General features: G+C 48.8%; 32 protein-coding genes, 1 tRNA gene, 1 pseudogene and 1 riboswitch (1 of these 35 running past the window's edge). Of the genes and pseudogenes, 3 read left to right on the plus strand and 31 right to left on the minus strand.

Annotated elements, in window-relative coordinates; all coding sequences use genetic code 11:
- The 6 genes from ABGU93_RS02265 to ABGU93_RS02290 all read right to left on the minus strand — a co-directional run.
- A protein-coding gene (locus tag ABGU93_RS02265; protein WP_347411883.1) for a clostripain-related cysteine peptidase crosses the window boundary here: on the minus strand, window positions 1-44 show its 5' portion. 2,095 nt of this gene lie to the left of the window's left edge; the window shows 44 of its 2,139 coding nt (coding positions 1-44); the start codon lies at window positions 42-44; its stop codon lies off the left edge, out of view.
- 259 nt (window positions 45-303) lie between these two features.
- On the minus strand, window positions 304-1,974 hold the full coding sequence (locus ABGU93_RS02270) for a formate--tetrahydrofolate ligase (protein ID WP_347411884.1): 1,671 nt from the start codon (window positions 1,972-1,974) through the stop codon (window positions 304-306).
- Between the two features lie 588 nt (window positions 1,975-2,562).
- Entirely contained in the window at window positions 2,563-3,957 is a 1,395-nt protein-coding gene (locus tag ABGU93_RS02275) for an SLC13 family permease (RefSeq protein ID WP_347411885.1), read from the minus strand.
- Window positions 3,958-4,092: 135 nt separating this feature from the next.
- Window positions 4,093-5,073, minus strand: coding sequence for a uroporphyrinogen decarboxylase family protein (locus tag ABGU93_RS02280; RefSeq protein WP_347411886.1), 981 nt, complete (start codon window positions 5,071-5,073; stop codon window positions 4,093-4,095).
- Between the two features lie 13 nt (window positions 5,074-5,086).
- The gene (locus ABGU93_RS02285) at window positions 5,087-5,716 is read right to left on the minus strand and encodes a corrinoid protein (RefSeq protein WP_347411887.1); all 630 of its coding nucleotides are present in this window, start codon (window positions 5,714-5,716) and stop codon (window positions 5,087-5,089) included.
- Between the two features lie 86 nt (window positions 5,717-5,802).
- On the minus strand, window positions 5,803-7,179 hold the full coding sequence (locus ABGU93_RS02290; RefSeq protein ID WP_347411888.1) for a glycoside-pentoside-hexuronide (GPH):cation symporter: 1,377 nt from the start codon (window positions 7,177-7,179) through the stop codon (window positions 5,803-5,805).
- Between the two features lie 759 nt (window positions 7,180-7,938).
- Here ABGU93_RS02290 and ABGU93_RS02295 point away from each other — a divergent pair.
- Entirely contained in the window at window positions 7,939-10,311 is a 2,373-nt protein-coding gene (locus ABGU93_RS02295) for an ATP-dependent DNA helicase (protein ID WP_347411889.1), read from the plus strand.
- A gap of 77 nt (window positions 10,312-10,388) precedes the next feature.
- On the opposite strand, the gene ABGU93_RS02300 is transcribed toward ABGU93_RS02295, so the two are convergent.
- From ABGU93_RS02300 to ABGU93_RS02390, 19 genes are all read right to left on the minus strand, one after another.
- A complete protein-coding gene (locus tag ABGU93_RS02300) occupies window positions 10,389-10,640 on the minus strand; it encodes a hypothetical protein (RefSeq protein ID WP_347411890.1) in 252 nt (83 codons plus the stop codon).
- Between the two features lie 15 nt (window positions 10,641-10,655).
- Window positions 10,656-11,909 carry a DNA polymerase IV gene (gene dinB / locus ABGU93_RS02305; protein WP_347411891.1) on the minus strand — a complete coding sequence of 418 codons (1,254 nt, stop codon included), beginning with the start codon at window positions 11,907-11,909 and terminating at the stop codon, window positions 10,656-10,658.
- 363 nt (window positions 11,910-12,272) lie between these two features.
- Window positions 12,273-13,262 carry a hypothetical protein gene (locus ABGU93_RS02310; RefSeq protein ID WP_347411892.1) on the minus strand — a complete coding sequence of 330 codons (990 nt, stop codon included), beginning with the start codon at window positions 13,260-13,262 and terminating at the stop codon, window positions 12,273-12,275.
- Between the two features lie 2 nt (window positions 13,263-13,264).
- A complete protein-coding gene (locus tag ABGU93_RS02315; RefSeq protein WP_347411893.1) occupies window positions 13,265-14,053 on the minus strand; it encodes an acyl-CoA dehydratase activase in 789 nt (262 codons plus the stop codon).
- A 151-nt stretch (window positions 14,054-14,204) separates the two neighbouring features.
- Window positions 14,205-15,593 (minus strand): 2-hydroxyacyl-CoA dehydratase family protein, encoded by a 1,389-nt coding sequence (locus tag ABGU93_RS02320; RefSeq protein WP_347411894.1) that lies wholly within the window; start codon window positions 15,591-15,593, stop codon window positions 14,205-14,207.
- Window positions 15,577-16,791: a 4Fe-4S binding protein gene (locus ABGU93_RS02325; protein ID WP_347411895.1), complete on the minus strand. Its 1,215-nt coding sequence runs from the start codon at window positions 16,789-16,791 to the stop codon at window positions 15,577-15,579. Before ABGU93_RS02325 ends, ABGU93_RS02320 begins: the two co-directional genes overlap by 17 nt.
- On the minus strand, window positions 16,788-18,053 hold the full coding sequence (locus ABGU93_RS02330) for a 2-hydroxyacyl-CoA dehydratase family protein (RefSeq protein WP_347411896.1): 1,266 nt from the start codon (window positions 18,051-18,053) through the stop codon (window positions 16,788-16,790). The genes ABGU93_RS02325 and ABGU93_RS02330 overlap by 4 nt, the downstream gene beginning before the upstream one ends.
- A gap of 202 nt (window positions 18,054-18,255) precedes the next feature.
- Window positions 18,256-18,873, minus strand: a complete 618-nt coding sequence (locus tag ABGU93_RS02335) for a carboxymuconolactone decarboxylase family protein (protein ID WP_347411897.1) — start codon at window positions 18,871-18,873, stop codon at window positions 18,256-18,258.
- Window positions 18,874-19,027: 154 nt separating this feature from the next.
- Entirely contained in the window at window positions 19,028-21,079 is a 2,052-nt protein-coding gene (locus ABGU93_RS02340) for an EAL domain-containing protein (RefSeq protein WP_347411898.1), read from the minus strand.
- Between the two features lie 262 nt (window positions 21,080-21,341).
- On the minus strand, window positions 21,342-22,349 hold the full coding sequence (locus ABGU93_RS02345) for a uroporphyrinogen decarboxylase family protein (protein WP_347411899.1): 1,008 nt from the start codon (window positions 22,347-22,349) through the stop codon (window positions 21,342-21,344).
- Window positions 22,350-22,630: 281 nt separating this feature from the next.
- Window positions 22,631-24,712 (minus strand): HD domain-containing phosphohydrolase, encoded by a 2,082-nt coding sequence (locus ABGU93_RS02350; RefSeq protein ID WP_347411900.1) that lies wholly within the window; start codon window positions 24,710-24,712, stop codon window positions 22,631-22,633.
- A 159-nt stretch (window positions 24,713-24,871) separates the two neighbouring features.
- Entirely contained in the window at window positions 24,872-25,012 is a 141-nt protein-coding gene (locus tag ABGU93_RS02355) for a hypothetical protein (RefSeq protein ID WP_347411901.1), read from the minus strand.
- Window positions 25,013-25,074: 62 nt separating this feature from the next.
- On the minus strand, window positions 25,075-25,359 hold the full coding sequence (locus ABGU93_RS02360; RefSeq protein WP_347411902.1) for a helix-turn-helix transcriptional regulator: 285 nt from the start codon (window positions 25,357-25,359) through the stop codon (window positions 25,075-25,077).
- 69 nt (window positions 25,360-25,428) lie between these two features.
- Window positions 25,429-25,944, minus strand: a complete 516-nt coding sequence (locus tag ABGU93_RS02365) for a hypothetical protein (RefSeq protein WP_347411903.1) — start codon at window positions 25,942-25,944, stop codon at window positions 25,429-25,431.
- Between the two features lie 16 nt (window positions 25,945-25,960).
- Window positions 25,961-26,704 (minus strand): hypothetical protein, encoded by a 744-nt coding sequence (locus ABGU93_RS02370; protein ID WP_347411904.1) that lies wholly within the window; start codon window positions 26,702-26,704, stop codon window positions 25,961-25,963.
- A 186-nt stretch (window positions 26,705-26,890) separates the two neighbouring features.
- On the minus strand, window positions 26,891-28,012 hold the full coding sequence (locus ABGU93_RS02375; protein WP_347411905.1) for a hypothetical protein: 1,122 nt from the start codon (window positions 28,010-28,012) through the stop codon (window positions 26,891-26,893).
- Between the two features lie 143 nt (window positions 28,013-28,155).
- Window positions 28,156-29,037, minus strand: a complete 882-nt coding sequence (locus tag ABGU93_RS02380; protein WP_347411906.1) for an Ltp family lipoprotein — start codon at window positions 29,035-29,037, stop codon at window positions 28,156-28,158.
- A 142-nt stretch (window positions 29,038-29,179) separates the two neighbouring features.
- Window positions 29,180-36,079, minus strand: coding sequence for a leucine-rich repeat protein (locus ABGU93_RS02385; protein ID WP_347411907.1), 6,900 nt, complete (start codon window positions 36,077-36,079; stop codon window positions 29,180-29,182).
- 484 nt (window positions 36,080-36,563) lie between these two features.
- Window positions 36,564-37,727 (minus strand): iron-containing alcohol dehydrogenase, encoded by a 1,164-nt coding sequence (locus ABGU93_RS02390; RefSeq protein WP_347411908.1) that lies wholly within the window; start codon window positions 37,725-37,727, stop codon window positions 36,564-36,566.
- Between the two features lie 408 nt (window positions 37,728-38,135).
- Between ABGU93_RS02390 and ABGU93_RS02395 the strand changes: the two genes are divergently transcribed.
- On the plus strand, window positions 38,136-38,768 hold the full coding sequence (locus tag ABGU93_RS02395) for a DUF305 domain-containing protein (RefSeq protein ID WP_347411909.1): 633 nt from the start codon (window positions 38,136-38,138) through the stop codon (window positions 38,766-38,768).
- A 130-nt stretch (window positions 38,769-38,898) separates the two neighbouring features.
- Here the strand turns inward: ABGU93_RS02395 and ABGU93_RS02400 are convergent, their stop codons facing one another.
- The 3 genes from ABGU93_RS02400 to ABGU93_RS02410 all read right to left on the minus strand — a co-directional run bounded on the left by ABGU93_RS02400 (window position 38,899) and on the right by ABGU93_RS02410 (window position 42,774).
- On the minus strand, window positions 38,899-39,705 hold the full coding sequence (locus ABGU93_RS02400; RefSeq protein ID WP_347411910.1) for an MBL fold metallo-hydrolase: 807 nt from the start codon (window positions 39,703-39,705) through the stop codon (window positions 38,899-38,901).
- A 92-nt stretch (window positions 39,706-39,797) separates the two neighbouring features.
- Complete coding sequence (locus ABGU93_RS02405; protein WP_347411911.1) at window positions 39,798-42,062, minus strand: ABC transporter permease; 2,265 nt, start codon at window positions 42,060-42,062, stop codon at window positions 39,798-39,800.
- Window positions 42,063-42,075: 13 nt separating this feature from the next.
- Window positions 42,076-42,774 (minus strand): ABC transporter ATP-binding protein, encoded by a 699-nt coding sequence (locus ABGU93_RS02410; protein WP_347411918.1) that lies wholly within the window; start codon window positions 42,772-42,774, stop codon window positions 42,076-42,078.
- 160 nt (window positions 42,775-42,934) lie between these two features.
- A riboswitch (NiCo riboswitch) is annotated at window positions 42,935-43,045 on the minus strand.
- Between the two features lie 301 nt (window positions 43,046-43,346).
- Between ABGU93_RS02410 and ABGU93_RS02415 the strand changes: the two genes are divergently transcribed.
- Entirely contained in the window at window positions 43,347-43,997 is a 651-nt protein-coding gene (locus ABGU93_RS02415) for a DUF3786 domain-containing protein (protein WP_286807668.1), read from the plus strand.
- Between the two features lie 79 nt (window positions 43,998-44,076).
- Here the strand turns inward: ABGU93_RS02415 and ABGU93_RS02420 are convergent.
- From ABGU93_RS02420 to ABGU93_RS02430, 3 genes and pseudogenes are all read right to left on the minus strand, one after another.
- Window positions 44,077-44,171, minus strand: a tRNA-Pro gene (locus ABGU93_RS02420).
- Window positions 44,154-45,431, minus strand: a pseudogene (locus tag ABGU93_RS02425) (ATP-binding protein); the annotation flags it as partial. The pseudogene ABGU93_RS02425 and the gene ABGU93_RS02420, both read right to left, overlap by 18 nt.
- A gap of 548 nt (window positions 45,432-45,979) precedes the next feature.
- Window positions 45,980-48,133, minus strand: a complete 2,154-nt coding sequence (locus tag ABGU93_RS02430) for a copper-translocating P-type ATPase (RefSeq protein WP_347411912.1) — start codon at window positions 48,131-48,133, stop codon at window positions 45,980-45,982.
- Between the last annotated feature and the right edge of the window lie 250 nt (window positions 48,134-48,383).

A 48,383-nucleotide genomic window follows, 5' to 3' on the forward strand; every position in this document is an offset into this window, starting at 1 on the left:
ACCATGGCAAAGATAATCAAAAATGCCGTCAATCTTTTTTTCATTTCTAACCTCCCGGGTCAATGATTTACTATCGCTTTTAGGTCTTTACCATCGGCGGTCAAACTGGCGGCTTTTGATAGTTGCCACAAACGCATTATCCGCAATGGATTTTTACATAATACTGCTTTATATTATACGCCTCCGGGGTCGATTAGCAAAGAAATTTCGCGCCTAAAATCATTTTTTCACGACCCTTTCACCCAAAAAAAACGCAGACCCACAATAAAGTGGTCTGCGTTTTTAATCGTTATTTTAGCGTGATCAGGACAAACCGATGATTTCGCCGTCTTCGGTAATATCCATACCATTGGCAGCCGGCACCTTGGGTAGGCCCGGCATGGTCATAATGGCACCGGTGATTACCACCACAAATCCAGCTCCGGCTGATAAACGCACTTCTTTGACATGGATATTGAAATCCTGAGGGGCGCCCAGCAGGGTCTGATCATCAGAGAAAGAATATTGGGTTTTGGCCATACACACTGGCAGGTGATCAAAGCCCAGGGCAACAATCTCTTCCAGTTGTTTTTTTGCTTCGGGCTCATATTCAACCCCATCCGCGCGGTAGATTTCTTTGGCAATGGTTTCGATTTTCTGCTCAATCGGCAGTTCCAGCGAGTAGAGCGGTTGATATTGTGATTCACCCATATCACAAAGTTTGACCACTTCGTGGGCCAGTTCTTCGCCGCCTTTGCCGCCCTGAGAAAAGACATCAGAAAGGATTACTTTGACATTTTTATTTTCACAGGCTTTTTTAACCGCAGCAAATTCTGCTTCGGTATCCGTCGGGAATTTATTCAGGGCCACGACCACGGGCACCTTGAATTTTTGCAGGTTTTCGAGATGCTGGATCAGGTTGGCACTGCCTGATTCTACCGCGGCCACGTTTTCGGTTGACAGTTCGGTTTTAACCACCCCGCCGTTCATTTTTAAAGCCCGGACGGTGGCCACAATAACCACGGCATTGGGTTTAAGCTCAGCATAACGACATTTGATATCAAAGAATTTTTCAGCACCCAGATCAGCACCAAAACCGGCTTCGGTAACCACATAATCGGCCAGTTTCAAGGCCGTTCGAGTAGCCAGCACCGAGTTACAGCCGTGGGCGATATTGGCAAAAGGACCGCCATGGATAAAGGCTGGGGTATTTTCCAGGGTCTGAACCAGATTCGGTTTGATGGCATCTTTAAGCAACAGGGCCATGGCGCCGGTGGCTTCCAGATCAGCGGCGGTTACCGCTTTGCCTTCGGTGTTATAAGCGACGATCATCCGGCCCAATCGTTCTTTGAGATCGGTGAGACTGGAGGCCAGACAGAGAATCGCCATAATTTCTGAAGCGACGGTGATGTCATAGCCGGTTTCCCGTTCAACCCCATTGGCCCGGCTACCCTGACCGACGGTGATCATCCGCAGGGCCCGGTCATTCATGTCGACAACTCGGCGCCAGACAATCCGATCCAAATCAATGTTTAACAGATTTCCCTGGTGGAGGTGATTATCCAGCAGTGCCGCCAGCAAACTATGGGCCGCGGTAATAGCGTGGAAGTCGCCGGTAAAGTGCAGATTGATATCATCCATCGGGACGACCTGAGCGTAGCCGCCGCCGGCGGCGCCACCCTTGACTCCAAAACATGGTCCCAGTGAGGGTTCTCTTAAGGTGGTAATGGTTTTTTTGCCGATATAATTCAGAGCCATGGATAGACCCACGTTGGTGGTGGTTTTTCCTTCGCCGGCCGGGGTTGGGTTAATGGCAGTGACCAGAATCAGCTTGCCATCTGGTTTGTCCTGGTTGTCTTTCAATACCGATAAGGACACCTTGGCTTTATGATTGCCATAAAGTTCCAGCTCATCTCCGGTAATCCCCAATTTTTCGGCCACCTGTGCAATCGGTTGCATTTTTGCTTCCTGTGCGATCTGTACATCTGTTTTCATCTTGTCTTTCTCCTTTTCAAAATAATTTCGTTATTCTCTGAGTCTCTTTTTCAAATCTGAGCCAACACGCTGCGGTTAATTATTTACACAATCCTGTGCACATGTATATACAGATTTTCCATAGGTTACCATCTTTTATACTCTGTGTCAATATTTTTCTATGTTGGGACAATTTATTATCTTTACTTGTTTGATATTTCTCAAACAAAGTTCTATGATAGAAATATTTTGTTATAATTTTAACGTTCATCCCTGGTATTTTCGTGTATATCGGTTGTTTTTTTACACTTTCTCATTTTTTACAAATATTGGCGCATATTTTATGCAAACGTCTAAAAAAAGCCCTGAACAGCGTTGCTGCTCAGGACTCCTTAAAACAAATTCGTAAAATTGATATTTTTATCGTTCTGTTTTTGTTGCTTTTTTCACCACTACATCAGTAATTGCTAATATTTTTTTTTGAAACCGGTCTTTTTCTCGCGCAATTTATAAAATCTACCATCAAGCTACTGTTTTTTTTTATAAAAATAAATTTTCTACTGTGGTTTTTTTACTCATTTCGGGAATGATCACTACTCACGATATCATTTATGCCAGCCCGACCAGTTTTCCGCCAATTGGTATCCAGAGGGTACACAGAACAATAAACGCCAGTTGCAACCAAACCGTTGCCTTGGGCATATCCGTCATCTTGTAGTAGCCGGCAGTATAGGTAATCAACGGAATAGTATCAATCGGGAACAGATAACAATTACCGGCACATAATCCCAGGGTAATGATCAATAAGGCCGGATTAATACCCGTGGTCGCCGCCAGGCTGACAATAACCGGCGTCAGCACGCCAATCAGAGCCGGCGCCACCGGAACTACCAGCATAATGACAAAGCTCATGGCCGAGACAAATAATACCCCTTCCATGGTTGAAATGGAAAGACTTGTTGGTAGAACATGGGTTACAAACCATTCGCTGACACCATTGACGACAATCGTGTTAGCTAAACAGAGCACCGTACCAATCAGAACGAAAGAAGTCCAACTGACTGCTTTCATGTAGCGGTCCCAGGTCAACACCTTGATGCCTGGCAGAAAAAACAACGAACACCCCAATAGGGCTACGACAGTAACCTCAATGCCGGACACAAATGAGCTGAGGATCCAGAAAAACATCATCCCTGCTGCTATCGTAATAACCTTCCACTCAGTTTTGGTAATTTTTTCTTTAACCACGATGGTGGTCAGGTAACCCTGAATTTCCGCCTGATCAATTTCTGCCGGCGGATATATTTTCATCAACACAAACCAGGATACTGGCAGCATCAGCACCACAATCGGAATCGCACAAACCATCCATTGGATAAAGGTAATCTGAACGCCTGCCAAATTCTGTAGCAAACCAATGGTTAAGATATTAATTCCGCTACCGGCCGGGGTCATAACGCCGCCCAGCATGATCGCAACCGGAATCCCAATCATCAGGGGTCTGGCGGTTTTCTGACGATCAGCTTCATTTTTGAATAGTTTCAGAAAACTTGCCCCAATGCCCATAAAAACAACCACCGTGGGAACATCCGTGACGACGGACGATACCAGCCCACCGGCAACCATGATCGCCAGAATACAGGTCTTGACATCTTTGCCAAACTTTTCGAGCAGGACATGAAGAATCCGTTGCACAATCGGCGTCGATGTCACCGCTTCAGCCAGACCAAAAGACGCCAGGACAAAGAATAACATTGTGTTGCTGAACCCGACCAATCCGGTTGCCAGATTTTTAGTGACCCCCAGGAGCGGCAACAACGCCAGACTCAGGAAGCAGATAACTCCCACCGGCAGTGCTTCGGTAATCAGCATGATCAAAAAGAAAATTAAAAGTCCAATGGTAATAAAGCCGATATCCGTCAACCCCTCGGGAATTGGTAGCAGGAAAACGGCAACAAGCACTCCGACACTCATGAGCATTCCAAACAACTGCTTTTTGTTCATAATCCACCTCAAGTTTTTATCATCATGATAAAAGAACAGAAAGCCGATTCAGTTTCGAAAAGACTTCCTCCCTTTTAACCTAAACCCTGAGCCCGCCTGATATTCATTCCCGGTGGGTTCAGGGTTTTTCCTGTCTTAGAACAATTTCGCTGACATCTTGTCGATTTCTTTATTGATGGTTTCATAAACACCCGGGAATGAATCAATTGGTAAACCTGAGGTCTGTGATGGAATAAAATACAGTTTGCCATTTTCCTGACAGGTTTTTTCAACGTATTCAGCCACGATTTCCGGGGTCCAGTCCGGGAAATCCACCAGGCCGCTGTGAATGCCGCCCATAAAGGTAATTTTATCGCCGTATTGCTTGATCAATTCGGGAATGTTATTGGTGTTCATAACCCCCTGCCAGATATCAATACCCATTTCAATCATTGATGGCACCAGATTGGCGGCATAGCTGTCGCTGTGATGGACGATCAGTTCAACGCCGTTTTCTTTATAGTAGCCATAGATTTTCTTGTAAGCCGGTTCAAAGAACTCTTTGAACATCGCCGGTGAAATAAAAGAGTTGATCTGGCTGCCCCAATCATCATGATGGAAAACTGCATCGGGATGAAGATGCTTGACAAACTCTTTGGCCAGCCGCAGTTCAAAATCAACCAGGTAGTCAATCAGGGCATGCATTTCTTCCGGCTCTTCATAATAAGCCATTAGTGCTTCTTCCATGCTCATCAGATAATGAACGTGTTCAAACAGCCCCGGAGCAACAAAAACGGTGACATACTGATCATTCCGGTCAACCGCATTGGCTTCAGCAACGGCAGTGGCCCAGGCTTCATCGGGATAGTCCAGCTTGGGGGCTTTAACGTAGTCCCTCCATTTGGTAATATCTTTGATCACAATGTGCTCTTCGTCATGGACCGGGAATGAACCCAACTGTCCTTCCGGCCAACTCAGGGTAACCCCCCATTCATTGACGATCGTGCCGCCGACTGGTGGTTTTAAACGGCTGATCGGAGTTTTCATCATTAACGCAAACGCTTCATATTGTTTGACAAAGCGATCCGGATTGCCACCCTTCATCACTTCGATTAAATTCTGTCTTTTTGTTAACATTTTTCTCTCCTTTTTACGCTGTTGCCAGTTCTTTAGCTTTAACTGCCGCACTGCCGGCATCCGGAGCGTAGCCGTCAGCACCAACTTCCGCCGCGTATTCTGGGGTTACCGGTGCGCCGCCAACAATGACCTTCAGATCGGGGTAAGCCGCTTTAATGGTTTGAACCGCTTCTTTTAAGGCGGGCATGGTGGTGGTCAACAGCCCGGAACAGGCCACCAGCTTGACATTGGTGTTATCTTTAACGGCCTGGACAAAGGTGTCGGCTGGAACATCAACACCGAGGTCAACCATATCAAAACCGGCACTTTCAATCATCATCGAAACCAGATTTTTACCGATATCATGGAGATCGCCAGCCACCGTTCCGATGACACAGGTACCCAAAGAGGCGGATCCGTCGCCGGCCATCAGTGGTTTTAAGACTTCCACGCCTTTAGACATCGCTTTGGCAGCAATCAGCATTTCCGGTACAAAAATTTCGCCGGAGGAGAATTTATCTCCAACCACGCCCATGGAATCAACCATCGCCTGCAGAATTTCGCCTGGTGCGCTGCCGGCATCCAAGGCTTCCTGTACCAGTCCGGGGACCAGTTTTGACTTTCCTGCTTCAACCTTTGCTTTTACTTCTTCTATTTTTGACATGATTTTTCTCCTTTTATTTATCTTTTATGAATTCAGCATTTTGTCCCGGAGCGGTGTGTGTGCAGCGCTCCGGTTCAACATAAGATTTATTCCAATGGTGCTTGTTTTCGTTCGGCGACTTCTTTACTTATTTCAGCCATTCTTTTTGGTGTTAAGGTATATAATCCAAACATTAACACTAAACCGATAACCATAATGATGGCCGGATATAAAGCGATCCCATTTTTGATCGCCTGTACCAGTTCTGGAGTTGCGGCCATATCAGCGACGTAACCAACTGAACCAAGAACGGCGGCAATGATGACCGAACGGACAAAGACAGATATTTTAATCGGGAAACTGATCAGTGACATAATGAATCCACGGGCATTTTTGCCGGTTTTCCATTCGCCGTAATCAACTGTTGCCGAGTACATGGCAACACCCAGTGAGTCAGGTAAACCATAACCAATGTAAGCAACAAACATAATAATTTTGAAAGCAGTGGCTTCAAGTGGCATAAACCATACCAGCAGCAAGCCGATAACTAACAAACTGAGGGCCAGCATGTAGGTTGTTTTTTCACCCAGTCGCTTGGCAATCGGGGCCGCAATCATGGCGGCAAAGAAGCTGGAAATTGTTAATCCGGTCATGAACAGTGCCAGTCCGGGTAAATCGTTGATGACATATTTAAAGTAGTAGAACGCCATTCCGAAAATAATGAATCGGCCCAAATATCGGCCCAGTTCCACCAGCATCAAACCAATCAATGGCGGGTTGACCACAATCTGCTTGAGCATTTCGCCAACTGACATCTTTTCGGCGGGTTTTCCGGCCTGCGCTTCGCTGCCGTTTTGAGCATAATCTTTGGTAATGACATAATAAATAATGTTACAAGTGATCATGATACCGCCAGTGATAGCGGCCATAATGGTATAACCTAAAACCGGGCTACCAACGCCGGCACCAATAGCGGCAATGGCTTTTACGCCAAAGTAAGAAAATACCAGGGCGCCTGCGGCATTGAACATCCCCCGGTTACTGGCCATGGAGATTCGTTCTTCCCGGACCGTGGTCAGGGCGTTGTTCATCGAAATATGGGCGGCATAAAAGGTATTCCAGACCAAATGACTGACAACAAAACCGATAAAGATAATAATAGCACTTATCTCTGCTGCTCCGCCAATTTGTGAAAACTGGAGAATATAAAAGAGGGCCGCAACGGGTGGACCAACCAGTAGCCATGAACGGTATTTACCCCATTTCATGTTGCTTTTTTCTAAAATGACCCCGGCGGTAGGTACTGCCAAAATATCAGCAATACTGGTGGCCAGTAAGATGGTGCTTACCAATGCCAGCGGTATTTTGGCGAAATCGGTAAGGAAAGCTGCGAAAAACATAACTTCGATATTGACCATGGTCTGAAATCCAAATGATGGCAATCCGTAAAGATTAATGGCAGACTTTTTTAATGGTTTGTTCATAATTCTTTCTCCTTCTTAGTTTAATACTTAATAACAAGATAACAATGACAATTCCTTCTTCATGACTGTCTGCAGCGATGCATGAACAGTCAGTCCCCCTATTCCAACAATCAACTTCGGTTTAATTTATCCAGTCGTACCTGTTCCCGCTTTATTTTGCACCGTGCTTTCAGTTTTGGGTGCAATCCTTTCCATAACGCCTTTCTTCATTATTAAAACTTCCCGGGGCGGCACTAAAGATTTTCTGAATTCTTGGTATTCTCGTAAATCGTAAATAAAATTGTAATTACTATTGCTTTTTCAAGATCATTGTACTCGTATTCAATAAGCCTGTCAATGGTTTTTCTAGTAAAATTTAGTATTTGGTCTATTTTTTGCTAGTGTGTACTCGTTTACTTTTGATCTTTATCTATTTATTTGGACTTTTTTTGTTATCTGTCGGATTTTGAATTCGAATCTACGATTATGCAATAACGAGTAGGTTATTATTTTTTGCTTTTCATTTACAAAATAAGTCGCTGGCTGCTTTTATCATCAAATCCCCCTGAGTTAGGGGACTTGATGATTCTATTTTTATATTCCCTAAAAAACGCCGACTAAACCTCTTTTATATTTCTTTTCCCGAAACGCCAATGATTGCCGCCAGCCCCGTCAGTCAGTCCGAATCATCGGGCGATGGTAAATCTGCTATACTTTCTCCGCTTTTTAGCATAAAATTATAGCTATTAAAGCGCAAGCAAAAAGATCACAGGTGAAAAGATGACGAGTCAACCCGAAATAAAACTATCCGTTCGCAATCTGGTGGAGTTTATGCTCCGCTCCGGCAATATCGATTCCCAGTTTATCAGCAACGCCAGCGCCCTGGAAGGAACCCGGGCTCACCAGAAGGTTCAGAAAGACAATCAGGACAAGGGCTATACCCCTGAGGTGTCACTAAAATACAGCTTCACCTATGAAGGTTTCAGCTTCCGGATCGAAGGCCGGGCCGACGGCATCATCGCCGGCGCTACCGGGATTATTGTCGACGAGATCAAGTCTACCAACCGGCTTCTGGAACACATCGACGCGGACTACAGCGAAACCCATTGGGCCCAGGCCAAATGCTACGCCTTTATTTACGCCGTCCAGCATGAGCTGCCGGAAATCAGCGTTCAGCTGACCTATTTTCAGCTGGACAGCGCTGAGCTCAAGCAGTTTCTAAAAGTCTTCAGCCAGGCCGAACTGACCACCTTCTTTTTTGATCTGATCGATCAGTACCTGGTCTGGGCCCGTCTGACCAGCGACTGGGTGGCAAAACGAAATGCTGCCATCCGGGCCCTGACTTTTCCCTTTGCGAGCTATCGCCGGGGCCAGCGGGAACTGGCAGTGGCGGTTTATAAAACCATTGCCGAGCAGCAAAAGCTGTTTGTTCAGGCCCCCACCGGGATCGGCAAAACGATGTCGACCCTGTTTCCCGCCATTAAATCGATGGCCGAAGGACATACGGCCAAAATTTTTTATCTGACCGCCAAAACCATTGTCCGGGAGGTGGCCGAGGAAGCCTTTGCCAAAATGGCCGATCAGGGGCTGGCTTTTAAAAGCATCACCCTCACCGCCAAGGATAAAATCTGTTTTCAGACCGAAACCATCTGCGATCCCGATCACTGCGAGTACGCCCGGGGTCATTTTGACCGGGTCAACGGCGCTATTCTTGATCTGCTGGAGCAGGAGCATCGCCTGACCCGGCCGCTCATTGAAGACTATGCCCACAAGCATCAGGTCTGCCCCTTTGAATTTTCCCTGGATTTAACGCTCTGGTGTGACTGCGTGATCTGTGATTACAACTATGTCTTTGATCCCCGGGTTTACCTCAAGCGCTTTTTTATCGATAACGGCGGCGACTACACCTTTCTGATTGACGAGGCCCACAATCTGGTGGACCGGGCCCGGTCGATGTTTTCAGCCGAGCTTTATAAAAAACCGTTCCTGGAACTGCGGCGCCTGTTTAAGGATAGCGATCCCGGCATTGCCAAGGCGCTGGGGAAACTCAATACCCATATGATCGGGCTGCGAAAACTGGCTGAGAGCAGCCAGCATTATCGCCAGCCGGAGGCGCCCACCGATTTCTTGCCACTGCTGCTGAAGTTGATTAATCTGGCTGAAGCCTGGCTGGTCAAAAACGAGGGCCACGATTCCCACGAAGCACTGCTGGAACTGTATTTCAACGCCCTGACCTTTATGCGCACCGCCGAGTTTTATGATGACCGCTTTCTGACCTATGTGGAAAACAGCAACGGCGATACCAAAATAAAGCTCTTTTGTCTGGACCCCTCCCACCTGCTTAGCGAAGCCATCAAGCGCGGCCGGGCGGCGATCTTTTTTTCCGCCACGCTGTCGCCGCTGGACTATTTTGCCGAAATTCTCGGCGGCGACCCTGACAGCTATAAGATCAGCCTGCCCTCGCCCTTTGATGTCAAAAACCGGGAACTGCTGATCGCCGATACCATCTCCACCACCTTCCGGAACCGCGAAAAAACCTACCCCGTCATTGCCGACCGGATCAAAACCGTGCTGGCCCAGCAGCCGGGCAACTATCTGGTTTATTTTCCCTCCTATAAGTATCTGAACGCGGTGTTTGAGATTTTTAGCACCAGCTACCCGGAGGTCGTCACCATCCGGCAGGCTCCGGAAATGAACGAGGACGACCGGGAGCTGTTCCTGGGCCAGTTCCGACCGGCACCCGGAGCTGCCCCCGCCGGGATGCTGGGCTTTGCGGTGCTGGGCGGGATCTTTTCGGAAGGCGTGGACTTAAAGCACGAGGGCCTGATCGGTGCCATTATTGTCGGGGTCGGGCTGCCCCAGATCTGTTTTGAGCGCGACATCATCCGCGATTATTTTAATCAGAAAAACCACGCCGGCTATGAATATGCCTACCTCTACCCCGGCATGAACAAGGTCCTCCAGGCCGCCGGACGGGTGATTAGGACCGAAACCGACCGCGGCGTGATCGTCCTGATCGATGAGCGCTTCAGCAGCCCCAGCTATCGCCAGCTGTTTCCCCAGGAGTGGTTTCCCCATCGCCGGATCCGGAATGCCGCCGAACTGGAAAAAGCCTTGCAGGATTTCTGGGCGATGGCTGAACCTCCAAATTGACGAAAAAAAGACAGCAGCTGTCGCACTACGACAGCTGCTGTCTTTTGATGGCTATTTTTCGCATCCGGCTTTATTCCCTATCTTTCATATCTTTCCTTGCTTTCGACAAACCATTTGGGTTCTTCATAATAGAGACAGACTTCCTTATTCTGAATCCGACAGGTGTAGCGAATTCCCTGTCCGCCGACCTTCAGGGAGACCCCCGGGCGCATATCCAGAACCCGGTCGATGTCAAAAACCCGACCGTCCTCCCATAACACCTGGAGCGGAATAATTCTGCCATCTTCTTCAAATTTTGCAATCACCTGGACAAATTTTTTTATCGCCATTCTCTAACACCTCCTTTAAAAATAACCAATCGGATGGATAACATGATCTTTTTTAGGATCCAGTCCGCTCATCGAATCGCCGATGGTGACCGCTCGCCGTAGGGCCAGATTGCCAAAGCGTTTGCGCAAATCATCGACCGTCTCATCAAGCCGGGCCTGGCGGACCCGGAGTTCTTCATTGCCGAACAGATCCAGTTGAATCGGGGTTGAGTCCGGCACCAGATCGGTGACCCGCACCCCCATCGAGCGGATATCCGAGCTGAAATCATAATTTTTTTCAAACAGTGCGATGGCCGCTTCGGCGATTTCCCGGGTCAGATCCGAGGGTTTGGCCAGTTTTTGCTGCCGGGTGAAGCTGTGCAGTTCTTTGTTGCGCACATGAATGGCCACGGTCAGGCAATAGCAGCCAGTTTCCCGTAACCGCATCGCCACGCTTTCGGTCAGCATATAGATGATCAGCTTGACATCCTTCAGGTCTTTTAAATCCCGGGGCGTGGTGATGCTGTTGCCGATGCTTTTGAGGATCCGTTCGTTGCCGTTATAATGCTCGTCAAAGGATTTGACCGGGCTGTCATCGAGGCCATTGGCAAAGCGCCATAACACCGCCCCCATTTTGCCAAACTGGAGGACCAGAAAATCCAGGGATGTTTCGGCCAATTGGCCAATCGTCGCGATGCCGTATTTGAGCAGCTTTTTCTTGGTGGCCGGGCCGACATAGAGCAGATCGCCAACCTCCTGGGGCCAGACGATTTTCTGGTAATTATCCCGGGTGATCACGGTGATGGCGTTGGGTTTTTGATAGTCTGAGCCAAACTTGGCAAAGATCTTGTTCCAGGAAACCCCGATCGACACGGTAATCCCCAGCTCGTCCTGAATATTCTGGCTGATTTTTTCGGCGATGGCCAAACCGCTGCCGTGAATCCGGGCACTGGCGGTGACGTCGAGCCAGGCTTCATCGAGGCCGAAGGACTCCACCTGATCGGAATAACGGTTGTAGATTTTGCGGGCCAGCCGGGAAAAGCGCAGATACAATTGATAATTGGGGGGCATCACCACCAGCCCGGGACATTTTCCCCGGGCCTGCCATAACGCTTCCCCGGTTTTAACGCCGGCTTCCTTGGCTTTCTGGTTTTTGGCCAGAATAATGCCATGGCGTTTCTCGGGATTGCCGCCGACTGCCACCGGAAAATCTCTAATCTCCGGATGATAGAGACATTCCACATTGGCATAAAAGCTGTTGATATCTGAGTGTAAAATAATCCGTTCCATGGCTCACCTGCTTAATCCAGTTCGATAGTTTTAGTACATATGTTCTATCACTATTCTATACCCATCGCTGCTCTTTGTCAATGGCTAAAATTATTTGGCGCACCGATTTGAGCTTGTTTGGCCGGGCTGAGCCGTTCCTTTGACAAATTTAAAAAGCCCTGAAACGACTGCTATGGCTGCGTTTCAGGGCTTTTGTAAATTAACCGGACAGTTTCTTTTTTATATGAAACAATTGTTCTTTCAAACCTCGCAGACCTGCCCCAATTAGTCGCAGAAACCGACATCAAAACAAATCTTGTTCGCTTTTGTGGATTCCGCAATTCACCTGATTCGCTCAATCTGTTTTACCGTAACCCGCTTTTTTTAGCTGTAGGTGGCATAATACTCGGCTTCGGCCTGCTGGGCTTTCTGGTTGCCGACACCGCAGCGGTGGTTCAGCAGCGAACAGTTTTTACCGCAGCCGCCGCAGCGCAGTTGGGACATAAATTCGCTGAGGCTGGGAACATCGGGTTCGGGTTCGGTGACCACCGGTTCTGTGGCGGCCGGGGTTGTTTCGACTATCGCCGGGGTTTCGACTGGTGCCGCCGCGGCCACGGTGACTGACTCGGTCTCCGTGGTGGGTTCGGCGGTGCTACTGGCGGTTTCGCTGGTCGTTACCGCGGTGCTGGCGGTATCGCTGGTGACGCTTTCGCTTTCACCGGCGGCGGCATTATTCTTGACCACAATGGCCGGGGGAATTTCGGCCTGGGCGGCCATCACCTGTTCATAGCTGCGGAAGGTATTGACCCCCACCCCATAGACGATCAGTAAGGCGGCGGCGGCAAAGACCCCACCCACCAGAACGGCCGTGGCCAGCGGCAGGGTGGCGGCCACCCCCATCATCATCAGCAGTGGCGCACAGGGCGATGCCCCATAGGCCAGGCCGGCTGAAAACAGCGGCAGCAGCCCTTTGGCCCCCTGGGCGTCTGTGATACGATTCTTTTTTTCACCGCCACAGCCGGAACAGCTGTGGGCCGTTTTTTTGTAATCCCGCAACCATTTTCCGATCAGCACCAGGCCCAGGGCAATCATTGCCAGCTCCATCAGCTGACCCAGGTTGACCCCGCCAACATCACCGGCAGCATCAATAAACTGACTGCCAACCAGCGCCGCCAGGCTGCATAACAGCACCACGGCGATGACCTTGCCGATAAAAAAACTGAAAAAAGCCAGCAGCGATTTTTTCATCCCCCCGGCATGGGTGATGATATAGCTGGACAAAAAGACGCTGACCGCCGGACTGCAGCAGGTGCCGCAGCCCAGCCCCACCGACAGGGCCGTGGCCAGAACCGGGAGCAGTAATGTCAGGCCCATGGTCAGGCCCGCCCGCTGGCAATCAGGGCAGCGCCAATGGCCCCGTTAAACTGGGGGTGTCTGGCCACATAGACGTCCCGCATCATCTCTTCTTCAAAGGCTTTATGGACCCCGATATTCAGGGCACCGCCGCCGGTCATCAGGATATCCCCGCCTTTTTCGGCTTTTTTCATCATCTTGATGATCCGTTTGGCCATCGATAAATGCATCCCGGCCAGAATATCCCGGCGGTCATATTTCCGGGCCACCAGCGACACCACTTCCGACTGGGCAAACACCACACAGGTACTGTTAATATCACAGGGCGCCTTGCTTTCCAGCGACAGCGGGCCGACCTGATCAATGGTGGTTTCCAGAATCTGGGCAATGACTTCCATAAATTTGCCGGTGCCGGCGGCGCACTTATCGTTCATGGTAAAGTTTTTAACGGCGTAATGAGGGTCCAGATAAATAATTTTACTGTCCTGGCCGCCGATATCAATAATCATCCCCGGCCGGTAATCCGGCGGCGCGGTTAAGCGCACCCCATAGGCATGGGCGGTAATTTCGGAAATATCGTCATCGGCAATATCAAAAACCTTGCGGCTGTAACCGGTGGCCATGGTATAGCGCACCTGAGCGCGGTTAATCCCCCGGCGGCGACACATTTTTTCAATCAGGGCACTGGCCGCGGCATTGTTGTCAATCCCGGTGTTGGTGACCATCGCATCCACCACCTGATTCTGGCAAATCAACGCCGCCTTGGTATAGGTTGAGCCGCCGTCGAGTCCGGCATAATAATTTTTGTTCATGTTATTCTCCTGTTTTCTAGTATCTTTCAAAACCTAACCCAGTAACGACAATTGTTACATCATGTTGTACGCATCGGAGCGGACACGGCAAAGCCTGTCCGATTCCGCAGCGAACAACAGATTAACAATTGGTCGGTACGGCAGTTAAGAGTCAGCCTGCTATTTCTGGTTTTTTCAGTTTCATAATCCGGGTTTCCAGATCTTTCAGTTTGATTAGCTCAATAAAGGCTTCAATCCGGATCCGCAATTGTTCAATATCTTCTTCGTTGTAATCACTTTCGACCCGGATCACCGGGACGCCCAGTTTGCCCAACTCATCTTCCAGCGTCTGGTATTCAAAATCATAGACCAGACAGCCCCGCAGCACGTGATAAACCACCCCCTGAACCTGGTGGTCGGCAATCATCTGTTTGATCCGGTAGATCCGCTGACTGTTGTCGACAAAGGTCGGACAGGTGCAGGGCCGGGTGTAACGATTGGCCAGCGACCGCATCAGGCCGTCAAAGCTCTGGTCCACCACGACGGTGGGATCGTAAAGCGAACGCTCACCCATACAGGTTTCGTCGCCCACCAGAATGCCCCCGGTTTCTTCAATCAGTAGGGGTATTTTGATATTGGGGAAAATAATCGGTGAGCCGGTGATCATAATCCGGGGCTGTTTGTCTTTGCTGACGTAGTGCTGATCTTTTTTACGGCGGGCCAGCTCCTGATTAAGGATATGCAGCTGCTGACTCCACTGCACCACCGGCAGGTAAGAAAAAGCATTCATCAGCGCCATGGCGTGGGTCCCTTTGATTAAGGCCGGAACATGTTTTTTATACTCATTAAACTTTGACATCTGATACTGGGCAAAGCCCATGGCATCAATGCTCTCTGCCAGGCTTTGGTAGGTAATCGTCTGGCCGGTGACCGCCTCCAGTTCGGGAATCAGCTGATAGAGTTCCTGGACGTACTGCTCCATATCGCTATCATCACTTTTGGCGGTGGGCACATGGAGGGCGTAGGTCGGTACCCGTTCCTTTAACATCCCGGCCATTTTCTTTTTACAGTCGCAGGTAATTGGCACCACCATCAGGGCACAGTCATCATAAATCGGCATCACTTCCATGGCCTGAAAACCCATCACCGCTTTGATCAGCGGGCAGGCATCCCGGGGCACCAGATCATCGCCAATGGCAAAGGCGGTATAATTGCCGCTGCAGAGTTTCACCGGCTGGGCCCCGACGGCGTAGATCAGCTCATCGGGAACCATCACACAATAGGTGCCAACGATTTTGGTATCGGCCGGTTTGGCGACATTTTTCATCTCCACGTAGATGTCGCTGAGGACCTGAAAAAAGGGCTGCATGGCCACCGGGGCGCCGGGTAATTCCTCCAGCCGCCGCAGATATTTGGCGGACACCTTGGTGGCTTTGTCGATAAAGCGCTGACGTTGCCGTTCGGCCATGGTGGTCGGCGGGTTACTGTGATGGTCGTCGCGCTTATTTTCAATGACGTGTTTATCTTCCTGATTATTTCTTTTATTATTGATTAGACTCATTTTTTTCTCTTTTCCTGATCAAGCGTTTTAACCGCTTTTCGGTTTTTTTATGACCCGACATAAAGGTCTTGCGGGAGGCCTGGTAAAATTTTACCCCGCCGAAGCTCATCGCCAGGGCCTTGTTTTCCGGACATTTATCAATACATTCGCCGCACATGATACAGTCGGCGGTGGTGACATCACGTTTTTCCCGTTCGGTATAAATGGTTTTAATTCCCATCGGACAGGCTTCGTAGCAGGCCCCGCATTCGGTACAGGCCTGACAGTCTTTTTTGATGCGAAACAACGAGATCCGATGACCGAGGCCGATGAGGTAGCCCAGCGGACAGATGTTGCAGAAGAAACGGCGTTTGAAAAAGCTGCCGATGATCACCACAATCATAAAGAAGCCGCTTAAAAACAGCGATACCTTAAATCCTGCCAGAGCCGGCGAAACCGTGATGGCCGGGCAGATATTGCAGAAGTTGCCGCCGACAAAGCTGAGCCCCAGAAATAACAGCAGCAGCGTCCATTTGATCGGTTTTAAGCGGCTATAGAGTTTTTCATTTAAGGACAGTCCTTCAATTTTCAGACCCTGCCGGGTTTCGTGGGTGAGATCCTGAATCAGCCCCATCGGGCACAGGAAACCGCAGATAAAGCGGCCCAGCACCACGATCGAGAGCAGCAGCGAGCCCAAAAAGATGCCGATTTTCGACCAGCTCATCCCCACCAGCGAGTTTAAATGGGCCAGCGTATAACAGCTGCTGTCAATCAGCTGATCCTGATTGATGGGACAGGCAAAAATCGGCAGTTCGATATTGCCAAACCCCTGCCCCAGCCATTTGACCCCGTAGATCAGGGCGAAAAAGCTGATCACCATGATCAACCAGCGCATCGTCATAAAGCCGAATTTGCGCTGGCCCTTAACGGTGCCTCCCGGCTTCAGGCTGATCCGTTCGGCGGCAAAGCGGCCCATCACCGGATCATTGCGGACAATCCGGCGCCGCAGCCACAGGCACAGCACAATGCCGATGACCGCGAGCAGCAGGATGATCAGCACCGGGGTGATGGCATAGCCGCTGTCGTCGCTCCCGAACGCGTAAAAGACCAGGTTGCCGGCAAACAATGACAGCAGCATCAGCACCCCGCAAATGGCGAGCACCGTCGGGGTGAATATTTTTCTTGAATTGATTTTTAACTTGTGACAGATTTTTTTCATACGGCTCTTTTTTCCTCACGATAACGACGATGCGCCAGCATTTCCATAAAGGCTTCCATCCGAATTCTTAATTGCTCCACATCCTGATACTGATAGTCGGTTTCCAGCCGGAAGACCGGGATCGTGGCGGTTCCAAACAGCTGTTCAAAACGTTCCAGTTCAAAATCATATTCAATCTGGCCTTTCAACACATGGAAAACCACCCCTTCAATCCCGCCCTGTTCCAGATGCCAGCGGGCACTCTGAAAGAGCATCTCATTCTGGGCGTAGGCGGCTGAGCAGTCATAGCGGTAATGGGTCTCGATGATGGCGGTAAAGGGATCCCGCTTGCTGGCTTTGTGGCGGGTGCTGCTGGCGTATATTTTTTGGCTGCTGCTGTCCAGGGTAGCCCCGATCGTAAGGCCAATGTCGCCGATCAGAAAGGGAATCTTATAATTGGGCAACACCACCGGTGAGCCCATCAATAAAACTTTGGGCTTGCTTGTGGCGGCCGTCGTTATCACCTGGCGGTTGGCCAGCAGTTCCAGATTCAGTTTGCGCAGCTGGCCGCACCAGCTTTTGAGATCGGTGGTGTAATAATAAGAATTAAGCACCGCCATCCGCAAGGCGCCGGAGATCAGGCCGTCCTTTTGGCGACAGACCTGAATAAAATCGCGCATCAGTTTCCGGGCCGTTTCGACCAGTTGGGTGGCCTGGATGAGGTTCTTTTTCGACAGCCGCCGCCCGGTATGGTCCGCCAGTTTTTCGGCCAGCTGCTCCATCTGATCCCGCCATTTAAGCCCGGCCAGGGGATCGCTTTTGTCCGGGGGAATATCCACGGTGACCACTTTTTTCCCGGCCGCCCGCAGCAGATAGGCTATTTTTCGACTGCTGTCACAGGTGATCGGGACGATAATCAGGGCGGCTGCGCCCAGATCAAAGTGATCATTTTGCAAAAATCCCAGCATCGAGCGGCTGACCGGATCGGTGTCCCGGGGGACTAAATCGTCGGACCAGGCCACCGTCCCGAGGCTGCCGCCGAGAATCCAAAAGGGTTTGGCGCCGGCGGCATAAATCAGTTCTTCGGGAATACTGCTGCCCAGCACCATCACCTGGGGCTGGCGCTTTTTCATATTGTCCGCTTTAAAATAGAGATAGGTTGTATTTAAAAAATAGCGGATCGCTTCGATCTGGCTGCTTTCATTAAACAAGGTTCTCAGGGTGTCCATGTATTCACTTTCATAGCTACTGGCCGGTTTGCTGTTGGGCTGATTGACCGTCATCGTCTTACCTCCTAAAGTCATTTCTTAGATTTTATATCCAAATTGTAACAGGATAGTTTGTGGGATGGTTGAAGCTTATCTGAAGATTAGGTGAAGACGGGCATTTTCGGCGTAAAAAAAACAGCGGCTTGAAACCACTGTTTGGGAAAAGTGGGGGCGTTTAAGCGTTCCGGGCGGCAAAACAATCGCCGCGATCCTGATTTTATTGATCGCGCTGATAAAGCAAACAGCGGTCGCTGAATCCGGCCGGCGGGATGCCCAGGCCCTGATTCAGGCGGGCCCAATAATTGACACTGGCAATGGTACTGGCCAACATCACGATTTCGGCTTCGCTAAATGCCGTGGTCAGATTTTTGATGAACTGCGCCGACAGGTCCGGCGGCGTGCTTGACAGACTGATGGCATACTCTAGCGCCAGCAATTCCCGCAGGCTGAAGCTATCAACCGACTGGACCGCCCGGCGCCCCTGTAAAACAGCCAGTTCGTCGTCGCTGATGCCATTCTTGACGATCCCGACGGCGTTCATATCAATACAGAATGTACAGGAGCAGATCAGCGAGGCCTGCAGCCGGACCAGATTGAGCAACCGCCGTTCTTGCTCGGTCTGCCCTTTTGCGGTCATCATCTCCAACACCCCGGACCCGATCGCCGCGCGGGGATACCAGGTTAACAGCCGTGCCGGCAGCAGGTCTTTGCCGGTTTCTTTTTTAGCAATAAACAAGCCGATCCGCAGCAGTAAGGGGATTTTTTTCGGTGGTTTAATATACGTTTCCGGCTGGTTTAGAGCACGGCGCTGGTCAATTTTGTGGGCTTTTTTCATGGCGCACCTCCGCTTATTTTTATATTGACTGTATACCGTTATTTTAACGATTTAAACGGTGCGCCTGGACCGGCGCTGGCGAGAAAGTGCCACGGCCATCGCGTCTGGGGTTAATGTCTTTTTTGAGCAAAGAACGCTGGCACCTTGCCTCTGGTCACAGACCTGCGGCTGTCGAAACCGCGGCGCTTCCACCCTCACCTTTTGCCGCCAAGAAGCTCAGATAGGCCGCTTCACCAATCGGTCGCGAATAATAATAGCCCTGCAGATGGGTGACCCCCTGGCTACTGAGATAGTCGGCCATTTCCTTGGTCTCCACCCCTTCGGCGACGATGTTGACGCCGAGCTGCCTGAGCATCCAGATGACGCTTTCCAGAATGGCCGTCGCTTTGGGGTTTTCTTCCTCAAAACAGGGCCAGATCAGGCTCTTATCGAGCTTGACCAGATCATAAACCACCTCGGCCATCCGCGACAGATTGGAGTAGCCAGTGCCGAAATCATCCATCGAAAAGCTGCAGCCCGCATTGCGCAGCCGCTGCATGTTGACCTGGAGCATTTCCCCCGACTCGACCAGCGCCGTTTCGGTGATTTCAAGGTTGATGAAATCCGGGGGAATCTGGTATTTTTTCATAATCGCCGTCAATTGCCCGGGCAGATCGGGATGCACGCACTGAATCCCCGAGAGGTTGACCTCAATGTATGCAATGCCCTTTTCCTGAAGCTGTTGCTGCCGGGCAAAGGCGCAGACTTTTTCAAAGACAATTTCCCCCAGCTCGATGATCAAGCCCTTCTTTTCAGCAATTGGTATGAATTCCTCCGGCGAAACAAAGCCAATGATATCAGTGTCCGCAAGCCTTACCAGGGCCTCGGCCGAGAGAAACTGGCCGGCGCTGGCATGATAAATCGGCTGGTAGACAATCTCGAAACCACCGGTTTCGATGGCTTTGCGGACCAGTGCTTCGATGGTGTTCGTGCGCTGTTTGCGGGCGATGATATCGGCATCGAGAAAATAGCAATTGGTCTCGGCGGTGGCCTCGTTGTGGGCTGCCATGTAGTTCATCATCTCGTAGATTTCATCACAGTTTTCCTGATCCCGGTAAACCTCGGTGCAGATCACATCAATATGGGCCTTGATGGCCACCGTAAAGTGGTCAAAAACAACCGGCTCCGCAATCATCCGGGATAACGCTTCGAGCGGTTCTGTCAGACAGCTCAACGGCAGTTCGGTGAGATAGGTCATCACATTGCTCCGGGTATGGTAAACACTGGACAAAAAGCCGTGCTTGGCCATGTGCTTTTGCTGCTGGCGGCCGATTTTTCGCCGGGCTGCCCCGCACGGTTCCTGCAGCAGCGGGATTTGTGACATGGTTGTGTTCATTTTCGCGCCGACCACCGCCAGCACCTGGTTGGTGTTGTCGTGGCCCATCATCGTCTGAATCCGGCTCAGATCGTCGAGCACCACGCTGATCAGAACCAGCGACTTACCAGCTTCTTTTTTTTCCTCCAGCATCAGGTGAAAGGCCCGTTTATTGAAGCTATTTGTGGCCTCGTCATTATACTCCTTGGGATTTTCAAAAGACAGATAGATAAACAGAATCATCAGCGTCACTGCTACGCTAGACAGCAACAGCCCGAGGTTAAAAAACTGGATCATCGATGAGGCCATCAGCAGGACAATCCCAGCCCGGATGGCCAGCAGGTTTTCTTTGGCGATGGTATTTTTGAGGCGGAAGGTGCTCCGGATAATCAACAGGCAGTAAAAGATAACGGTCACTTGAAAAGCGATCGCCATCGAGCCACTGGCATAAATCTGGCTGTCGTCATAGTAGTAGTTCAAATCGCCGTAGCCAATCAGCAGCAGGGCCAGCCCAAAAGGCAGCATCCGCTTAGCCAGTTTTTTAAACTTGACCCGCTTCTGCTGGTTTCCGAGGATTTCGACATACCAGTAAAGGGCCACCACCACCAGAATCAGGGTGAGATAGAAGACCTGATTACAAAACCGGCTGACTGGCGGCGTAACCGTCTCGGTATGAACGATGGCATAGATTTTAAGGATGTTAAACACCAGATTCACGGCGGTGCAATACAGCATCACCGAAAAACATTTATTGGAGAGTAAGGGCAGTTTTTTATTTCTCAGGTAATCGACGAAAATAACCCCAAAAAAAAGGATATTGACGATCAATAACCGGGTATCAAGCAATAACATGGGTTATCCTCCTCGTGTTTGCTTCGCATATTTCAGCTTCCAGCTTTTTATTTTATCTGATCAGCCAATGCTTTTCAATGCCAATCTCAAAAACAGCCGAAAAAGATGCCGCGGACGCACCTAAAAAAGACCAAAAATTAATTTTCCTGGCCTTTTTTGTTTATTTAATTTTTACTTAGCCGGCAGGCCGGACGCAGAAAAGCCGGAGACCAGGCTCCGGCTTTCTATTATGGGTTTGATAGGGGTGGATGAAGGGGCTAAACTATTTACCAGCGTTGATCAGATCAATTTCGGCGGTAATGGCTTCGTAGACGCCGGGGTAGACGCTGCCGGGGCCGCCCTGGGTGATGCAGGGGATGTAGTAATGCTTGCCACAACGGGCCACGGCCTTGCGGACTTCGGCGCCAACACTTTCCGGGGTCCAGTTTTCATCATCAATCAGGGAGTTGTCAATGTCGCCCATGAAGGAGATCTGGCCGCCGTACTGTTTAATCAGTTCCGGCACATTATTGTTCGAAATACAGCCTTGCCAGATATCAATCCCCATTTCAATCATCAGGGGGACCAGATTGGCGGCAAAGGAATCGCTGTGATGGACCACCAGCTCGACGCCGTTGGCTTTATAGAAGCCGTAGATTTTTTTATAGGCGGGAACGATAAATTCGGCAAACATCTCCGGCGCCATAAACGAATTCAGGGAGCTGCCCCAGTCGTCATGATGGAAGAGACAATCCGGTTTGTAATATTTGATCAGTTCGGCGGCATAGGCCAGCTCATATTCGACGATGTAGTCAATCAGGGCATGCATTTCTTCCGGTTCTTCATAGAAGCCCATCAGACAATCTTCCATCCCCATTAAATGATGGCATTGTTCAAAGACGCCGGGAGCGACAAAAACCGTGGCAAACACTTCATTGCGGTCAATCGCTTCGATGGCGGGTAAAAAAGGTGCCCAGGCTTCAGCGGGCAGGTCGGTTTTCGGGGCTTTGACGACGTCCCGCCATTTGGTGATATCCTGGAGGACCTTGTGTTCCTTATCATGTAAGGGAAAAGCGCCGGGGGTGCCAGCTGGCCAGGCAAAGGTAATGCCCCAGGCATTCTTGGCCGGTTCGCCACCAGGCATCGGGAAGGCGCCCTGGCCGGTAATCGGATCGCCCATGATCATTCCGTAAATCGCATCGGTACAGACAAAGGCCTCGTACTGATTGACAAAGCGGTCCGGATTGCCACCTTTAATCGTTTCCAATAGGTTCTGTCGTTTCGTTAGCATAAAATCATTTCCTCCTATAAATTTAGTAGCGTTACACAATTTAAATACGTATATATTTGTAAAAACAATTATATCACCAGTTTTGTCAGAATACAAGCATTACTTAACCGGTTAAATTTATATTTTTGACGACGTTATCATCGGCGCTCTGACGGGATTCTAAAAAAGACCCAGATCATCATGGGTTACCTGATAATTCGGGGCTTTATCGTATTATTCTGTTATTTTAAATATAATTAAGAAAGTTTCACAATCTTGCTTGCATGACCAGAGGCGTTTTTTTAAGCATCGACGCTGCTTTTCGCGGTGTTGCTATTTTTTTCGATGACCTCGTCGATGAATACCATCACCAGGTCCGGATCAAACTGACTGCCGGCATGGCGTTGCAGCTCGGCAATGGCCGCCGACTCGGCCATCGCCGGACGGTAGGAGCGGTCCTGGGTCATCGCATCGTAGGCATCGACAATCGCCAGAATTCGCGCCAGCAAGGGGATTTCCTCGCCTTTGAGGCCCTGCGGATAGCCGTTGCCGTCCCAGCGTTCATGGTGACAGAGAATATATTCGGCGATCTTGCGCAGTTCCGGTACGGTCTGGGCGATCCGATAGCCGACCTCGGGATGTTTTTTGATTTCCGCCCATTCGGCCTCGGTCAGGGGGGTATTTTTTTTGAGCAGCTTGCTGTCGATACTGATTTTGCCGATATCATGCAGGGTCGCCACCAGCTCCAGCGACACCAGCTCCTCCTGATCCAGCCCCAGCACCTGGCCCAGTTGCTTGGCCAGATCAGCCATCCGTTCGGCGTGGGCTTCGGTTTCGTTGCTTTTTTCAAACAGCGTGGTCTTAATCGAATTCAGCACCGCCGAATGAAAGCTTTTGTATTCCAGCAGCTTTTTCCGGTACATTGATTCCTCGGCCAGCTTAAATACTTTTTCCAGGGATTCATGTTCGTTGCACTTGGTCGCAAAACCCAGCGAGATACTGGTGATAATCACTTCATTGTCCAGCTTGTAGCCGGCTTCACAGGCGCTTTTGAGCTTTTCAACCAGGGCCCCGGCTGCGCCATAGCTGGTCTGGGGCAGCAGCATCACAAACTCATCGCCGCCGGTGCGGACCAGCACATCTTGGGGCCGGGCACAATCGGCCATGATCTTAGCAATGCTGATCAGCAGTTTGTCCCCCTCGATGTGGCCAAAGGCGTCGTTGATCAGCTTAAGCCCGTTGATATCGCCGATGACCAGCGACAGCGGCAGATAGTCGGGGTGATCCAGCCGCTTCCGTTCGGCTTCGTAATAGCTGCGGTTATGGAGCCCGGTGAGGGCGTCGTGCTGGCCCAGATAGAGGATCTCGGCTTCATCGCGCTTGCGGTCGGTAATATCGCGGCTGATCCCGATCAGGCCCAGGTTCTGACCGTCGCGGCCATAGTAAGGGGTTTTCAGGGTTTCCAGATAGACTTGCCGGCCATCGGGATAAGTGACCAGTTCCTCGTTGCGGCGGGACTTTTTTTCACGCATCATGATCTCATCCATGGTCCGAAACAGGGTCGCCGCTTCTGGATCAAAGAGATCAAAGTCGGTCAGGCCCACCAATTCATCGATGGTTTTACCGGCAAACGCTTCAAAAGCTTTGTTGCAACCTAAATAAACGCTTTGTTGATCCTTATAAAAAACCAGATCCGGGATCGAGTCTAGTAGCGACCGCAACAGCGATTCTCTGTTCTGGAATTCATAATAGAGCTGTTTATAGTTTTCCCGGCTTTCCCGCAGGTCTTTTTCAGCTTCCCGATTTCGCAGGCCCTGAAGCATCACCAGGCACAGCAGCAGCGTCCCCAGCGGATAGATCACCAGCACCGGCAGGGTGATTGCCTGGAGCACCACTGGACCCTGGGAGTTCGGCAGCGTCAGCATGTCGGCCAGCATCACGAGATGGACCAGCAGGCCAAACAGGTACAGCTCGGGCCAGACCTGAGCGGATTTTTTGACGATCTTAGGAAGCCGGTAGCGATACCAGAGCAGCCCGATTGCCGCGGAGGTCACCGTCACCAGCACCCCGGTCAGGGCCCCGGCGCCACCGATATAAAAACGGTAGGCCGAGATTAGCAGGGTCGCGATGATCGTCGGCAGATAGCCCAGAAACAGGCCGGAAACGCTGATCAGAATCGAGCGGGTATCAAAAATAATGCCGTTGGTAAAGCTGACGGTGTTGATCATCAAGAGGATCCCCACCCCGCCGAGGAACAGGCCAAGGACTGCCTCCAGCCACTTTTTGCGGCGGTCGAGGTGGATCAGAAACAGATTGTAAACAATGCTGATCGACAGCAGCAGGGCGGTATTAAATAACAGGTCCGTGATCAATTGGGACGACATGATGGTCTCACCTCTTTTCGGGACGAGCGGCGGGGGCCGGAGGTTGGTTCAAGGCGCCCCCTCGCAGCCGCTGTTTGGTAGTTATTATACCCGCTTTTGCTGGTTTAATCCATCGGATTTGCGGGACCGCGAGACGATCAAAAAAGGCAACGCCAGTTTTTACCAATGGCCTGCGGATTTACCGTAATTGGTGATGAGCGGCGTTGCCAGGCCCGCCTGGCGCAGCCCGGCGGCAATTTTTTCTGCCAGTTTGGCCGTTGAATGATTCAGCGAGTAATAAACAATTAAACACGAATTCATGATAAAAACCTCCTTATTCTGGCAGAGTACCCGAATGTTGGGGGTTTAAACAGGGTTTAAGGCTACTTAATTTCGATGTGCAGTTCTTTGCCTAAACTTTTTGTAACCTTGACCAGGAAATCAAGGGTGGGATTATAGGTCCCGCTTTCAAAACGTGAAATATTTGATTTCTGAGTACCTACCCGCAAGGCCAGTTCTTCCTGGGTCATATGTTGGGTGTTTCGGGCTTCTATAAATTGTGAGATCACTTGATAACGCGGCTGTAACTTTTCATATTCCAGTCTGAATTCTTCATCCATCATTAATTGTTCTTTTATCGCTTCAAATTTTACCCCTGGCTTACTCATTTCTACACCTTCTTTCGTAATCTGCTTAGTATTTTCGCGCTCTTTCCAATTCCCGCTCCGGCGTTATCGTTATAGTTGATCCGGCACTGACCGTCTTTGATATCCTTTTAAAATTTGGTAAAATAGCAGACCATAAAAGGCCAGCATAAAACTGGGATTCCCGGGACCGGTGTACATGCCTAACATAAAAATCTGATTGATCAGCTGCTGGTTCATCGTAAACACAAAATTACTATTAAAATAAATCGGATAGCTCAGCAAAATCATCAGGGCATACAGCACCCCCAGAAGGTTTCCGATCAAGATTGCTTTGCTGTTGAATTTTCTGACGCCGAATACCAAAACAAATACCCCGGCGCCAAGTAACAGTTTAAACCCAATCGGAAGTATAAAGACCGATAAGTTGTGATAAACCATACTGGCATCGGGTCCAAATGTGATTTCATTCCGGGCCAAAAATTTTGTCTGGTTTAAGAGCCAGGGATATAGGGTCAGGTATAAAACCGGGAGCACCCAAATTAAAATGGTATAGCCCCACTGCATTACTTTGTTTTTATTGGTGCGCTGTTGTTGGTTAATGTCCATGATCCACTCCTTCATTCTATACATCAATACCTGAATCAAATGTCATCACCAGGGATCGCGATTCGCCATTTGTCTGGGACAGATGGCCCGAGAAGATGGTTTTACTATGAACGAACCCGTTCACCCGAAGGAACCAGGGACTGGGTGCGATTCTTTCTGTTTGATAACTATTTGCCGCGGTTTCCAGATTCCACAATACCTGCTCATTGACGGCACCATTTTCCACCCCGATACCGTTGATAATTTGGTATCCTAAAACAGCATCTGTCAGGCGGACCGTTGGATCGGTCATTTCCCAATTCACATAAACACCATCAATCCGGATGACTTGATAAATTCCGGAATCCCCCATCGAATAGCGCATCCCCAACACGACTGAAATCACATTCTTTTCATCCGCCAGAGGACTGCTGTATATTGTCCCATAACCACTTTGGTCGACATTTTCTGGCAGGGCAATTGTGATTTCCTGAAAATACTGCTTCTCACCGGTATTTTCATTGAAGTAAATAAGTTCCGTATCAGCGCTTTGCACCACCTGTTGTTTGTCGTTTTGTGAATTGAATTCGATTGCTTCGCCGGTCTCGGCATTGGCGATAACGCCCTGCCATTCCATCAGCTCCAGTAGATTAGGGTCTGCTTGTCCCTGAACATCAAGCCCTGCTTTACTATTTTCTCTGGCTATGATTCCCGATGGCAACAAGCCGCAAATTAGAACCATCAATATGACCAGGCAAGTTTTGATTTTTTTGGATTTCATTAATGTATCTTCCCATCTTTATAAATTTTTGGGGGGATGGTGATTTTTAGTCATTTTTAGTATTTCCTAAAAACTTTGAATAAATGAGTGCCGAAGGGGATATTTTATTCAACATATGTGGCGGGAGGTCTTATTGCCATGAGGTTCAAAACGACCCCATGACATATTACCTTCATTTACACTGTATCAATTCTCAATCAATTTCTTTTTAAACAAAGCAAATTCTTCATCTGTAATGAAACCATCAATTTTTATCTTGATCAATTTTTCCAATTGATCAATGATATTGCTGCCAGAACTCGTGTTGCTTTCGCTATTGAGCACAATCGCTTCAATTTTACGGACAATTTCCTGAAGCCTTTTAATTGTTTTATTTATATTAATGGCTTCATCTAAACCGGAACAAAACTTTGTATATAAAGCACTGTCAAAAGTTTTGTTTAACGCCTTAATTTCTTGTCGATACTTTTCCAAATTTACAGAGAAAATATTTCTTTCACAAACCAGATCATAAACCTTTCCCATTTCACAGGGGGTATATGTTCCATTTGATGCGCCGTATTCTTTGACGGTATTCGCGATGACATCAAAATAGTTTTCTTTTATCGTATCCGTAAAAATCCCATCTGTCACATTTACAACCATTTCCCTACTTAGCTGACTCTGCGCATCGTAATTCTGAAGCTTCTCAATTAAGAATTTAATCACAGGATATTTATCATTGCCCGTAAAAATGATCATTTCACAGCTATTATGGGCGGTTATGGAACTGGTCTGGGTAACTTCACTCCCCGATAATCCCCCAATAATCGCACCTGCTTCCCCAGCAATGAGACCGCCAATGATACTGCGTGTGATAACTCCGGTTTTAGATGAAGTTGCTTCTGTAATGGTACTTGAATCAATCTCAAGTTTGGCTTTTTTGATGTCTTTAAACGGAATTACATCATATTCAAAAATATTTACTTCCTCTGATTTGCAGTAAGCATCATAAATTCCAGGATTTGAAAAGTAATAAATCATGCACTGTGCGTGATTGTCAAATGCTAATCCACTTATAGGTGCCATATCATAGAATTTTATGCCATCAAGATTCTTCTCGTCTTTTTTTAAATTACTGTCAATAATTTCAATGCCAAAAGTGAACTTGAATCCTTGTTTCGCAATTTCCTGTTTAAGTGCATTGATCTTTTTTGAGTACCATAAGGAATACGTCAAAATTTTTTCCGTTGCCTTTTCCATTTTTAACTTGAGTTCTTTTTCTTCGAGTTCTCTTTTCTGATCTGTTGGTGAAAAATAACCTGCCACGAATAACCTCCATAAGTATTTTAAAATTTACAGCGTTTTACTTTGCCTGTTTAGGCTTATTGTTTACACTTTAATTATTGAATATAATACCAATAATTCCGCAAATTCAGACAAACTGAATCTGAGGGTTGGCTTCATCAGTATTAATACCCCACCGCTGTTACGCCATATTCAGCTTGGTCACTGGTAAAACCTTCATAGATCAATTGATCAATTAGGCCTGAACGCGAGAATGATGTATACGCTAAATACTCTTTAGCTTTTTTCGCTGCCTGGGCATTCCAATCGGCACCACAATTATCGGCCCCATAGGTTGCATCTTCATCAGAATAGCCTTCATATTGCAATTGACCAATTAAGCCATCATGCGAAAAGGCGGTATAATTTAAATACGCTTTGGCTTTTGCCAAGGCGTTTTTCTGCCCCATTGTTTGTTTTGGTTTCGCTGCTTCCGCGGCAGCTTTGTCAGCTGCTGCTTGATCGGCCGCTGCTTTATCCGCTGCGGCTTTGTCGGCTGCCGCTTTGTCCGCCGCTGCTTTATCGGCTACGGCTTTGTCGGCCGCTGCTTTGTCCGCTGCTGCTTGATCGGCTGTTGCTTTATCAGCCGCTGCTTTATCGGCTACCGCTTTGTCGGCTGCCGCTTGTTCCATCGTTATTTTTTCAGATGTTCCCTGTTTATTGGTCGGGGTGGATGACGTGGCAGCCGCTGAACTGGTCCCGGTGATGGCAACGCCAGTAATAAATAAACAGAGGCATCCCCCCAGGACGATAAAGGGTATTTTTAACGGCATTTTGCGAACACCAAAAACGATCAGCACCACCATTGTGGCGATCAGACCGACCAGACCGATCATTCCCAAAAACATCCCCAGGGATGAAGAAGAGCCTAAAATCAGGGCGATAAAACTTGCGCCCAGGACGATAAACGGTATTTTTAACGGTTTTCTCTGAATGCCGAAAATAATTAAAATAATGACACTGACAATAATACCTAATAACCCCATCGCTGCCCAAAATAGAAACATTTCATTTTCCCCCTAAATATTTAAATTCATTCCATCGCTTTCATAAGTAATTTGCCAAGTTGAACGAGTAGTGGGAAGGTTCAGAAAAGCGCGCTCTGCTGGCCACGCTTTTTCAGAACCTTCCCTAATTCCATTTATGCTGCTATTTTTTCACAAATGCCTGTTCCGTTTTCCCCGGTGCAGCCGCATCCTTCGGCACAACCATGATTTTGATGGCTTCCAGGCGATAACCGAAGCCTTCAGTTCCGGCACTGGCGCCATTTTTGGCCCAATCAAGCCAGCCAAAATTCTGGGCGTGGACCTGATAATAGATATCATAGTCGGCGGCAGCAGTGCCGGTCAGGTTAATTTGTATGGCCTCCAACCGCAATGATTTTCCGGTGGTCCCGCTGGCGGTGCCATTGCTGACAAAATCCTGCCAGCCGAGGTTCTCGACATGGGTCTTATACTGCACTCCCAGGTTATCGGCGCCATTGGCGGTAATTTCAATCCCTTCCAGTCGTAAGGATTGGGCAAAGGTACCGCTGGTTTCGCCATTTTTGACAAACCCCTGCCAGCCGATATTCTGGACATGGGTCTGGTAGCTGATCGTAATGTCTGGCGGGGCCAGGGTGTCGGTATCGGTGATGACATATTTTGAGGCGTGTTCAAACGAGAAACTCACCTTGCCGTCCGTAACCACGGCCTCATCCTGATAGACCAGTTTTTTGAGTTCTTCATTATAGTAATAGCGATACACCGTCTTGCCGTTTAAAGCGGGGTCAACCTGATAGGTCAATTGCCCGACAAAGGGCAGCGCACCATTATGGCTGATTTCGATTTGCAGCACATCGTCGCCGCCGGACAATTCGCCCAGGGCGGGATCGTCGAAGGTTTTGACACTTAAATCATAGGCTGCCGTAGCGCCGGACAGTTCATCAATGCTTTTGCCGTTGATCGACCATGAATAATTTTCAAATTCAAAAACGACATTGACATCTTTGCCTCTGGCCGTTTCCAGAATCGAGGTCGGCACCGGTTCGTCATTTTTCACCGGCACCGCAACGCTGGCACCAGCCTGAGCTTTTCCGATATCGGCAATGGCTTGTTGGTCATCAATATTGGTGTCCGGGGTTGGTTCGGGGGCTGGTGGTGGCGCCGGGGGGCCGGATGGGCCAGCCGGTGGCGCTGCTGGTGCGGTGATTACCTTGTAATCGGCGATGCTTTTGGACACTGTTTTGCCGCTATCATCCTGGATCTCGACGCCCAGGGTATAGGTTCCGGCGCTGCTGGGTTTAAAGATCGCCGTGTTGGCCAGTGATGCCGGCTGGATAATCGTGGCATCGCCGCCCTGGGTATAAAAGAACTGGTACTGATAGGGTGCGGTACCGTCGGCGCCGATGGCAGTAAGCCGGATCTCGGTGTTGACGACCTGTCCCGAGGCTTTATCGGCCGTAAAACTCTGAACATTGAAGTCGGCAATAAACGGGATCTGATTATCTTTGGCATAGGTTTCAGCCGCCGAACCGCGGGCGCCGTAGATGGTTAATAATGGACAACTTTCGAATGCTCTAAAACTGATATTGGTTACCGTATCTGGTATAATGACTTTTATAAGTTTCGGACAACTTCGAAAAGACCACGTTTCCAGACTTGTAACGTTATCTGGAATGATAATTGCGGTTAAACTTTGACAACCATCAAAAACGTTGTACCCGATTGTTGTTACGCCATCGGGGAGCTTGATAGTGTTTAGGCTGGAGCAATAACTGAAAGTACCACCACTCATGGTCGTAATCGTATCTGGCAGGCTGATACTAATCAGGCTTGTACAACCTCTGAAAGCACCAAAACCAATGCTGGTAATCCCTTCCTGTGAGCTGACCACGCTTAATTTCGGGCAATCACTGAAGGTATTATCCCCGATACTGAGCAGGCTTTTCGGCAGACTGATACTGCCTAACCGGGAACAGTTGCTAAACGACCCATTCCCGATACTGGAGAGGCCTTCCGTAAAATTAACCGTATTCAAGCGGAGGCAATTATTGAAGGCATTATCACCAATGCTCAAAACGCTTTCCGGCAGACTGATCAGGACTAAATTTTCACACGATTGAAAAGCGCCATTGCCGATACTGGTAACCCCAGTTGGGATGCTGATGCTGTTCAAACTGTTGCAGCCGCTAAAGGTATTCGCATTGATGATGTTAACCGCGGCGGGAATATTGACCTTTTGCAGATTGTTGCAATTTACGAAGGCACTTTCACCAATGGCGGTGACGCTTTCGGGAATCGTCATGCTGATGAGCTGCGAGCAGCCGGCGAAGGCGTTATGGCCGATGGCAACCAGATCCACCGGTAAAGTGACATTGGCTAAGTTCTTGGGACAGCGGACCAGGGTGGTTCCAGCTTTGTCAAAAAGCATCCCGTCATGACTGCTATAATTGGGATTATCAGCCGCGACATTGATTGTTGTCAGACTTTGGCAATTATCAAAAGCCTTAGCATCAATGCTGGTAATGGTTTTCGGCAGATTGATGCTAGTTAAGGAATAACAGCCGTTTAAAAGCTGACTGCTGATGGTCGTCATCCCGGCCGGAATGACCAGGCTGATGAAGCCTGTGCCTAAGAAAGCATCATTTCCAATACTGGAAACACCATCTGGTAAAGCAATACTATTTAAATTATTGCAATATAAAAACGCCGCTTCCCCGATACTGGTAACACTGGCCGGAATACTGATGCTGTTTAAACTGCCGCAGTTTTCAAAGCTCCAGCTACCAATCCGAAGGAGACCTTCGGGCAGGCTGATGGTGGCCAGACCGGTGCAGTTGGAAAAGGCCCCATCGCCAATTTCCAGGACTTTTTCACCGCCGAGAGTGGCAGGGATGGCGATCTCGGTGCCACTGCCGGTATAGCGGGTAATCCGCACGCCACCGGCAATGGCCGCCGTCTCAAAGCCTTCTTCGGTTGCCGCCGGGATGACCTTAAAGTCACTGATACTGCGGGCGGCCGTTTTGCCGGACCCATCTTTGATCTCAACCCATAGGGTATAGAGGCCGGCCACAGTGGGCTTAAAGGTGGCGGTAGCAGTGGTTGAAAAATTCTGAATCGTGGTGGTGTCTGCGCCCAGCTGGTAATAGAATTTATATTCATACGGCGTGGTGCCGTCAGCCCCTGCGGCGGAAAGCAGGATTTCGGTGTCAACTGTTTGACCGGAGGTTTTGTCGGCGGTAAAGCTGCTGACGGTGAAGAAAGCCGAACCAATAAAGGGGATGCTGTTATTATTGGCATAGGTCTGGGCATAAGATCCTATTGTGCCATAAATATTTATCAAAGGACAATTCCCAAATGCACCATAACTGATCGTTGTTACCGTATCAGGAATAACTGCGGTGGAAAGTAAAGTACATCTAGCAAATGCGTAGTTACCAATACTTCTGACACTCGTTTCTATGTTAATACTACTTAAGTTTGTACAATTATTAAACGTACTGTCTTCAATTATATCTAATCCTTTTGGAATATTGATACTGCTAAGGCTGGTACAACTATCAAAAGCATTCGAACCAATCGTTTTTATAGTATCTGGAAGTGTTAACTGGCTTAATCCGTTGCAATAATAAAAAGCTCCGCTACCAATATTTGTAATTCCTTCAAACAAAATGACATCGCTCATTCTTGTACAATAACTAAAGGCATAATTTCCGATGCTTTGAAGGCTTTTTGGCAGACTGATACTGCCTAACCGGGTGCAGTTACTGAAAGCACTATCCCCAATACTTGAGACGCCCTCCAATAGATTGACATTGTTTAATTTAGTACAATTACTAAAAGCGTTATCACCAATGCTTATTATGCTTTCAGGTAGACTGAGCGTAATCAGATTTTCACACGATTGAAACGCGCCATTACCAATACTGATTACCCCAGTTGGAATGCTGATACTATTCAAACGACGGCAGCCGCTAAAGGTATTAGCATTGATGGTTTTAACCACTATAGGGATATTGACACTCTGTAAATTTTCACAACTTATGAAGGCGCTTTCGCCGATGGCGGTTACGCTTTCGGGAATCATCAGTCTGGTAAGCTGTGAACAGCCGGCAAAAGCGTTATTGCCAACGGCAGCCAGATCCGCCGGTAAAGTGACACTGGCTAAGCCCTTGGGACAGCGGACTAGGGTGGTTCCGGCTTTGTCAAAAAGAATCCCGTCATGACTGCTAAAATTGGGATTATCGGCCGCAACATTGATTGCCGTCAGACTTTGACAATTATCAAAAGCTGTAGCATTAATGCTGGTGATGGTTTTTGGCAGGCTGATGCTGGTCAAACTGTTATACCTATAATAATAATTATTATTGTTGCCAAAAAGCTGACTACTGATGGATGTCATCCCGGCCGGTATGACCAGACAGGTGATCCCAGTGCCCAAGAAAGCATCATTCCCCAGGCTGGAAACGCTATCTGGCAAAGCAATATTATTTAAATTGTGGCAGGCTAAAAACGCCTCTTCCCCGATACTGGTAACACTGGCCGGAATACTGATACTGTTTAAACTGCCGCAGTTTTCAAAGCTCCAGCTGCCAATCCGCAGGAGACCTTCGGGCAGGCTGATGGTGGCCAGACTGGTGCAGTTGGAAAAAGCCCCGTCTCCAATTTCCAGGACTTTTTCACCGCCGAGAGTGGCGGGGATGGCGACCTCGGTGCCACTACCGGTATAGCGGGTAATCCGCACGCCACCCTCAATGGCCGCCGTCTCAAAGCCTTCTTCCGTGGCTGCCGGGATCACCTTAAAGTCACTAATACTGCGGGAAACCGTTTTGCCGGCCTTATCCTTGATATCAACCCAAAGGGTATAGAGGCCGGGCACGGTGGGCTTGAAGGTGGCGCTGGCAGTGGCTGACAAATTTTGAATCGTGGTGGTGTCGGCGCCCAGCTGGTAATAGAATTCATATTCATAAGGCGTGGTGCCGTCTGCCCCCGCGGCGGTGAGCAAAATTTCGGTGTCGACTGTTTGACCGGAGGCTTTGTCGGTGGTAAAGCTGCTGACGGTGAAGGCGGCTGAACCAATAAAGGAGATGCTGTGAGCAGCGGCATAGGTCTGGGCTGGGGAACCTGTCACCCCATAAATCGTCACCTTCGGACTTTCTTTAAAGGCTTCCCCACCAATGTCAGTGACACTGTCAGGAATGGTCACTGCGGTCAGGCTTTCGCAATTGTAAAAGGCATGATAGCCGATGGTGGTGGCTCCCTGGGGGAGTTCGATACGGGTCAGGCTGATGCAGTTGGCAAAAGCGACATCGCTGATTTCCAGGACTTTTTCACCGCCGATTGTTGCAGGGATGGTGACCTCGGCGGCGTTGCCGATGTAACGGGTAATACCCACCCCACCCTCAATGACCGCCGTCACAAAGCCGTCGGCGGTGGCTGCCGGAAGCACCTCAAAGTCACTGATACTGCGGGAGGCCGTTTTGCCGGCCTTATCTTTGACGTCAACCCACAGAGTATAGAGGCCGGCAACGGTGGGCTTAAAGGTGGCGGTAGCGGTGGTTGAAAAATTCTGGATTGTGGTGGTGTCGGCGCCCAGCTGGTAATAAAATTTATATTCATACGGCGTGGTGCCGTCGGCCCCTGCGGCTGTCAGTAGGATTTCAGTGTCCACCGTTTGACCGGAGGTTTTGTCACTGGTAAAACTGCTGACGGTGAAGGCGGCTGAACCAATAAAGGGAATGCTGTTATTATTGGCATAGGTCTGAGCCGCGGAGCCATTGCCCCCATAAATCGTCACCTTCGGACTTTCTTTAAAGGCTTCCCCACCAATGGCGGTAACACTATCCGGAATGGTCACCGCGGTCAGGCTTTCGCAATTGGTGAAAGCCCCAGACCCGATGGTGGTGGCTCCCTGGGGGAGTTCGATACGGGTCAGACTGATGCAGTTGGCAAAAGCAGAATTGTTGATGTTTTTCAGACTTTTAGGGAGATCGATGGTAGGTAGTTTGACGCAGTAATTAAAAGCTGCGTTTCCTATGCTGGTCAGGCTGTTGGGTAGGTTAATGGTTGTTAAGGCGTAGCATTGATCAAACGCGTTATTCTCGATACGAGTGAGTCCTTCGGGCAGGGTAACACTTGCCAGGCTCTCGCAGTTAGCGAAGGTAAAACTGGCGATAGACGTAATTCCATTAGGAATCGTGATACTGGACAGTTTTCGGCAGTAAGAGAATGCATTTCTACCGATACTGATCGTATTTTCAGATAGGGTAATCGTTGTTAAGTTCGAACAATTATTAAAAGCATATTCGCCGATATCGGCAATACTTGGCAGATTAACGCTTGTTAATTGACAAGTTGAAAATGAAAAATTGCCGATGCTCGTTACATTTGGTAAATCAATACTCGTTAATCCATAGCAATAACTAAAAGCAGAATCCTCCATTCTTTCGGCCTTGGGCAAGCTAATACTTGACAAGCCACTACAAGAATAAAAAGCCCGATCACCAACACTAATAACCCCAGGCATACTAACACTCTTTAACCTGGAACAATTATAAAACGCCTGATCCCCCACCGACTGCACACTTTCCGGCACGGTAATCGTCGTTAAATTACTGCAGCCGGAAAAGGCCTGGAAGCTGATGCTGGTAACCCCGGCCGGGATCGTGACCGTTGTTAAGCTGGTGCAACTGGCAAAGGCCCGGATATCAATTTTTAGCACTGGTTTTTCGTCCAGGGTCGCCGGGATCGTGACAGTACCGCCGCTGCCAGTATATTTGGTAATGCTGACCCCGCCGTCAATCGCACTGTACTCATAATCTCCGGCGACGGTGCTGGTCGCCAGGACTTCGCTGTCCGGCTGTGCTGGCATTTCCGGATTAAGCTGCTCCGTTGTTTTAAATTCAATTAAATTATTATTCGCAGCGCTGCTTGCCGGTTGAACTATGGCGGTATTATCAGCGCTTAATTCCTCAGCCAGAACATTGCCCGGCACCCCACTGATAAGCATCAAACCCACAATAAAGAGACTCATCTTTCGTTGCACCCCATTTTTACGTCGACTTTTCATAATATTTTTCCATCCCCCGATCAAAATATTTATCATATAATTTAATACATGTCTTTAAATCAACATATATTAAATATTTCTTTATTTTTGATTATACGCTTCAGATTAATCCCTGACAATAGAAAAGTAAATATTTGTCTATTTATTCGCTTATTGCGCTACATGATGTTGCCTCATAATAAGTATATTAACTTTTATTGATGCACCCTTTGTAAACTTTAACGCCATCAGATTGCCAAGCACACTCTCAGGATTTGGCAACCTAACTTTACCCGCCCAACACAAAAAAAACAGCGATCCGCAAATCGCTGTTTTTATCCTCACTCCGCTGGGATTTTGGGGGAACTGCTACTAAATATCCTTTAGATAATCCCAAATCATTAGTTTAAATAACTTATTTTTTTCGACAAAATGACACTGGGTAGCGATTCAGCCTACCCTTGCGATCGCTGCTAACCTTTTATTTGCTGCAAATCCGGCTACTTTACAACGCGTTTTTAAAGATCTGAATGACGTCTTCGAGCTTGGCCTGCCGCGGATTGGTAGCACTGCAAGCGTCTTTCATGGCGTTGACAGCCATCACTTCGAAATCTTCTTCTTTGGCGCCCAACGCGGCCAGACCGGATGGAATGCCGATATCCTGAGATAGCTGGACAATCGCATCGAGGCCTTTTTCAGCCGCATCACGCACCGACAGACCACTGATGTTTTCACCCAGGGCGACGGCAATGTCAGCCAGCCGCTGGGGGTTACTGTTTAAATTAAAACGCTGGACATGGGGCAACAGGATCGCATTGCAGACGCCATGGGGCAGGTCATAAAAACCGCCCAGCTGATGGGCCATGCCATGAACATATCCCAAACTGGCGTTATTAAAGGCCATCCCGCCCAAAAACTGAGCATACGCCATGTTATTGCGGGCCGCAAAGTTCTGGCCGTTGGCCACCGCCTGGCGGAGATTTTCGCCGATCAGCTTGATTGACATCAGCGCGGCGGCATCGGTGACCGGGGTGGCAATGGTTGACATATAGGCTTCCACGGAATGGGTCAGCGCATCCATCCCGGTGGCGGCGGTTAAGCCCGGCGGCATCCCCATCATCATGACCGGGTCATTGACCGAGATCGTCGGGGTGCAGCGCCAGTCCACAATCGCCATCTTAACATGGGTATCGGTGTTGGTGATAATACAAAAACGGGTCATCTCACTGGCGGTGCCGGCGGTGGTGTTGATCGCAATCAGCGGTTTCATCGCTTTTTTGCTTTTGTTGACGCCTTCAAAATCGCGGATATGGCCGCCGTTTCCGGCCACCAGGCCAATCCCTTTGGCACAGTCATGAGACGATCCGCCGCCTAACGAGACGATTAAATCACATTTATTTTCTTTAAATACGGCCAGGCCGTCATGAACATTGATGTCGGTCGGGTTGGGTTGCGCGCCGGCAAAAACGACAACTTTCAGACCCGCAGCTTCGATTATTTCTTTAACCTGATCGGCGACGCCCATTTTTTCCAGGCCGGCGTCGGTGACAATTAAGGCCTTTTTCAAACCGAGCGCCTTTGCCTGGACGCCCACTTCTTTCACTGAACCCGGTCCCATCAAATTCACGACGGGCATAAAAAACCCAAATACTTGATCTGCAACTGCCATAATTAAGTACCTCCTTGAATTTTGAATCTTATTAATTTTGTAACCTGAATCCGTTTGGCCAAACCCCGCCTATGTTAAACCGGCATCACCTCCATCGTCGTGGTCTTGCGGCAGCTGTCCGTTTGCAAACGTTTGCCTTATAGCCTGTCTACCACATTTTTTAGCAATTCCCCGGATTCTTAAAAAAAATAAGAAAAAAATGCTCATGATGCCAGGTCCCGCCTGATCTTTAAAAAAGACCTTAACCAAGGCCCTGTGTGACCCGATCACATTAAAAAAAGCCGCCCCGTGCTATACTAAACATATAAGATCCGGCCCAGCATCAGAATTGATTATCGCTTTGCCCCCTCAGACCGGTGGCAAAGTTAAACCCGCGCGGTAAATCGCGACGAAGCGGAGGTGTCTGAGATGAAAAAGACAACCCTTGTGATCCTCGGGGCCAGCATCGCTGCGGTCCTGCTCCTACTGATTGGGATGATGGGCACGATTATCTATTTGCTGTCCAATAACAACAATCCGCAACCAAACTTTCAAAATATGTCCGGCGGCATGATGGGGTCCGGGCTGATGAATACGGAAATGATGGATGAGGGGATGATGCATGCGACGATCGAAAGCGAGCATGATTATCTGGTCCATATGATTGCCCATCACGAGGAAGCGGTGGCCTCGGCCACGGTCCTCAAAGCCAATACCGACCGGCCCGAAATGAAGCAATTCGCCGACACGATTATCACCACCCAGACGGCCGAAATTAACCAGATGAAAAGCTGGCTGGACAGCTGGTATCCCAACATGGATCATCAGGTTGATTACCAGCCGATGATGCGGGATCTGACTAATCTCAAAGGCGACGCCGTCGATCAGGCCTTCCTGCAGGATATGATTTTCCATCATATGGATGCCGTGATGATGTCCCAACAACTGATCACCAGCGACTATGCCGACCATCAGGAAATAATTCCCTTTGCCCAGACCATCCGCGACACCCAGCGTGACGAAATTCATATGATGCGCAACTGGCTGGCCACATGGTTTTAAACCCTGATCAGGATTATGCACATGCCCCGCCGGCAAGAACGGAAATAACCCCGGCCGGGGCGGCCAACGCCAAAGCGGGCCGGTTTCACCAGTAACGGTGGAACCGGCCCGCTTTTTTGCGGTCGTCAGCTTAAAGGTCAAATGCCTCGAGATCATCCGGCACCAGCAGGTTGCCATCGAAAAACGGCGCCCCCTCGGCGGTATACAGGGCCTTGCGCTGGGCCAGATGGCGATCTTCGGCATGATAGAGCAGCAGGTTGGCCACGGCCAGCCGGGCCCCGATTTCACAGGCGTCCTTCACCGTGGTATGGGCCTTCTCATAGGGCTTGAAGCGCTCCCGCTCGGCATAGAGGCAGAAGGCCTCATGGAGCAGCCAGTCGGTTCCAAAGGCGTAGGGGTACTCGTGCTCCTGATAGGGCTCATCGCCCAGAAAGGTCAGCCGCCGCCCCGTCGACAGCGTCATCGCAAAGCCGAACTGCTTGGCCTTGTCGGACTGGATATCAAAAAAAGTCACCTTGTTGCCAAAAATTTTCTTGCTCTGTCCGTCCTTGACCACCTTAAACACGACCCGATCGCCAATCAGCTTGACAAATTTCTCCGGCAGCATCAGTTTGACAATCGTCAGCGCCGTTTTCTTCAGCTCGGCATGACAATAAATGGTCAGCTGGCCCTGATAGCGGCCGTTTTTGATCGCGGCGGTGATCATCCGGATCAGCCAGATCAGCCCCAGCAGATGATCGGTATGGCCATGACTGATAAAGACCTCATGGATCTGCGTCAGGCTGATGTCGGCCCGCTCCAGCTGAGTCAGAATGCCGTTGCCGCCGCCGGCATCGACCAGAAAATAGTCCTCACCCTGCTGGATCGCAAAGCAGGTATTATAACACCGGGTCACCGCCGCATTGCCGGTGCCCAGAATAATTAAGCGTTCACTCACGTTGTTCCTCCCGTCATTGTGTCATTTATCGTTTCTTGCTTGATTATACTAAAAAAGCCGCGCTTTTTCCAGTCCCAACCGCGCCGGGGCGGCTATTCGCGATTTTTCAGCGCCGCCGCCAGGGGGATCTGGTTGATCCGCCGCAGCTGCAGAAAATTGATGCCGAGGTAGGAAGCCAACCCGATCGCGACAATCAGCGGATAAAGATACAGCGGCAGATAGACCGGCAGATAACCGCTGAGTTTCAGCTGGACCAGGTAAAAGCTGCCCTGAATCCCCAGCTTGACCAGCGGCAGCGACAAAATCAGCGATCCCAGCACCACCGTGGTTGTCGCTCTTAGATAAAGCTTGCTGATTTCCGCGGTCTCATAACCAAAGACCTTTAAATAGGAAATATAGAGGGCGTTTTTGTCGATCACCAGTTTGGTCAGCACCACCATCAGCACCAGATAAATGACCACCGCCGCAAACAAACACAGCGGCGCCAGCTGATTAAAAGAGGACAGCATCTGATCCCCGAATTTGGCCATCTCCGCCGGGGTGATCACCGTCGCCACCACGTTTCTATCGGCAAAGGTCAATTCCTGATCGGAAAAATAGCCGTTAAAATAGTCCGCCTCGCGATCAAGCAGGGCGTTGAGCTGGGCCTGACTGAGAAAGACCGTCAGCCCCCCGGGATAGTCGACGATGCCCAACACCGTGACGGTATCTTCCTGATTGGTATAGGGATTGACAAAATCCAGCCGCGCGCCGGCGGTGGCGCCCAGCTTTTTAGCCAGCCCGTCGGACAGATAGACCCCGGTTTGATCCGCCGCCAGGGGCAGTTCGGAAAAATAGCGGGAATCCTCCCGGAGCCCCCAGAAGGCCACTTCGATATTTTTAGCGGCCGGCGGGTACCAGGTTTCCAGCCCCGCCACCGTCATTTTTTCGGCCGACCCGGGGTTTTGCGGTTCGGCCGGGGCTTTTAACAGATACTGATAGTCCGACACCGCCGCGGCTTCAATGCTGTCCACATAATGGCTGATCATCGGCGTGATCGCCAGCCCGAACATCAGGATAAAACTGGCCAGAAAGATCCCGATAAACAGGGTCAGATAACTGGCCTTGTTCTGCAAGATCACCCGCAGCCGAAAACGCGAAAAGAAGGAGATCCGCGGCAGTTTGACGGCCCGGCGGTGGCGGTTCTGGTGCAGTTCTTTCCGTAAAAACTGCAGCGGTGACAGCGCCAGTTTCCGCGCCAGAGTCACAAAATTGATCACCACCATCAGCACCAGCGGCACGACCGTGGTCAGCAGCAATGCTTCGCGGTTGACTGTAATCGTCATCGGCGGCAGGCTGTAGCTGCTGTCGTACATCACCTTAAAGAAATCCGGCATCACCAGATAACCGATCAGATTACCCAGCACCGCACTAACCAGGGTCACCGCCACCGGCATACTCAGGTAATGGCGCAGCAGTTCCGCTTTGGTATAGCCCGAGGCCAGCAGCGTCCCGATCATCGCCGCTTCCGCGTCGATGGTGCTGTTGATCACAATCGCAAAAACAAAGGCCATGATCAGAATAATCAGCGACAGCAGCACCTTCATCATCGGCACATCTGAACCCATGTCATCATCGATAAAGGTGATGCTCTGGTTGTTCTCGGCGCTGACAAAGCCGGTCAGCAGCACCCCGCTGGCGATCAGCTGATCCTTGATTGCGGTGGCCAGCTGACGCTGGGCGGTGACACTCAAATCGCGATTGTCAAAGCGATAGCCATAGCCGTTGACGATGTCCGCCGCCGGCCAGCCCGCAAAGGCGGCCGGAGTGACAATGCCGACCCCGAAATGAAAGGAATCCATCATCAGATCGGCATTGTTTTTAAACAGCGAGCTGTAATCCGGCAGGCTGATGGTGCCGGTGATCGTCATCGGGACCCCATCGACGGTCACGGTATCGCCGATGGCCAGCCCATAGCTCGCGGCAAACAGCCGGTCCAGGGCCATTTCGTCAGCGGCCGCGGGGCGGCGCCCGGAGATCACCGTGACCAGATTAATATCCGCCCGCTCCGGGTAGATCCGCAGGGTGGCATCATCTGACAAGGGCAGCTCGCGATAATCATTCTGGTAAATCGTTACGCCCCGTTTTTCGGCGGCGGCCCGGGCGGCACTGCTTAATTCCCCGGCGGTAGTAAAGGAGCCATCCTCGACCTTGGCGTCGGCCTGGTTCTGATCTAACACCGTCTGGGCGCCATCGGCCACCGCCAAAAACCCCGACATGATCGCAATGGTCACCGTCAGCATCGCAAAGATCGCCAGATAGCGGCCGCGGTTGCTCAGTAAATCGCGTTTGAAACGCTTGCGCAACGGATTTTTCATGATCATGCCCCCCTTACCACTGCAGCTCGCTGGCGGCAATCGGGTGGTCGTTGACCTCGTCGGTGACAATCCGGCCGTCATGCAGTTTTAATACCCGATGAGCCATCTGCTTGATCGGTTCGTTGTGGGTGACAATAATAATGGTGTTATGATAGGTTTGATTGATGGTTTCAAGCAGGGCCAGAATTTCCTTGGATGTCTGATAATCCAGGGCTCCGGTGAGCTCATCACAGAGCAGCAGGGTGGGATTTTTGATCAGCGCCCGGCCGATGGCACAGCGCTGCTGCTGGCCCCCGGAGAGCTGATGGGGGAACTTGTCGCGATGCTCCCAGAGCCCCAGAGTATGCAGCAGCGCATCCATTTCCAACGGCTTTTGACTGAGATACTGGCCGACTTCAATGTTTTCTTTAACCGTCAAATTGGGGATCAGGTTGTAAAACTGAAACACAAAGCCCAGTTTATCACGGCGATAACGGCCCAGACTGGCGGGGTCCAGCCGCGAAATTTCCTGCCCGTCAATGATGATGCGGCCGCCATCGATTTTTTCCAGACCGCCGACGACATTTAAAAAGGTCGATTTACCGCTGCCTGACGGTCCCAGAATAACGCAGATCTGCCCCGCCGCCAGGCTCGTTGTCACCCCATCCAGAACCTTGACCCGGGCCGCCCCGCTGCCATAACTTTTGTCCAGTTGGGAGACGCTCAGAAACACCGGTTGGTTGGTGTTGCTGGTTTCGTTGTTGGTACCATTTCTTTTTTCCATGATCTTGCCTCCAATAGTGAGATTTTTTCACTCCACCACAGCCGCAATTCCCATGCCTTGTCTCTTTTGTGCCATCAAAAAAACACCTGTGAAACAATAGCAAGTAAACTACTGTCCCACAGATGTCAAATATACGCATCTGCTGTCACCTTGTGACCCGGCCCCACAAATTTTAAACGCTCCCGCCTTTAAAATTTATCGCCTGCTCAGTTTGTACTGTCGAAAAATATGCAGTGCAAAGAGTCTTTTTACGATAATATGATATTTTACGCAGTTTGTCAAGGCTTATCGTCCTAAAAACCGCAGATAGATTGATTAAAATGTTTTGAATTCATTCAATCCCACTGCAGCAACCAGCGCCCCCTGGCGTTATGCTTTTTTCTTTTGATTATCCGCGAAAACTGCCGATTTATCTATCTGTTGTTTTTTTTGTTGAGTTAATCAAATAATCCTGTTACACTGAAACGGTCAACGACGGAAAAACACCCGTTGCTACGGAACTTAAATTGAAGGAGACCATCATGTTAAACGATACAACCAATAATTATTTAAAAGCCTGTGCTGACTGGCGTCAAAAATTTCTGGCCATGGACCAGTCACAGCTACTAAAAGCATTGCCGGAAATCACGATTCAGGGGGACTATCTGACCCTGACCCTCTTTGGCCGCAAATTCGGCATCCATTCCCAGACCGGTTACATTGTCACCCTGGCCGATCTTCAGCCGGCGGAAGTCGTCAGCCAGCTCAATATCTACACCCTGTTCGGATTTGTCTCGCCACAGGCTCATTTTCGCGACAAATGGGTGCCCTTCCGCGAACTCAGCGGCGCCTCTCCGTTTGCCCCCGCTTTTGAAAAGAATGTCCTCGTTCCCTTTGCGCTGACCTTTTCCGGCCAGCCTGACAAGCTGGCCAGGGCCTGTGAACGCCTCGGCGGCGTCAACCTTGCCCACGCCGATGTCGGTTATCGCATCAATTCCTTTGACTGCCTGCCGATCAAATTTCTGTTCTGGGATGGCGATGATGAATTCCCGGCCCAGGGCAATCTGCTCTTCGATGCCAGCGCCACCGATTTTATCCATGTCGAAAGCACCGTCAGCCTGGCCATCGAGGGGATTCAGCGACTGGCCGAAGCCGCCGAACTTGAGATCAAAGGACCCTTGTTTCAGATGTAGCCGCCCGATGCGCCCCAACTACGCCAAAAAAATCCCATCCGCAAAATACTTGCGAATGGGATTAAAATGCGTTTTATGTCCTGCCCTGAGGGATTCGAACCCCCGACCTTCCGGTTCCTAGCCTTATTGGTTTAAATTATTCATTTGCAATGTATTGATTGCCCACAAAGGCAGATTAATCAGCCATTCTTCCTGCTTATAATCCATCATCGAGGTGCGAACTGATATTGGGGGACTGAATTTTTCATGATAGGTTCTCAAGCTTTTAGCTTTCAAATTGGTCTCAGCCTTGACCTCAACGGGAAACACAGCACTTCCATTATCAACAAGAAAATCAATTTCAGCACTCCCCCGATCATTGGTCCAGTAATAGGTTTCAATGCTCGCTAACGTCTTTAACTGCTGGAGCACATATTGCTCTGTCAAAGCGCCTTTAAACTCTTTGAACAGATCGTTACCATCAAGGAGAACGCTTTGATTCAGTCTGACCATACAGGATAGCAACCCAACGTCCAGGATAAACAGTTTGAACGCCTTTAAGTCTTCATAGGCCTTTAATGGCAGACCTGGTTTTGTTACCCGTTGGACTTTGTGAACCAAACCGCAATCTGTCAGCCAGAGCATTGCCATTTCGTAGTCTTTCGCCCGTGACCCTTCCTTGATCAGACCATAGATAAACTTCTTGTTTTCTTTGGTGAGCTGGGATGGAATATTATTCCATAACATCCGAATCCGTGGGATCACTTCATTTGGCGCATGTTTCGAAAAATCCTGCTCATAGGCAGTTAGTATTCGCTTCTGTATCGCTCTCGCCTCATTAAAATCCTGATTATCAACAAAACTGACAACGACTTCCGGCATCCCACCAATAAAATAGTAATATTTGAGCAAGTCAATGTATTCCTGTTTAAATGTGTTCGCTAACTCATAATCACCTTTTTCGATGAGTTCGACAAATTGTTCTTTTCCCATCGCTTTCATAAATTCTGTAAAGGACAAGGGATAGAGGTCAAGAAATTCTACCTTGCCGACCGGAAATGATGTCCCCTGATGCAAAGCAACCCCCAGCAATGACCCAGCACAGATAATTTGATATTCGGGTGCATTTTCATTGAAATACTTTAAGGCTGTCAAAGCCTTGGGCACTTCCTGAATTTCATCAAAAATAAGCAGGGTATTTTCAGGATCGATCTTATTGCCTGAATAAAGTTCCAAGCCGGTGATTATCCGGTCAATTTTCATATTGGCTTCAAACAGATCCTGCATCTGCTGATTATTATCAAAATTGATATAAACAACGTGATCATAGGTTTTCTGGCCAAAGTTTTTCATCAACCAGGTTTTACCGACCTGCCGGGCACCTCTAATAATGAGGGGCTTTTTGTTTTTCTTGAGCTTCCATTTATTTAACTGTTCCATTGCCAGTCGTTCCATTTTATTTACCTCATTTTCGTGTTCTCGTTCATCTTTACACATATTACAACGAATATACGTAACATGTCAACATTTTTTACGACGAATACTTGCAGATATGGTGCGAATATTTTAATAACGGCTTGCATATACCTAATTTTTCTATCGGTTAATTTTTGGTTAATCATAAAAAAATCCCATCCGCAAGAAACTTGCGAATGGGATACCCATGCGTTTTATGGCGTGCCCTGGGCGTACCCTACCGTATGTACGACAATTATTAAGAAAATCACGGGAAATTGTTTAATAATTATATAATGATCCAATCCCCAGATCGATTATTCCCTTTGAGGATAATCATAGCTTTATCCTATAAGTCTGCCATGATGCATTTTACCGAACAGTTCTCCTTTGTCTTATAAAAATGTGTATATACTTTTACTAGAAAACAACACTCTAATTAGAATATTCTCATTTTTAACAACTTCCTATAAAATCTCAATAATACATTTTGCATATTCTGACCGTGAAAGGCCACCTGGATCAGCTATCAGATCTCATAGCAAATATTAATCAATTTTAAGTAGTTTGGCATTGATTGCCACGATGATTGTACTTACGGACATAAGTGCTGCCCCAACTGCCGGGTTTATAACGACCCCCTGATAATACAGAACGCCTGCTGCTAAAGGCAGTGCAATCATATTATATGCAGTAGCCCAGATCAAGTTTTGGATCATTTTTTGATAGGTTGCTTTTGAAAGCTTTAAAATCGTAACCACATCCAGTGGATTGCTTCGTACAAGAATAACATCTGCCGTTTCAATGGCTACGTCGGTACCCGCTCCGATAGCGATACCTAAATCAGCTTGTGCCAGTGATGGTGCATCATTCACCCCATCACCAGTCATTGCCACGATCTTGCCTTCGTTAATAAGCCCCGCAATTTTAGCTGCTTTTTCCTGGGGTAATACCTCAGCAATCACGGTATCGATCTTCAGCTGATTACCAACATAAGCGGCAACACGCTGATTGTCCCCTGTTAATAAGATCGTTTCGATCGCCATCGACTTTAACATCTCAATCGCTTCCCTGGCACTATCTCTGATTATATCTGATAATGCCAGATAGCCAAGGAGGTTATCGCCATCTAATATGAATACTACTGTTTTTCCCATTTGGGCGAGTTTTTCATAATCCTCGGCCTCAAAAGCGATTTTTTCAGAACGCATATAGCCGGGACTCACGATCATCAGTTCACGTCCATCTACCTTGGCTTTTAATCCCTTACCCGGAATATTTTGATAATCCTTTACTTCCCTCAACTTGAGGTTTAATTTTTTTCCTTCATTTACAATACCCTTTGCAATGGGATGTTCCGAGTTTGCTTCAACTGAATACGCAAGTGAGAGAAGTTCATGCTCAGTTATACCAATGGCTTTGATATCCGTTATCCCAAATGTACCTTCAGTCAAGGTTCCGGTTTTGTCGAAAACCACGGCATTCAGTTTTCGTGCATTTTCAAATGCTGCCCGATCTCTAATTAAAAGACCTTTTTGCGCTCCGATGCTTGTCGAAACAGCCGTTACCAGCGGTACGGCCAAACCTAATGCGTGAGGGCAGGAAATAACAATAACGGTGACTGCGCGCGTAACTGCAAAATTCAGATCTTGTGAGATAATCAGCCATGCCAAAAAAGTCAATGCTCCGGCAATCACGGCGATATAAAACAACCACTTGGCTGCTTTGTCTGCCAATCGTTGGGTATTGGATTTTGAATTCTGGGTTTCCCGAACAAGTTTTAGCACTTGTGACAGAAAGGTCTCTTCCCCCACTCGCGACACATGAAATTTCAAAATCCCTTCACCATTGATGGAACCGCCAACGATTTCATCGCCTTTTTCTTTTTCAACCGGGACTGATTCTCCTGTAATCATCGATTCATTCACTGTTGATCTGCCATCATAAACTAAACCATCAATTGGAATCTTTTCACCCGGTTTTACAAGAATGGCATCTCCTGCCTTCAATTGTTTGACCGAAACATCAGTAATTTCACCATTGGCCGTTATCTGGTGTGCTTCTTCAGGCATCAGTTTAACCAGTTCATCCAATGCCCTTGATGCGCCCATTACCGATTTCATTTCAATCCAATGACCTAAAAGCATGATCACAATTAATGTGGCTAGCTCCCAAAAGAAGTCATCACCGTTTATAAAAAATACAGTTAGGGTGCTATAGATATAGGCGATTGTGATCGAAAGCGCAATCAGTGACATCATTGCTGGTGATTTTTTCTTAAGCTCATCCCTGGCCCCAGTAATAAAAGGCTTTCCACAATAAATAAAAAGTATGGTTGAAAGACCAAAAAGTAAATAGGAATCTCCCGTAAAACGCCAATCGACACCGATAAACATTTGGATCATTGGCGATAAGAGTAATATCGGTACCGTAATAATCAAAGCGATAAAAAATCTTTTTCTAAAATCCGCCACCATCATCGCATGATGATCATCATGTTCGGTGTGTTCTCCATTCTCCGGCATAGGATGGTGTGAATGCTTATTTTCTACAGGGGAAATCGGTCGGTCTGCTTGAGGCATTTGATTCATTTTCCCATGAGCGTGGTTATGTGTATGTTCATTATTCTTTTTCGGATTTTCCTTGTTTTCCGGGGGCATATGATCTTTATGAGCATGATGGGTTCCATGGTCATCACCCATTAACGCTCCTTCAGATTGAGTCTTCTGGGGATTCTGAGTTCTATTTTCTTTGTCTATCTCATTCACATCCTTTCTTTACTTATAGTATAAATAACCCGATCACATTTTCAAAACTGAAATTGGGTTTTTTATATATGTTTTCTGCAAAATAATTGACCACAAAGAAATCCTTCGTGTTTGTATTTTAAATTATTTACTCAAACTTCGCACATAATAATCGTCTAAAACCATTGTAATTCCGATGTTACGG

The organism is Acetobacterium sp. (assembly GCF_039830195.1).
Taxonomy (GTDB): Bacteria; Bacillota; Clostridia; order Eubacteriales; family Eubacteriaceae; genus Acetobacterium.

Bases quoted from the DNA above. Each gene is read 5' to 3' on its own strand.
- ABGU93_RS02285 (WP_347411887.1), bottom strand. From the start codon at position 5,716: ATGTCAAAAATAGAAGAAGTAAAAGCAAAGGTTGAAGCAGGAAAGTCA.
- ABGU93_RS02330 (WP_347411896.1), bottom strand. From the start codon at position 18,053: ATGACGGTCAATCAGCCCAACAGCAAACCGGCCAGTAGCTATGAAAGT.
- ABGU93_RS02385 (WP_347411907.1), bottom strand. From the start codon at position 36,079: ATGAAAAGTCGACGTAAAAATGGGGTGCAACGAAAGATGAGTCTCTTT.
- ABGU93_RS02355 (WP_347411901.1), bottom strand. From the start codon at position 25,012: ATGAATTCGTGTTTAATTGTTTATTACTCGCTGAATCATTCAACGGCC.
- ABGU93_RS02290 (WP_347411888.1), bottom strand. From the start codon at position 7,179: ATGAACAAACCATTAAAAAAGTCTGCCATTAATCTTTACGGATTGCCA.
- ABGU93_RS02350 (WP_347411900.1), bottom strand. From the start codon at position 24,712: ATGTCGTCCCAATTGATCACGGACCTGTTATTTAATACCGCCCTGCTG.
- ABGU93_RS02295 (WP_347411889.1), top strand. From the start codon at position 7,939: ATGACGAGTCAACCCGAAATAAAACTATCCGTTCGCAATCTGGTGGAG.
- ABGU93_RS02275 (WP_347411885.1), bottom strand. From the start codon at position 3,957: ATGAACAAAAAGCAGTTGTTTGGAATGCTCATGAGTGTCGGAGTGCTT.
- ABGU93_RS02395 (WP_347411909.1), top strand. From the start codon at position 38,136: ATGAAAAAGACAACCCTTGTGATCCTCGGGGCCAGCATCGCTGCGGTC.
- ABGU93_RS02405 (WP_347411911.1), bottom strand. From the start codon at position 42,062: ATGAAAAATCCGTTGCGCAAGCGTTTCAAACGCGATTTACTGAGCAAC.
- ABGU93_RS02315 (WP_347411893.1), bottom strand. From the start codon at position 14,053: ATGAACAAAAATTATTATGCCGGACTCGACGGCGGCTCAACCTATACC.
- ABGU93_RS02340 (WP_347411898.1), bottom strand. From the start codon at position 21,079: ATGTTATTGCTTGATACCCGGTTATTGATCGTCAATATCCTTTTTTTT.
- ABGU93_RS02270 (WP_347411884.1), bottom strand. From the start codon at position 1,974: ATGAAAACAGATGTACAGATCGCACAGGAAGCAAAAATGCAACCGATT.
- ABGU93_RS02430 (WP_347411912.1), bottom strand. From the start codon at position 48,133: ATGGGTGATGACCATGGAACCCATCATGCTCATAAAGATCATATGCCC.
- ABGU93_RS02365 (WP_347411903.1), bottom strand. From the start codon at position 25,944: ATGGACATTAACCAACAACAGCGCACCAATAAAAACAAAGTAATGCAG.
- ABGU93_RS02280 (WP_347411886.1), bottom strand. From the start codon at position 5,073: ATGTTAACAAAAAGACAGAATTTAATCGAAGTGATGAAGGGTGGCAAT.
- ABGU93_RS02380 (WP_347411906.1), bottom strand. From the start codon at position 29,037: ATGTTTCTATTTTGGGCAGCGATGGGGTTATTAGGTATTATTGTCAGT.
- dinB (WP_347411891.1), bottom strand. From the start codon at position 11,909: ATGGAACGGATTATTTTACACTCAGATATCAACAGCTTTTATGCCAAT.
- ABGU93_RS02370 (WP_347411904.1), bottom strand. From the start codon at position 26,704: ATGAAATCCAAAAAAATCAAAACTTGCCTGGTCATATTGATGGTTCTA.
- ABGU93_RS02325 (WP_347411895.1), bottom strand. From the start codon at position 16,791: ATGAAAAAAATCTGTCACAAGTTAAAAATCAATTCAAGAAAAATATTC.
- ABGU93_RS02300 (WP_347411890.1), bottom strand. From the start codon at position 10,640: ATGGCGATAAAAAAATTTGTCCAGGTGATTGCAAAATTTGAAGAAGAT.
- ABGU93_RS02335 (WP_347411897.1), bottom strand. From the start codon at position 18,873: ATGAAAAAAGCCCACAAAATTGACCAGCGCCGTGCTCTAAACCAGCCG.
- ABGU93_RS02310 (WP_347411892.1), bottom strand. From the start codon at position 13,262: ATGGGCCTGACATTACTGCTCCCGGTTCTGGCCACGGCCCTGTCGGTG.
- ABGU93_RS02345 (WP_347411899.1), bottom strand. From the start codon at position 22,349: ATGCTAACGAAACGACAGAACCTATTGGAAACGATTAAAGGTGGCAAT.
- ABGU93_RS02320 (WP_347411894.1), bottom strand. From the start codon at position 15,593: ATGAGTCTAATCAATAATAAAAGAAATAATCAGGAAGATAAACACGTC.
- ABGU93_RS02415 (WP_286807668.1), top strand. From the start codon at position 43,347: ATGTTAAACGATACAACCAATAATTATTTAAAAGCCTGTGCTGACTGG.
- ABGU93_RS02360 (WP_347411902.1), bottom strand. From the start codon at position 25,359: ATGAGTAAGCCAGGGGTAAAATTTGAAGCGATAAAAGAACAATTAATG.
- ABGU93_RS02390 (WP_347411908.1), bottom strand. From the start codon at position 37,727: ATGGCAGTTGCAGATCAAGTATTTGGGTTTTTTATGCCCGTCGTGAAT.